Origin of the sequence: Simiduia sp. 21SJ11W-1, from assembly GCF_024138675.1 — a bacterium.
Taxonomy (GTDB): Bacteria; Pseudomonadota; Gammaproteobacteria; order Pseudomonadales; family Cellvibrionaceae; genus Simiduia.
Genome location: NZ_CP090959.1, coordinates 112,714 through 170,384 on the forward strand (window position 1 = coordinate 112,714; position 57,671 = coordinate 170,384).

The 57,671-nt window shown below is 55.7% G+C and carries 49 protein-coding genes and 1 tRNA gene (2 of these 50 only partly in view); 31 read left to right on the forward strand and 19 right to left on the reverse strand.

Features of this window, described 5'->3' with window-relative positions:
* The 6 genes from L1F30_RS00600 to L1F30_RS00625 form a co-directional block, all read left to right on the forward strand.
* Positions 1-152: the final stretch of a flotillin family protein gene (locus L1F30_RS00600; protein WP_253358254.1), read on the forward strand. It extends 1,759 nt beyond the left edge of the window; only the last 152 of its 1,911 coding nucleotides appear in the window; the start codon falls outside the window, past its left edge; it ends in the stop codon at positions 150-152.
* Positions 153-219: 67 nt separating this feature from the next.
* A complete protein-coding gene (locus L1F30_RS00605; RefSeq protein WP_253358255.1) occupies positions 220-5,448 on the forward strand; it encodes a DNA repair ATPase in 5,229 nt (1,742 codons plus the stop codon).
* A 9-nt stretch (positions 5,449-5,457) separates the two neighbouring features.
* Positions 5,458-6,000 (forward strand): zf-TFIIB domain-containing protein, encoded by a 543-nt coding sequence (locus L1F30_RS00610; RefSeq protein WP_253358256.1) that lies wholly within the window; start codon positions 5,458-5,460, stop codon positions 5,998-6,000.
* A gap of 108 nt (positions 6,001-6,108) precedes the next feature.
* On the forward strand, positions 6,109-6,348 hold the full coding sequence (locus L1F30_RS00615) for a hypothetical protein (RefSeq protein WP_253358257.1): 240 nt from the start codon (positions 6,109-6,111) through the stop codon (positions 6,346-6,348).
* Between the two features lie 767 nt (positions 6,349-7,115).
* Complete coding sequence (locus tag L1F30_RS00620) at positions 7,116-7,808, forward strand: transposase (protein ID WP_253358258.1); 693 nt, start codon at positions 7,116-7,118, stop codon at positions 7,806-7,808.
* 212 nt (positions 7,809-8,020) lie between these two features.
* Positions 8,021-8,200: a hypothetical protein gene (locus L1F30_RS00625; RefSeq protein ID WP_253358259.1), complete on the forward strand. Its 180-nt coding sequence runs from the start codon at positions 8,021-8,023 to the stop codon at positions 8,198-8,200.
* Positions 8,201-8,349: 149 nt separating this feature from the next.
* Here L1F30_RS00625 and rep read toward each other — a convergent pair whose 3' ends face one another.
* Positions 8,350-10,377, reverse strand: a complete 2,028-nt coding sequence (gene rep, locus L1F30_RS00630; protein ID WP_253358260.1) for a DNA helicase Rep — start codon at positions 10,375-10,377, stop codon at positions 8,350-8,352.
* 24 nt (positions 10,378-10,401) lie between these two features.
* On the reverse strand, positions 10,402-11,835 hold the full coding sequence (locus L1F30_RS00635) for a glycosyltransferase family 39 protein (protein WP_253358261.1): 1,434 nt from the start codon (positions 11,833-11,835) through the stop codon (positions 10,402-10,404).
* Between the two features lie 218 nt (positions 11,836-12,053).
* Here L1F30_RS00635 and L1F30_RS00640 point away from each other — a divergent pair, with 218 nt between their 5' ends.
* Positions 12,054-13,757, forward strand: coding sequence for a bifunctional diguanylate cyclase/phosphodiesterase (locus L1F30_RS00640; protein ID WP_253358262.1), 1,704 nt, complete (start codon positions 12,054-12,056; stop codon positions 13,755-13,757).
* A 50-nt stretch (positions 13,758-13,807) separates the two neighbouring features.
* On the opposite strand, the gene L1F30_RS00645 is transcribed toward L1F30_RS00640, so the two are convergent.
* Both L1F30_RS00645 and L1F30_RS00650 read right to left on the reverse strand, forming a co-directional pair.
* Positions 13,808-15,304, reverse strand: a complete 1,497-nt coding sequence (locus L1F30_RS00645) for a YifB family Mg chelatase-like AAA ATPase (RefSeq protein ID WP_253358263.1) — start codon at positions 15,302-15,304, stop codon at positions 13,808-13,810.
* A 39-nt stretch (positions 15,305-15,343) separates the two neighbouring features.
* Positions 15,344-15,571, reverse strand: a complete 228-nt coding sequence (locus L1F30_RS00650) for an accessory factor UbiK family protein (RefSeq protein ID WP_253358264.1) — start codon at positions 15,569-15,571, stop codon at positions 15,344-15,346.
* Between the two features lie 326 nt (positions 15,572-15,897).
* On the opposite strand from L1F30_RS00650, the gene L1F30_RS00655 reads away from it, so the two are divergent.
* From L1F30_RS00655 to L1F30_RS00670, 4 genes are all read left to right on the forward strand, one after another.
* A complete protein-coding gene (locus L1F30_RS00655) occupies positions 15,898-16,554 on the forward strand; it encodes a TorF family putative porin (protein ID WP_253358265.1) in 657 nt (218 codons plus the stop codon).
* Between the two features lie 56 nt (positions 16,555-16,610).
* On the forward strand, positions 16,611-16,949 hold the full coding sequence (locus L1F30_RS00660; RefSeq protein ID WP_253358266.1) for a P-II family nitrogen regulator: 339 nt from the start codon (positions 16,611-16,613) through the stop codon (positions 16,947-16,949).
* A 36-nt stretch (positions 16,950-16,985) separates the two neighbouring features.
* Entirely contained in the window at positions 16,986-18,218 is a 1,233-nt protein-coding gene (locus tag L1F30_RS00665; RefSeq protein WP_253358267.1) for an ammonium transporter, read from the forward strand.
* A 223-nt stretch (positions 18,219-18,441) separates the two neighbouring features.
* Complete coding sequence (locus tag L1F30_RS00670) at positions 18,442-18,780, forward strand: P-II family nitrogen regulator (protein WP_253358268.1); 339 nt, start codon at positions 18,442-18,444, stop codon at positions 18,778-18,780.
* Here the strand turns inward: L1F30_RS00670 and L1F30_RS00675 are convergent.
* A complete protein-coding gene (locus L1F30_RS00675; protein WP_253358269.1) occupies positions 18,777-19,514 on the reverse strand; it encodes a DUF523 domain-containing protein in 738 nt (245 codons plus the stop codon). The genes L1F30_RS00670 and L1F30_RS00675 overlap by 4 nt on opposite strands.
* Before the next feature lie 429 nt (positions 19,515-19,943).
* Between L1F30_RS00675 and L1F30_RS00680 the strand changes: the two genes are divergently transcribed.
* A complete protein-coding gene (locus L1F30_RS00680) occupies positions 19,944-20,297 on the forward strand; it encodes a hypothetical protein (protein ID WP_253358270.1) in 354 nt (117 codons plus the stop codon).
* Positions 20,298-20,368: 71 nt separating this feature from the next.
* Here L1F30_RS00680 and L1F30_RS00685 read toward each other — a convergent pair whose 3' ends face one another.
* On the reverse strand, positions 20,369-22,678 hold the full coding sequence (locus tag L1F30_RS00685; RefSeq protein ID WP_253358271.1) for a Tex family protein: 2,310 nt from the start codon (positions 22,676-22,678) through the stop codon (positions 20,369-20,371).
* 238 nt (positions 22,679-22,916) lie between these two features.
* On the opposite strand from L1F30_RS00685, the gene L1F30_RS00690 reads away from it, so the two are divergent.
* Together L1F30_RS00690 and L1F30_RS00695 are read left to right on the forward strand one after the other, a co-directional pair.
* Positions 22,917-24,107: an efflux RND transporter periplasmic adaptor subunit gene (locus L1F30_RS00690; RefSeq protein WP_253358272.1), complete on the forward strand. Its 1,191-nt coding sequence runs from the start codon at positions 22,917-22,919 to the stop codon at positions 24,105-24,107.
* Positions 24,104-27,271: an efflux RND transporter permease subunit gene (locus tag L1F30_RS00695; RefSeq protein WP_253358273.1), complete on the forward strand. Its 3,168-nt coding sequence runs from the start codon at positions 24,104-24,106 to the stop codon at positions 27,269-27,271. Before L1F30_RS00690 ends, L1F30_RS00695 begins: the two co-directional genes overlap by 4 nt.
* Here the strand turns inward: L1F30_RS00695 and chrA are convergent.
* Positions 27,221-28,435, reverse strand: coding sequence for a chromate efflux transporter (gene chrA / locus L1F30_RS00700; RefSeq protein WP_253358274.1), 1,215 nt, complete (start codon positions 28,433-28,435; stop codon positions 27,221-27,223). The genes L1F30_RS00695 and chrA overlap by 51 nt on opposite strands.
* On the opposite strand from chrA, the gene L1F30_RS00705 reads away from it, so the two are divergent.
* The gene (locus tag L1F30_RS00705) at positions 28,422-29,153 is read left to right on the forward strand and encodes an ABC transporter substrate-binding protein (protein WP_253358275.1); all 732 of its coding nucleotides are present in this window, start codon (positions 28,422-28,424) and stop codon (positions 29,151-29,153) included. The two genes, chrA and L1F30_RS00705, sit on opposite strands and share 14 nt — an antisense overlap.
* A 36-nt stretch (positions 29,154-29,189) precedes the next feature.
* The gene (locus L1F30_RS00710; RefSeq protein WP_253358276.1) at positions 29,190-30,074 is read left to right on the forward strand and encodes a DMT family transporter; all 885 of its coding nucleotides are present in this window, start codon (positions 29,190-29,192) and stop codon (positions 30,072-30,074) included.
* 4 nt (positions 30,075-30,078) lie between these two features.
* On the opposite strand, the gene L1F30_RS00715 is transcribed toward L1F30_RS00710, so the two are convergent.
* Entirely contained in the window at positions 30,079-30,300 is a 222-nt protein-coding gene (locus L1F30_RS00715; protein WP_253358277.1) for a hypothetical protein, read from the reverse strand.
* 135 nt (positions 30,301-30,435) lie between these two features.
* A complete protein-coding gene (gene cysQ / locus L1F30_RS00720; RefSeq protein WP_253358278.1) occupies positions 30,436-31,278 on the reverse strand; it encodes a 3'(2'),5'-bisphosphate nucleotidase CysQ in 843 nt (280 codons plus the stop codon).
* Positions 31,279-31,495: 217 nt separating this feature from the next.
* Here cysQ and yrfG point away from each other — a divergent pair, with 217 nt between their 5' ends.
* From yrfG to L1F30_RS00750, 6 genes are all read left to right on the forward strand, one after another.
* Complete coding sequence (gene yrfG / locus L1F30_RS00725) at positions 31,496-32,179, forward strand: GMP/IMP nucleotidase (RefSeq protein ID WP_253358279.1); 684 nt, start codon at positions 31,496-31,498, stop codon at positions 32,177-32,179.
* On the forward strand, positions 32,172-32,567 hold the full coding sequence (locus L1F30_RS00730) for an RNA-binding S4 domain-containing protein (RefSeq protein ID WP_253358280.1): 396 nt from the start codon (positions 32,172-32,174) through the stop codon (positions 32,565-32,567). Before yrfG ends, L1F30_RS00730 begins: the two co-directional genes overlap by 8 nt.
* 72 nt (positions 32,568-32,639) lie before the next feature.
* Entirely contained in the window at positions 32,640-33,542 is a 903-nt protein-coding gene (hslO, locus tag L1F30_RS00735; RefSeq protein ID WP_253358281.1) for an Hsp33 family molecular chaperone HslO, read from the forward strand.
* A 282-nt stretch (positions 33,543-33,824) separates the two neighbouring features.
* Positions 33,825-35,375 carry a phosphoenolpyruvate carboxykinase gene (locus L1F30_RS00740; RefSeq protein ID WP_253358282.1) on the forward strand — a complete coding sequence of 517 codons (1,551 nt, stop codon included), beginning with the start codon at positions 33,825-33,827 and terminating at the stop codon, positions 35,373-35,375.
* Positions 35,376-35,565: 190 nt separating this feature from the next.
* A complete protein-coding gene (locus L1F30_RS00745) occupies positions 35,566-36,693 on the forward strand; it encodes a DUF3080 family protein (protein WP_253358283.1) in 1,128 nt (375 codons plus the stop codon).
* 204 nt (positions 36,694-36,897) lie between these two features.
* Positions 36,898-38,406, forward strand: a complete 1,509-nt coding sequence (locus tag L1F30_RS00750; RefSeq protein ID WP_253358284.1) for a S10 family peptidase — start codon at positions 36,898-36,900, stop codon at positions 38,404-38,406.
* On the opposite strand, the gene L1F30_RS00755 is transcribed toward L1F30_RS00750, so the two are convergent.
* The 3 genes from L1F30_RS00755 to L1F30_RS00765 form a co-directional block, all read right to left on the reverse strand.
* The gene (locus L1F30_RS00755; RefSeq protein ID WP_253358285.1) at positions 38,407-38,892 is read right to left on the reverse strand and encodes an FAD-binding oxidoreductase; all 486 of its coding nucleotides are present in this window, start codon (positions 38,890-38,892) and stop codon (positions 38,407-38,409) included.
* Positions 38,885-39,244: a PEP-CTERM sorting domain-containing protein gene (locus tag L1F30_RS00760; RefSeq protein WP_253358286.1), complete on the reverse strand. Its 360-nt coding sequence runs from the start codon at positions 39,242-39,244 to the stop codon at positions 38,885-38,887. Before L1F30_RS00760 ends, L1F30_RS00755 begins: the two co-directional genes overlap by 8 nt.
* Before the next feature lie 90 nt (positions 39,245-39,334).
* The gene (locus L1F30_RS00765; RefSeq protein ID WP_253358287.1) at positions 39,335-41,467 is read right to left on the reverse strand and encodes an EAL domain-containing protein; all 2,133 of its coding nucleotides are present in this window, start codon (positions 41,465-41,467) and stop codon (positions 39,335-39,337) included.
* Between the two features lie 203 nt (positions 41,468-41,670).
* Here L1F30_RS00765 and L1F30_RS00770 point away from each other — a divergent pair, with 203 nt between their 5' ends.
* Genes L1F30_RS00770 through L1F30_RS00780 form a run of 3 tightly spaced genes read left to right on the forward strand, consistent with a single transcriptional unit; the run spans position 41,671 to position 45,699 of the window.
* Positions 41,671-43,098, forward strand: coding sequence for a sigma-54 dependent transcriptional regulator (locus L1F30_RS00770; RefSeq protein WP_253358288.1), 1,428 nt, complete (start codon positions 41,671-41,673; stop codon positions 43,096-43,098).
* Between the two features lie 41 nt (positions 43,099-43,139).
* Complete coding sequence (locus tag L1F30_RS00775; RefSeq protein WP_253358289.1) at positions 43,140-43,703, forward strand: heme NO-binding domain-containing protein; 564 nt, start codon at positions 43,140-43,142, stop codon at positions 43,701-43,703.
* A complete protein-coding gene (locus L1F30_RS00780) occupies positions 43,693-45,699 on the forward strand; it encodes an ATP-binding protein (protein WP_253358290.1) in 2,007 nt (668 codons plus the stop codon). Before L1F30_RS00775 ends, L1F30_RS00780 begins: the two co-directional genes overlap by 11 nt.
* A 194-nt stretch (positions 45,700-45,893) precedes the next feature.
* Here L1F30_RS00780 and L1F30_RS00785 read toward each other — a convergent pair whose 3' ends face one another.
* Both L1F30_RS00785 and L1F30_RS00790 read right to left on the reverse strand, forming a co-directional pair.
* Positions 45,894-47,312, reverse strand: coding sequence for a methyltransferase (locus tag L1F30_RS00785; RefSeq protein WP_253358291.1), 1,419 nt, complete (start codon positions 47,310-47,312; stop codon positions 45,894-45,896).
* A gap of 1,058 nt (positions 47,313-48,370) precedes the next feature.
* Positions 48,371-48,446: transfer RNA gene (locus tag L1F30_RS00790), tRNA-Phe, on the reverse strand.
* A gap of 151 nt (positions 48,447-48,597) precedes the next feature.
* Here L1F30_RS00790 and L1F30_RS00795 point away from each other — a divergent pair.
* The gene (locus tag L1F30_RS00795) at positions 48,598-48,927 is read left to right on the forward strand and encodes a type 1 pili tip component (RefSeq protein WP_253358292.1); all 330 of its coding nucleotides are present in this window, start codon (positions 48,598-48,600) and stop codon (positions 48,925-48,927) included.
* Positions 48,928-48,932: 5 nt separating this feature from the next.
* Here the strand turns inward: L1F30_RS00795 and L1F30_RS00800 are convergent, their stop codons facing one another.
* Genes L1F30_RS00800 through L1F30_RS00815 form a run of 4 tightly spaced genes read right to left on the reverse strand, consistent with a single transcriptional unit; the run spans position 48,933 to position 53,146 of the window.
* On the reverse strand, positions 48,933-49,211 hold the full coding sequence (locus L1F30_RS00800; RefSeq protein ID WP_253358293.1) for an oxidative damage protection protein: 279 nt from the start codon (positions 49,209-49,211) through the stop codon (positions 48,933-48,935).
* Complete coding sequence (locus tag L1F30_RS00805; RefSeq protein ID WP_253358294.1) at positions 49,208-49,975, reverse strand: ABC transporter substrate-binding protein; 768 nt, start codon at positions 49,973-49,975, stop codon at positions 49,208-49,210. The genes L1F30_RS00800 and L1F30_RS00805 overlap by 4 nt, the downstream gene beginning before the upstream one ends.
* The gene (mutY, locus tag L1F30_RS00810) at positions 49,969-51,033 is read right to left on the reverse strand and encodes an A/G-specific adenine glycosylase (protein WP_253358295.1); all 1,065 of its coding nucleotides are present in this window, start codon (positions 51,031-51,033) and stop codon (positions 49,969-49,971) included. The genes L1F30_RS00805 and mutY overlap by 7 nt, the downstream gene beginning before the upstream one ends.
* Positions 51,026-53,146, reverse strand: a complete 2,121-nt coding sequence (locus tag L1F30_RS00815; RefSeq protein ID WP_253358296.1) for an AsmA family protein — start codon at positions 53,144-53,146, stop codon at positions 51,026-51,028. The genes mutY and L1F30_RS00815 overlap by 8 nt, the downstream gene beginning before the upstream one ends.
* A gap of 185 nt (positions 53,147-53,331) precedes the next feature.
* Between L1F30_RS00815 and gcvT the strand changes: the two genes are divergently transcribed.
* From gcvT to L1F30_RS00830, 3 genes are read left to right on the forward strand one after another with little or no spacing between them, the layout of a single operon-like run.
* The gene (gene gcvT, locus L1F30_RS00820; protein WP_253358297.1) at positions 53,332-54,417 is read left to right on the forward strand and encodes a glycine cleavage system aminomethyltransferase GcvT; all 1,086 of its coding nucleotides are present in this window, start codon (positions 53,332-53,334) and stop codon (positions 54,415-54,417) included.
* 42 nt (positions 54,418-54,459) lie between these two features.
* Positions 54,460-54,849 carry a glycine cleavage system protein GcvH gene (gcvH, locus tag L1F30_RS00825; protein WP_253358298.1) on the forward strand — a complete coding sequence of 130 codons (390 nt, stop codon included), beginning with the start codon at positions 54,460-54,462 and terminating at the stop codon, positions 54,847-54,849.
* 52 nt (positions 54,850-54,901) lie between these two features.
* Positions 54,902-55,648, forward strand: coding sequence for a ubiquinone/menaquinone biosynthesis methyltransferase (locus L1F30_RS00830; RefSeq protein WP_253358299.1), 747 nt, complete (start codon positions 54,902-54,904; stop codon positions 55,646-55,648).
* Here the strand turns inward: L1F30_RS00830 and L1F30_RS00835 are convergent.
* Positions 55,645-56,193, reverse strand: a complete 549-nt coding sequence (locus tag L1F30_RS00835) for a pyridoxamine 5'-phosphate oxidase family protein (RefSeq protein WP_253358300.1) — start codon at positions 56,191-56,193, stop codon at positions 55,645-55,647. The genes L1F30_RS00830 and L1F30_RS00835 overlap by 4 nt on opposite strands.
* A gap of 239 nt (positions 56,194-56,432) precedes the next feature.
* Here L1F30_RS00835 and L1F30_RS00840 point away from each other — a divergent pair, with 239 nt between their 5' ends.
* Both L1F30_RS00840 and L1F30_RS00845 read left to right on the forward strand, forming a co-directional pair.
* The gene (locus L1F30_RS00840) at positions 56,433-57,008 is read left to right on the forward strand and encodes a hypothetical protein (protein WP_253358301.1); all 576 of its coding nucleotides are present in this window, start codon (positions 56,433-56,435) and stop codon (positions 57,006-57,008) included.
* On the forward strand, positions 57,001-57,671 hold the 5' end (the start) of the coding sequence (locus L1F30_RS00845; protein WP_253358302.1) for a bifunctional diguanylate cyclase/phosphodiesterase. 1,621 nt of this gene lie beyond the right edge of the window; only the first 671 of its 2,292 coding nucleotides appear in the window; its start codon is at positions 57,001-57,003; the stop codon falls past the right edge of the window. The genes L1F30_RS00840 and L1F30_RS00845 overlap by 8 nt, the downstream gene beginning before the upstream one ends.

Here is a 57,671-nt window from a genome sequence, read left to right on the forward strand (position 1 = left end):
ATAACTTTGCGAAATCCCTGTCTATCGGCAAGGCCATTGATGGCCTGGCAGAAAAGAGTGGTACCTTGCAGGCCATCCTGGGCAAATTAATGGAGCCCAAAGATGTAGTGGCAACCTCTGCTCAAGCCAAGGCAGAAGACGCCCAAGCTTGATTGCCGAGCGGGTGCAGCCTGGCGCTGCACCCGCAACGCGCACCGATTGATACATTAAGGGAATTCCATGGCTAAGGAAGAAATGGCAGCAGCCGAGAACCGTGTGGATGACGCAGTCGCGGCCGGCGGCGCCTATGAGGTGATCCGCAAGCGGTTAACCGAACAAGGGCAAAAGCTAAAGGCATTTACCGACTCGCTAAATCACGCCCGCACTGAAGAATTTGGTTCTACCGAAATGCAGGTGTTGGCCCGCACCCGCGTACGTACCGAAAACAACAGTATCGCAAGGGACATGGTTCAGGTAGGGCCATACTTGCTATTTGGCTATAACGTTTTTATCGGCCTTAAAAAAGAAGTGCGAGTTGATGACGTGTTTGAGCTCTACCGGCTTGAACAGAAGGGCGACGAAATCGCGCTTGCACCGCAACTCAAAGAAGGCACCTTTCTGGCAGACAGAGGTTTTGTCAGCGATTTTGAAGAGTTGTACCGCTACTACAAGCACACGCGTCTGGTTGAACTCGCAGTTAAAAACGGCAAGCTGCTGGCAGGCTTTCAGATTGGGGAAAAGCTGGAAGACATTCGTGTATTTCGCTGGGCATTGTCGGCAGATCAAAAAACACTGACCTACATTGATAATCGCGGAGAACGCGACATCCAGTTGCCGCCGGCCTACGACTTTGAATGGATTAGAACTACCCGTGAGCACAGCGTTCACGGTAAGCACCCGCACGTAAATATCGAAGATACGGTGTTTGTGGAAACAGTGGGCGGCGATCTTACCATCAAAGTTGAAAACAACACCGAAGACGGCTTGGGGATCTATCGCGAGCCGGTGGAAGACAAAACCCAATCACTCGATGATGCGGAAATCTACTACGCGCGTGTTGGCAAATTAATACTGCTGAAAATTCTGCCCTACCGCGAGCAGGCATGGCGCTTTTTTATCTTCAATACACTCACCGAAACTGTCGTTCGACAGGATGCCTTGGCGGGTTCCTGTGTGCAGTTGCCGGAAGATCACGGTGTGATATTCCCCGGCGGTTACTACCTGGAAAGCGGTGAAACCAAGTTGTTTGATCAGGTGGATGAAGGCTTCCGCTTCAAGCGACGGGTTAAATCGCCAAACGGCGAAGACGTACTCTACTGCTTTTACGAGCCGGAAAGTGGCCGATTGGTATTGCTTTCGTACAACCTGATTGAAAAATCCCTGCGCAACCCGCTGGTGTGTAATGGCTACGCGCTGGCAGACAACGGGCGCTTGGTAATTTTTAACGCAGAGGCCGAGCCTACGCGCGTGCACCCCATGCAGGTGTGGGAGACGCCGTTTATTTCCGAGGAATACGCAAGCCAGGCGCCGCCCAGCCAGAGCTTTCTGGGCAACATCGGCAACGCCGCAGTGGTGCGCGGCGTGTCTGACCTCTACTCCCTTTGCAAAATGATTGCACAGCAATCTGTCTCACGTACCAGTTATGAAGAACTGATTGGCGCCTCCGGCCGTGTATTCGATGATCACTACTGGTTGGACGACGCCCAGGTAGAGGGCGTTGCTGCCACCGTGCGCGAAATCCAATCAACCGCAGAGCTCGTGATTGATGAATTCGTTAAGGTGCAGTCTATTCAGGCGGCCTCGTCAAAAGCTTTGCAAGAGGCGCAAACGGAAACACGCGAACTGCTGGAGTCCATTCGCGCAGACGAATGGCACACAACAGACGAATTTGTGGCAGCGCTATTAAAAGTGCGCCAGCAACGCGGCCACTTAATTTCCCTTAAAGAGCTTCGCTACATCAACCTGGATGCACTCTCAAGCCTAGAGCAGCAATTGGTAGACAAGGAGCAATTGCTACAAGAGCAGACTCTGGGCTTTTTGGCGGGTGATTCAGCACTGGCCCCCTACGAAGCAAAGATAGATGAATACGAAGCCGCTGCCGCCGCTTTGGAGACAGGGGCGCAAGCGCAGGTGTTACTCGCCGATATCGATGAATCTTCTGCGCAACTGGATTTGTTGTCAGAAATGATGGCGAGTCTTTCAGGCGGTGATGTAAATGCCACTACGCGCATTGTGGAAAACATTTCGCTGGTTTACGCCTCGCTGAACCAATGCAAAGCGCGCGCGCGCAACAAAGCCAAGTCGCTGGGGCTGTCTGAGGCGGTGGCGCAGTTTTCGGCGCAGTTCAAGTTGCTGAGCCAGGGTGTGGCCAACGCCTTAAGTATGGCCACCACACCTGATAAATGTGACGAGCAACTATCGCGTTTGCTGGTGCAGTTAGAGGAGCTGGAAGGCCAGTTCGGCGAGCACGATCAGTTTCTGACAGATATTCTCAGCAAGCGTGAAGAAATCTACGACGCTTTTGAATCCCACAAGCAGCAGCTGCTGGACGAGCAACAAAAACAATCCCAGGCGGTGGCAGATGCGGCCTATCGGGTGATTGAAAGCCTCGGCAAGCGCAGCCAGAAATTTACCAAGGCCGACGAGCTCAATACCTTTTTCGCGTCTGACCCTTTGGTGCTGAAGGTTCGTGAATTTGCGCAGCGCCTACGCGATTTAAACAACCCCGTAAAGGCCGACGATGTTGAATCCAAGTTCAAGGCCTTGGTGGATCAGGCCAAGCGCGGCTTGCGCGATAAATCCGACATCTACGAGGCCGATGGCAGCATCATTAAATTAGGGCCAAGGCATCGCTTTTCGGTTAACAAGCGCAACCTGGATCTCACTATTATTCCACGGGAAGACTCGCTTGCGATTCATTTAACCGGCACAGATTACTTTGATGTTATTGATGATGAACAGCTCAATGCGCTGAAGCCCTTCTGGAATCTAAGCCTGGGCTCTGAAACCGCCGATGTCTACCGCGCAGAATACCTGGCCTATTGCGTTTATCAGGCGATCCAGGCGGGCGAATACGACGACGCAACTTTAATGCAGGTGCGCACCGATGAATCCGCGCTTTTGAAACTGGTGCGCGACTACGCCACGCCCCGTTACAAAGAGGGCTATGAAAAAGGCATTCACGATCACGACGCCTGCAAAATCTTACATGCCTTGCTTGCCGTATTAGACACGGCAGACACCTTGCGCTATTCGCCCAAGGCGCGGGTGCTGGCCCAATATTTTGTTGCCTCGCTTGCGCCAAAATCAGAGCAGCTGGGTCACTGGCAGGTCCGTGCGCGGGCCGGTTTGTCGATGCGCGAGCGGCTGCAAAGCCGTGCGGCAACCCAATTGCTGGTGGAAGATTTGCAGCGCGCAATGGCCCAGTTCGCACAGGATACGGGCATCTTGCCCGAGCATGTGACAGAGGCAGCCGAGTACCTGGTAGCTGAATGTGAGGCGCAGGTTCTGCAGTTTGCCACCAGCCGATACGGTTCCGAGTTACTGGCGCTTTTTACCGCAGCCATGGGCGACCAGGCCATGGCCGAGCTGCGTGCTGCGGCAAAGCCCCTTTGCCTTAAAGATCAGGTGGCAATGGTGTCGAGTTGGGTGTCGGCCGTGATTGGCAAGGAGGGCAAGCAACACCTGCTGCACTACAGCGTGGAGTGCGTTGCGTTGTTTTTACTGCAGCAAAAGCTGGCGCACAGGGAGCTATCCGTTGAGTTGAATATCAACGTTGCCGGGCTTTTGGGTGATCATCGTCGCATCAGTGAAGGCGCCATGTGGCTAATGCCCGACGAGTTTTTTTCGCGCGTGCGCAACCACCATGAGGTGGTTAAACCCGGCTATGAAAATTATTTGAAAATCCGCGCAGATATTGCCGAGCGCGAAAAGCGCTCGCTACGCCTGGATAGCTTCAAAGCGCGCCCGCTTACCTCTTTTGTGCGCAACCGGCTGATCAATGAATCTTACCTGCCCCTGATTGGCGATAATCTGGCCAAACAGATGGGCACAGTTGGCGAAAACAAGCGCACAGACTTAATGGGCTTGCTGATGATGATCTCGCCGCCCGGCTACGGCAAGACCACGTTGATGGAATATGTGGCCAGCCGCCTGGGCCTGATCTTCATGAAGATCAACTGCCCGTCGCTGGGGCATGATGTTTTGTCGCTGGATCCCGAGCAGGCCCCCAATGCCACTTCGCGCAAAGAGCTGGAGAAACTCAATTTGGCGCTGGAGATGTCTAACAACGTAATGCTGTACCTGGACGACATTCAGCACACGCATCCGGAGTTCTTGCAGAAATTCATCTCGCTTTGTGACGGCACCCGGCGCATTGAAGGTGTGTGGAAGGGCGATACCAAAACCTACGACATGCGCGGCAAAAAATTCTGCGTGGTCATGGCCGGTAACCCCTACACCGAATCCGGTGAGGTATTCAAAATTCCCGACATGCTGGCCAACCGTGCGGATATTTATAATCTGGGTGACATTCTTGGCGGTATGGATGAGCAGTTTGGCTTGAGCTATATCGAAAACGCCATGACATCCAATCCGGTGTTGGCGCCGCTGGCAACCCGCGATCTAAAAGACCTGTATAAATTTGTGCGCATGGCGCAAGGTGAAGAGGTTGCCACTACCGATTTGTCGCACGAATACAGCGGCAGCGAGGTGGCAGAGATCACAGGCGTGCTGCGCAACATGTTGCGCGTGCGCGATGTGGTACTGCGGGTAAATCAGGAGTACATCGCCTCGGCCGCCAAGGATGACAAATACCGCACCGAGCCACCATTCAAGTTGCAGGGTAGCTACCGCAACATGAATAAAATGACTGAAAAACTGTCTGCGGTAATGAATGAGCAGGAAATCAATCAGATGATAGCCGATCACTATGTGGGTGAGGCCCAGCTGCTCACCACCGGTGCAGAAGCCAACTTACTCAAGCTCTCAGAAATCCGTGGCCTGCTCACAGCCGAGCAGCAAGCCCGATGGGATGCCATCAAAAAAGATTTTATGCGTAATAAATCCCTGGGTGGCGATGATGCGGATACCGGTATGAAACTGGTGGCGCAACTGACCGACATCACCGAGGTGCTGGCGCAGCTCAATGCCTCTGTGGCAGAAGTGAAAACCCGTGCGCCCGAGAAAGACAATGGCCGTGACCCGTCTGCTCAGCTGCTGGCAAAAGGGATGGTGCGCATCGCTCATAGCATCAAGTCGATTGCACCCCAGGTTCAGGTGGTCAATGAGCCGGTGCCGGGCCTTGAGCAAATACTGACAACCCTGGCCAATACCCTGGAGCACAGTATTTTCCCTCTGGTACGCAATATGGATAAAAAGCTGGAAATTGATTTGCGCACGCACGACAGGATGCAAGACGTATCCAACCAACTGCGTGCACTGGCCGATCAATTGCCCACAAAACAATAGGAGTAGCTTATGAATTGTACAGCCTGTAGTACAGGGCAGCTGGCCCCCTGTTTTCTGGAGCCCGGCCTGCGCGCCCACGAATGCAATCATTGTGGTGGCCACTGGCTCTACGTTGAAGATGTGGTGCAATGGAAAGCCGGCGGCGGAAAGCTCGGCGAGTTGGATCAGATGCCCGAAGTGGAAGAAACAGCTTCTGCGCTCACTTGCCCGGTTACCGGCCGGTTGATGCAAAAATACCGCATCGTTTCCGGCTCCAGTCACAAGCTTGATTACTCCCCGCACACGGGCGGGCTTTGGTTAGACAAGGGTGAGTGGTCTCTGTTAAAAGAATACGCATTGGCCGGCAGCGTAGGCAATATTGTAACCGAGCATTGGCAGCGCAAGATTCGCACCGAAGATGCCAAAGCCTCGTTAGAGGCCGTGTACAGGCGGAAATTTGGCGAAGCAAACTACCGAAAGCTTGCAGAAATTCGCAACTGGCTGGCCGATCAGGAAAACTGCGCCGAAATGCGCGCGTTTCTGCTCGCACGGGATCCCTACTCTGGGCGCTGAGTTTGATCGAGCGTAGTTAAGCTCATGCCAGACTGTGCTCATGGCCTAGGTAGCAGGCCTATGGAAAATTTTTGAAATAGATTTTTAATTTTAATTAAGGAAAAAGTTATGTCTGAACCCAGAGATTATTTGGAAATCACCTATAAATCGATTAACTGCTTTGCCAATGATGGCAAGCTCGATGCGGGAGAATTAGGCAAGTTGCTGGCCATTGCCGAGCGCGATGGCGTTATCGACGAAAACGAAAAGCGCGTTTTGCGCGCCATTGTCAAGCGTGTTAACCCTTCTGAAATCGATGCGGACATGCAGAATAAGCTTGTGGAGCTATCTGAAAAGATTGCAGATTAATTTGCGTGAGGGCGTATAGGCTTTGGGCTTTCTTACCATTTGGAATTCACCTTCGCCTTTACTGCCGCATGAACGGATCATAAGCCTGATTGAAAAAAGGAGAAAGCGTTGCCTGCATGGAAGCTGGTAGTTAAGTGCTAAGGCTATCTAATAATTGTTACGATCTTCATGGTTGTAATGCCATTTAGTAAATCTTCAACGTTTTACGTAGCTCTATCGATGATTTTGAACTTTCTTATTATGTTTAGAATCATGTGGCAATACCATGTTCATAACCCCTACGAAATATCCAATAAGTATTCGGTTGTTCTGATAGTCGGAATATCAGCACTTGATGTTTTGGTTATAATGTTTTCAAAGAGATGGGACCTAATGTTTGGCATTGCGGGGCTTCAAAAGTATGAATTAATTCTTTTGGAGTTTTTCGTTAACTTTATTATGCTCGCGGTAGCATATTCTTTAACAAAAAAGTTTCATAGTTCAACTGTGAGCGCCAGAGGTTGAGCGGCCAGACAGCAACCCGACACCGAGGCCAGTAGAGTTCAAATTGAACTGGCGACGGATCGATGACTCTCATGCTATTGATTATGACCGTGTTGACTAGGCCAGGCCCATCACCAGATCGCCGGTGATAGGCCGCATTGCTGTCAATTAGTGGGGTCAATTAGTGGGGTCAGATGAAACTTAAGGCGCGCATTTCATCCTTGTATAAGCCGCCAGCGCTTAGCTAAACTTCAGATCACTGTTTCGGTTAAAAGGACTTGACCATGGCAAGACTTCGTCGGATTAGCCCTTTGGGCATTCCCCAGCATATTGTGCAGCGCGGCAACAATCGGCAGGTTTGCTTTGCCTCAGAGCAAGACCTGGCGGCATACGTCAACTGGCTGGAAGAATATGCCGGGCAATTCGGTGTGTCGGTTCACGCTTGGGTTCTAATGACCAACCATGTGCACCTGCTGGTTACCCCGAAAAAGGAAGGCGGCGTTTCAAGTATGATGCAGGCTGTAGGGCGGCGATATGTCAGGTACTTTAATCGAGAACATCGCAGAACCGGTACGTTATGGGAGGGCCGCTTTAAAGCCAGTCTGGTTCAATCAGAGGTCTATCTGTTGGCCTGCCAGCGATACATTGAATTAAATCCCGTAAGAGCGGGTATGGTCAGCGATCCGGCTGACTATGTCTGGTCGAGCTATCAGGCACATGCCTTGGGTAAATCGATAAAAGTGCATTCGCCCCATAGTGAGTATCTAAAGTTGGGTGAAGAGGCTAGTAAGCGACAGAGCTCATACAGGGCATTATTTGATGCGCATGTTGAGTGCAGACTTATTGAGGATATCCGTGCCGCAGTAAACAAGGGCATGGCGTTGGGTGATACACGATTTAAAGATGAAATCGAGCGTCTGCATGGGCGACGGGTTCGGCCTGCAACTATGGGTCGACCCGTGATTGAAGTGCCATAAGTTTCATCTGACCCCACAATGTTTGACCCCACAATGTTGCAACTAATACGGCTGAGTTCTTAATTCAAGGGCGCGCCAAAGCCTCAGATATTATTAAGACAAGATCAGCGCTACCGTTAGAAGGAAATAAAGGTGGTCTACCTGAGCTTATTGTCGACCCGAAAAACGTAAACATAACTGATTTTTCAGTATTTAAACCGTAGGTTGTATGGATGGAAAATAAATACGCAGGTATGACCGTTAATGAACGTCTCTATGTAAGTGGATTGATGGGTGAATTTGATGAGGCGGTTGAAAATAAAGATACTGAAAAGGTTCGTTCTATACTTGAAAAGGTAGAACTTACAGAAGAGTCGATAAAGCCTATTTTAGATAAATTAGAGATGAAATAGAGTGGTATTCCTCCCAGTATATAACAGGGTCAAAAAGTAGAATTTTCTCGTAACCTATGCGCAGGAGATTCTGCATGAAAACATCGAAGTACAGCGACAGCCAGATCCTGGACATCCTCAAACAAGCCTACCCCCTCTCCTGCTTACCGCTACTTCTTCCCCCCCAACATATCCAACAAACTCCCCAAAGTCGCGCTGCCCTGGGCGCGGTTGGCGTCTGGGTTGTGTTGGCCCATGCCTTCCCAAATTACGTCTTCTTCGGGCAGTTCATCCAAAAAGCGCGAGTAGGAGGTTTCGATAATTTCGCCGTATTGCTTGCGCTTGCCGGCCCAGGTCATGGTGAGGGTTTTTTGGGCGCGGGTGATGCCTACGTAAGTGAGGCGGCGCTCTTCTTCGATGTTGTCTTCTTCAATGCTTGTGCGGTGCGGTAGCAGATCTTCCTCCATACCCACCATAAACACGTGCGGGTACTCCAAACCTTTGGAGGCGTGCAGTGTCATGAGCTGCACCTGGTCCAGCTCGTCTTCTTCGGCCTGGCGGTCCAGCATGTCGCGCAGCACGAGCTTGGCGATGGCGTCTTCAATGGTGATGTCTTCGCCGTCGGCTTTTTGCAGTATGGCTTTGATGGATTCCAATAAATACCACACGTTTTCCATGCGCTTTTCGGCCACTTTGGGGCTGGAGGCGTTTTGGTGCAGCCAGCCTTCGTAGTCGATGTCTTCCACCATTTGTTTCACGGCAGCTACCGGCTCCTCACCGCGGCACAATTGGCCAATGTGCGAGAGCCAGTGGCAAAAGCGTTGAATGCGTTCAAGGCTTGCGGCCGGCACGTGTTCGCTGAGGCCTATTTCATGGCAGGCGGCGAACATGCTGATATTGCGTTGATTGGCGTAGTGGCCCAATGCCTCCAGCGTGCTGGTGCCGATTTGCCGGCGCGGGGTGTTGATGATACGCAAAAATGCATTGTCGTCATCGGGGTTTACGATCAGGCGCAGGTAAGACATCACATCTTTGATTTCCGCGCGGGCAAAAAAACTGGTGCCACCAGAGATGGCGTAGGGAATCTGGTGGGCCTGCAGTTTGATTTCCAGCAAACGGGCCTGGTGGTTGCCGCGGTACAAAATGGCGAAGTCGCGGAATTTTATTTGTCGCTTAAGCCGCTGCGATAAAATCTCCATGGCCACGCGCTCGGCCTCGGCATCTTCATTGGCGCAGCGCAGCACGCGGATTTCTTCGCCCAGGCCCATTTCAGACCAGAGCGCCTTTTCAAATTCGTGCGGGTTGTGGGCAATCAGGTGGTTGGCCACGCGCAGAATGCGGCTGGTGGAGCGGTAGTTTTGTTCGAGTTTGATGAGCTCCAGCGACGGGAAATCTTTTTTCAATAAAAATAAATTTTCGGGGCGCGCGCCGCGCCAGGCGTAAATGGATTGGTCGTCGTCGCCCACCACGGTCAGCCCACCGCGATCGCCCACCAACAGTTTTACCAGCAGGTATTGGCTGGAGTTGGTGTCTTGGTATTCGTCTACTAACAGATAGCGGATTTTGCGCTGCCAGCGTGCGAGTACGTCTGGGTGTTCTGAAAACAATCGCACGGGCGTGAGAATCAGGTCGTCAAAATCCACGGCGTTGTAGGCTTTCAGGGCCTGGTTGTAGCGCCGGTAAATTTCCGCTATTTGCGCCTCGCCCTCGCTTTGGGCTTTGGAGGCGGCGATTTCGGGCACCGTTAAATCGTTTTTCCAGTTGGAGATCTGGTTGGCCACTAAGTCTAGGTGGTCGGAATCCAGGTCGCCGTCTTTGAGCATCAGCTCTTTTAACAAGGCGCGCGCGTCTTCGGCATCGAAAATAGAAAAGCCAGGTTTAAAGCCCAGCTGTTTGTGTTCGCGCCGGATGATGTTCAGGCCCAGATTGTGAAAGGTAGAAACCGTAAGCCCGCGTGCGGCGGCGCCCTTCACAAGCCCCCCTACGCGCTCTTTCATTTCACGGCTGGCCTTGTTAGTAAAGGTAACCGCGGCAATGTGGCGCGCGGGCATGCCGCACTCTTCAATGAGGTAGGCAATTTTGCGCGTGATTACGCTGGTTTTACCGGAACCGGCGCCGGCCAGCACCAGGCAGGGGCCGTCTATGTGCAGCACGGCCTCGCGTTGGCGCGGGTTTAATTTACTGACGTGTTTGGACACTCATTAACTCTCTTGGCGCCGCGGTTAGTTCACGGGCCAATAACAACGGTAAAAGTGAAAGGTTTGCGCCTTGCGGCCGCGGAAGGTGGCCGTGTGGAAATCCACCGGCGTGCACTCGACGTTGTCTAAGTATACAGGCTTTGGCACCTCCGATTTGTGCGGCCTGACCATGAGCCCGCGATCGCCGGGGCCAAAGTGGCCAAACCACTGGCTGTATTGCGATTGCTTAGCTTTCACATCGCGCACCGGGGCCGGGCGGGCGTACCAGGCGATGGGTTCGGCATAGTGCCAGTTGTACACCAGTAGCGAGGGTTCAGTGTGGTAGCCGGGCTCTTGCTCGTTGGCCCATTGTTGGCGCAGTTGTTCGGCGGCCAGTGCGGCACTCTGCCAGCCAATCACCTTGCGCAGCGGGTGTTTGTAATCCTCAAAGGGGATAAACGGCAGCGCCAGTACGGCGGCTATTACCAACCCCAACAGGCTGCCCCACACATAGCTGGCCACCCGTAACCATCGCCTGTGCCAGTGATGCAGCAAAACGTAGGCAGCAGCGGGCACCAGGGCAAGCCAGGCCAGGTAGGTCCAGTGCGGTGAGGTGCGCCCAGAGCCCGCCTGCAGGGCAAACAACACCAGTGCCGGCAATGCCCAGCTCAGGCACAGGGCGTGGGCCCGCCAGGCAAGGTCGCGACGCAGGGCAAAGAGCAGCAGTATGAACGGCGAATATACGCCCAGCTGGGTGGCCAGGGCCTGGCCCAAGGCCGCGCCAGACCAGCCATCGTGGTCGCCTTCTTGGTAGTCTGCCTGAAAGTGAAAGCTGAGCCAGTCGTGCTGGTAGTTCCAGATAACCACAGGGCTCACCAGTGCCACCGCCAGTGCGCCTGCCACCCAGGGCTTGGGCGAAAGCAGCCAGCGCGCCCCACGGCCACCCAGCCACAGGGCAATGGGAAGCGAGATCACCAGGCAAATGGCGGTGTATTTACTGAGCCCGGCCAGGCCCAGGCACGCGCCAAGGCCAAGCCAGGCCGCCCAGGTGTCTTCTTCCAGCAGGTGTAGCAGCGCCCAAAAGGCCAGGCAGGCAAACAGTGCCAAGGGCAGATCGGGCGCGGCGGCAAACACAATATGGCTGATGGGCATCAGCTGCACAAGCCAGGCCACGGCCACGCCAATGCGGGCCTCGCCCGGGTAGAGCCGCTGGGCAATGGCCACCAGGGTGTATTGGGTGGCGAGCGTCAGGGCGATGGGCATCAGGCGCAGGGCGAAATCGCTGCTGTTTACGAGTTGTATCAGCCCTTGCAGCCAGCCCATCAGCGGCGGGTGATCTACGTAGCTCAGCTGCAGGTAATAGCCATAGAGGGCGTAGTGGGATTCAAACAGGGTAAGCGGTAACAGTGCGCCCAGTAATAAGTGCAGCGCGGCTGCGCCCAAAAGTACGCGGTGAACATGGGTGGAGAAGCCAGCCACAGAATTGCCCCCAAAAGGCTAGATGCTACCAGCCCTGTACCGCCCAGCTCAATTGATAACCGCAGCACAGTTAAATGCCATTCATGCCATTAATTGGCTATATGGGCTGATTGATTGTTCCCCCGCCACAGGGCCTAAGGTAGAGTTTCACCCTAGGACAAAATAACCACAATTAAAAAATATGCAGGATGCGCGGCGTAACGCCGGTGACTAACGTTATGGACACCCACATCAGGTTGTTGTTTGTCGATTCCGAACAGGTTGAATACCTGTTGATTGGCAGCTTGTTGTCTGAAATTTTCCACACCGCCTACGAAATCACATGGCTTGCCCAGCTAGACCTTGCCCTGCCCGAAATACTTTCAGATAACTACGATGTGATTCTGATGAACTACCAATGGGGCGAGCACACCGCCAAAGACCTCATTAAAGCGGCCCGCCACCAGGGCGCCAAAGCGCCAATTTTGGTAATGACCGATGAAATGGAAGCCGATGTAGACCGCGAGGCCCTGAGCGTGGGCGCGGCCGACTACCTCATCAAGGGCAAGATTGACGCCCAGCTGCTGGAGCGCACCATGCGCTACGCCATAGAGCGCAAGGCCAACGAAACCCGGTTGTCTGAATTGGCCCACTACGACCCGCTCACAGGTGTTAGCAACCGCGCCCTGTTTAAAGATCGCCTGCACCACGCGGTAGATTTGGCGCGCCGGGGCGGCCACACCTTCACCCTTATGTACCTGGATCTGGACGGCTTCAAGCCCGTGAACGATTGCTATGGTCACGACGTGGGTGATCTGCTCATCAAACAGGCCGCCCAGCGATTGCAGGAGTGCGTGCGCACCAGCGATACCGTGGCGCGCGTGGGCGGTGATGAATTTGTACTGCTGCTAGACGACATGCGCTCCAGCACCGATATGGCGCATTTGGCGGGCAAGGTAATTGAAGCGCTGGCCAGCCCCTTTGAAATTAACGGCATGGAAATTACCGTAGGCTGCAGCCTGGGCATTGCGCCCTACCGCAGTGGCGCCCTGGCCGACGACATACAGCGCCAGGCCGACATGGCCATGTACCGCGCCAAGCAGGCCAACGGCAATCAATACTGCTTTTATGCCGAGAGTATGGACGAAGACGCCCGCCGGCAAATTGCCATAGAGCACGAGCTGCGGCGCGGGCTTGGCCGCGGCGAAATGGCCGTTTACTACCAACCCAGGCTCGATACCATCACCGGCGAAATATGCGCCTTAGAGGCCCTGGTGCGCTGGCGCCACCCTGCCCGGGGCCTACTTGCGCCCAGCGAATTTCTGGATGTGGCCGAAAGCAGCGGTTTAATTGTTGATATGGGCTACCAGGTACTGGCGCAGGTGTGCCAAGACGCCCACGCGCTGGCCAAGGCGGGCCTGGCCGAAACCCCGCTGTGCTTAAACCTCTCGCTGCGCCAACTGCGCGATGAGCGGCTGGTAGATGCGCTGATCCAGCAGCTCGATGCCGCGGGCATTCGCGGCTCGCGGCTTGAGTTTGAAGTGTCGGAGGCCTGCTTGATGAAAGAGCCGCGGGCGGTGGGTGAAGCCATGGGCTTGCTGTCAGTTACCGGGGCAAGCTTTGCGCTGGACGACTTCGGCTCGGCCATGTCGTCTTTGCCCGTTATTCAGCAGCTGCCCTTTGAGCGGCTGAAAATAGACCCGCAACTGGTGGCGGGCGTTGCAACAGATCGAGCCAAGCACGCACTGGTGATGGCCGTGGTGCAGCTGGCGCACAGTTTAAAGCTCAGTACCGTGGCCGAAGGCGTGGAAACCGGCGACCAGCTACGCCGCCTGCGCGAATTGGGCTGCGATGAAGTGCAAGGCTTCTGGCTGTGCGCACCCAAGCCCCTGGCCGAAATTCTTACCCACCTGCAGCAGGCACAAGCGCAACTGGATGCCTGAGGCGCGGCGGCCTGTTTCACCTTCAAACCCCACGGCTTAAATAGCCTTGTTTAAATAATCAGCGGCCTGTCTAGCCGGCGGTAGCCCAGTGCTTCGCTCAAGTGGGCATCGCTTAAAGAGGCTTGGCCCTCCAGATCTGCCAAGGTGCGCGCTACCCGCAGCACCCGGTGCCAGGCCCGGATAGACAGCCCCAGTTTATCCATCGCCTGGGCCAGAAAATTGTGCTGCTGCTCGGTGAGTGTGCAGTGTGCCTCCAACTCTTTCACACTTAACGCCTGATTGGGCTTGCCTTGGCGCGCGTTGGCAATGTGGCGGGCCTGGGCCACCCGCCGCGCCACGGCGGCACTGGCCTCCTCCTGGCTTTCACCGCGCAGCTGTTCCGGGCTGATGGCGCGCACTGGCACGTGCATGTCGATTCTGTCTAGCAGTGGGCCACTCAGGCGGCTGCGGTAGCGGCGAATTTGATCGGGCGAGCAGCGGCACCGGCTGCGGCTTTCGCCAAAGTAGCCGCACGGGCAGGGGTTCATGGCGGCGATCAGCTGAAACTGGCAAGGGAAGTTGGCCTGCGCCTGGGCGCGGGCAATGCGCACCTCGCCGTGCTCTATGGGTTCGCGCAGCACTTCCAGTACCGGCCGCGCGAATTCCGGCAGCTCGTCTAGAAACAGCACGCCCCGGTGCGCCAATGAAATTTCGCCGGGCTTGGGTTGCGAGCCGCCGCCCACCAGCGCCGGTGCCGAGGCCGTGTGATGGGGGTGGCGAAACGGCCGCTGGCCCCAGTTAAACGGCGCCCCGGCCACCGAGTGCACCAGTGCTACATCCAGCGCTTCCTCGGCACTCAGTGGTGGCAGCAAGCCTGTGAGCCTGCTGGCCAGCAGGGTTTTGCCAGTGCCCGGCGGGCCGAAAAACAGCACATTGTGCTGTCCGGCGGCGGCCACTTCGAGCGCGCGGCGCGCCTGGGGCTGGCCGCGTACATCGCGTAAGTCGTGTAGATCTGTAGCCGGCTGTGCGGGCGCGGCCACGGCACGGGCCAAGGGTGCACGGCCCTGCAGGTGGGCGCACACCTGCAGCAGGTTATCGGCCACCAACGCCTTGGCGGGGGCGTAAATGGCGGCCTCTGCGCCGTTGGCGCGCGCCACTATCAATTGCCGGCCGGCGCGATGGCAGGCAATGGCGGCGGGCAGGCAGGCGGTGACGCCACGCAGCTCGCCCGATAGTGCAAGCTCCCCCATGCATTCCAGGCCCGCCAGCGACTGCGGCGGTATTTGGCCCGAGGCCGCCAGAATGCCAAGGGCAATGGGTAGATCGAAGCGGCCACCGTCTTTCGGCAAATCTGCCGGTGCCAGATTAATAGTGATGCGCCGGCTCGGGAACTCGAAGTGGCTGTTGATGAGCGCGCTGCGCACGCGGTCTTTGCTTTCTTTTACGGCGGTTTCCGGCAGCCCCACAATGGCCAGGCCCGGTAGGCCGTTTGACAGGTGCACTTCAACGGCCACAGGTGGTGCATCAATACCGGTGCGGCCCCGTGAATGAACGATGGCGAGAGACATAGACACTCCTTTGTCTGTGTTTTCTTCCGTGTGGGCGAATCAGGGGTTTGTGTTCGCCTTTTGCAGTTGTTCGAGTTCGCGTTGCAGTTGTTCCAGTTTAGCGCGCGTGCGCGCAAGCACCGCTGTTTGTGCATCAAACTCTTCGCGGCTCACCAGATTAAAGCGCGTCATCAGCGCATTCAACAATGCGCGGGTTTCGCTTGCCCCATCGGGTGCCTGCCTGCCCAGCAGCTGTTTGAACTCGCTTAGTAAATCGTTGGGTGACATTGTGTGTTTCCTCTAAACGCCCGGAGAGTGTACCCGTTTCTGACCTATTTTGGGGCCGTGAATCGCAGCTGGCGGGGGATATTGCCGCCAGTGCCTGCCTGTGGTGCGCTGCAACAAATGTGTGCACCAATTTAAAGCAATTCTATTTGGCACCTCCTTGCTCTTTTGGCGCGTGGGTGCCTGATTCCCCATTAAGTATTTGTTTTGGTTATAAAAAGTGAAAGTTGGCAAGGGTTTTGTATAAGGCCTCTTACCGGAAAACGGCTAGCCCGATAATTCACATCAATAAGTGCGGGTTAAAAAAAAATATTCCTGAGGAGGAAAACATGAAATTGGTTGCTAAGTCTCTCATCGCATCAGCCGTACTGGCTGCTTCAAGCTTTGCCGCACCTACTTTTGCCGCTGACGTTAGCGCAAACCTGGGGTTCAACTCTGAATACTACTACCGCGGTATTTTGCAGAAGGCCTCTTCTGCCAACGGCGGATTCGACGTTGAAGCGGGCGGTTTCTACGCAGGTGTTTGGGGTGCCGATGTTGGCGAAGGTTTGGAAATCGACCTGTACGGTGGTTACACATTCGAAGCCACTGAAGATTTGTCTTTCACCGTGGGCTTTACCGATTACGAGTACACAGGTGAGTTCGACACCTTCTACCGCGAAATCAACCTGGGCCTGGATTATAAATTCCTGAGCGTAGGCTACTCAGACGGCGTGCAAGGTGTAGACGGTGACGACGACAACAAATACGGCTTCCTGGAAGTCACCCTGTCCCACAACGGTTTCTACGGCACTTATGGCACCTACAGCAAAGATGCTGAAGGTAACTACTTCGAGTTCGGTTACGGCGCCACTGTAAGCGATATCGATCTGGGTGCCGCAATTATTCTGAGCAGCGAAGAGCTGAGCGATCAAGTTGACGAAGACGGCGATGCCACCAGCAGCCAGGCTTTTGTTTTCTCAATCAGCAAAACCTTCGACCTTTAATTTAAAACTGCGCGCCCGTCGTCCGGCGGGCGCTTTCCCCTTGAGGAGTGAAAGCGATGAAACTGATTACCGCCGTAATCAAGCCATTCAAGTTGGACGCCGTGCGCGAAGCGCTGTCTGAAAACGGTGTCCAGGGTATTACCGTCACCGAAGTAAAAGGTTTTGGCCGCCAGAAGGGCCACACAGAGCTCTACCGTGGCGCTGAATACGTGGTGGATTTCTTGCCAAAAACCAAAGTGGAAGTTGCCGTGGGTGATGCCCAGGTAGACACCATTGTTGAAGCCATTACCAAAGCGGCCAACAGCGGCAAAATTGGTGACGGCAAAATTTTCGTGTCGCCTCTTGAGCAGGTGATTCGCATTCGTACCGGCGAGACCGGCGAAGAAGCACTGTAAAAAAACATATTAATTATCAGCTCTGCGGAGACTCTCATGGAAAACGATATTTTTCAGCTCCAGTACGCCCTGGACACCTTCTACTTTTTGGTGTGCGGCGCGCTGGTAATGTGGATGGCAGCAGGTTTCGCCATGCTGGAAGCGGGCCTTGTCCGCTCTAAAAACACCACCGAAATTCTTACCAAAAACGTGGCCCTGTTTGCCATTTCCTGCACCATGTACATGGTGTGTGGCTATGCGTTGATGTACGGCGGCGACTACCTGCTTTCCGGCATTGCCGGCAATGGCGTTGAAGGCGCTGAAGAGCCTGCTACCTACGCACCTTCGGCAGATTTCTTCTTCCAGGTAGTGTTTGTGGCTACTGCCATGTCTATTGTTTCAGGTGCCGTTGCCGAGCGCATGAAGCTGTGGGCCTTCCTGGCCTTTGCCGTAGTGATGACCGGCTTCATCTACCCAATGGAAGGTAGCTGGACCTGGGGCGGCGAAGCCGTATTTGGCCTGTACACCTTGGGCGACCTTGGCTTTCTGGATTTTGCAGGCTCTGGCATTGTGCACATGGCCGGTGCGGCTGCGGCATTGTCTGGCGTATTGCTGCTGGGTGCCCGTAAAGGCAAATACACCGCCGACGGCAAAGCTGTTGCTATCCCCGGTGCCAACCTGCCGCTGGCAACGCTCGGTACCTTCATTCTGTGGATGGGCTGGTTTGGTTTTAACGGTGGCTCTGTATTGGCCACCGCCTCTGTCGACAGCGCCAACAGCGTGGCCGTTGTGTTCATGAACACCAATGCCGCCGCCGCCGGTGGTTTGATTGGCGCCCTGATTCTGGCCCAGATCCTGTTTGGCAAAGCCGACCTGACCATGGCACTTAATGGTGCACTGGCGGGCCTGGTGGCCATTACCGCAGGCCCGGACACGCCGTCTGCGCTGGAAGCCACCCTCATTGGCGCCATCGGTGGCCTGTTGGTAGTCGGTTCCATCGTGACCCTCGACAAACTGAAAATTGACGACCCGGTAGGTGCCATTTCTGTGCACGGTGTGGTTGGCTTGTTCGGTTTGCTGGTAGTGCCTTACACCAATGGCGATGCCAAGCTCACTGGCCAAATCATTGGCGCCTTAACCATCTTCGGTTGGGTATTCATCACCAGCGGCGTGGTGTGGTTTGTGCTCAAGATGCTCATTGGCATCCGCGTTTCAGAAGAAGACGAGTACAACGGTGTGGATCTTTCCGAGTGTGGTATGGAAGCCTACCCGGAGTTCACCACCAAGTAATTGAATTGGCGCAGCCTCGTGCTGCGCAACGTTTAAAAAAGATCCGGCTATAATCGGTGTGCAAACACGATGAGGCCGGATCTTTTTTTTGCACGATTTTTGTGCAGCCAATGGCGCGCGCTCATGCAACGGCCTAAAAAGATCTGCCCGGCAGATGATTTTGTTGCCCTGAGGGTGTAATGTTCGGCCTCACCACCGATTGTGAGCCAATAAGGACACCGAGATGAAGTTGATTACCGCAGTCATTAAACCTTTCAAACTCGATGACGTACGCACCGCGTTGTCTGAAGTGGGCGTGCAGGGCATGACCGTCACCGAGGTCAAGGGCTTTGGTCGTCAGAAGGGCCACACAGAGCTCTACCGCGGTGCCGAATACGTGGTGGATTTTTTACCGAAAGTAAAACTTGAGCTGGCCGTTGATGACGGCATGGTTGAGCAGGCCGTAGAAGCCATCACCAAAGCGGCACACACCGGCAAAATTGGCGACGGTAAAATCTTCATTACCCCGCTGGAAGAAATTATTCGCATCCGCACCGGCGAAACCGGCGCCGAAGCCGTTTAAGGCCGCTGCACCTCAGTTACAGATTGCAGGGGCAGAGCTGCCAAATAACCAAGCGGCGCGCCTGCCCTGCCCACACCCTTTGCCACTTCCGCCAAACCCAGGTGTTCGCCCTGATGGTGGCGATTGTGCGCCTGTAAATAATCACGCCAGGCGTGATCTAGCAAGCTGTCTTTCAGTGCCTGGCCCAATTGCACCAGGCGCAGGAAATGCAGGCAGTCTGCCGGCGTTTGTAGCTGGCTTTCATCCACAATAATCAGTTGCCCAAAGCGCTGTTTGAGCGCTTGTACCCACACGCCATCACCCATTGCCAATACCTCGCCCTCGGGCCCGTAGAGTGGGCTCGTGCCGGCGCCACAGCTGGGCGAGCGGGCTTTCAAAATGGCGCCAACCGGAGGCTCTGCCTCAAAGGCCTGTGCCTGTGCATGGGTGTGGCCTATTAACCCCTCGGCCAGCGCCTGGGCCTCAATGCGTGCAGCCGCATCCAGTGCCTCGGGCGCGGCCAGCGCCAGGGTTTGGCCGTAAGGCCCCTGGCGGCGCTCAATGGGTGGCCTGGGTACACCAAGGCCTGCGGCCATTTCCGGGCACCAGAGTACCGGCCGGGCGGCTTGCCACAAATGCACGGCCAGTTGTGGTTGGTGCTTGTGGCCGCCGTCGTAGCGCACCTTGTCGCCTGCCAGGCACTGGCTTACCAGCAGGCGTGGTGCGGTCACAACAATGGGGGCGAGGTTGGTCACAGCAAATAACCCGAGGTTTTCAAATATTCACCCATGCTTACGAATTGGACTAAAAAAAACAATGGAAAATTTCCATGCCCGGCCGATTTGAACTATATGTAGTGAGACGAATGCGCGGGTATGCAGTTATGGGGGGAGCCAGGCTTCCCCGTCGCGAGCGCCGGTTGCAGCGCCAGAGGGTGAGGTGAATTTTCGTTACTTGCGCTTTATTAACACTTTAAGTTACCTCTGGTAACAGTGGGCAGTGAACCGGAATTAACTATAGAAAAAATTCTAATCACACCTCTTGCGCAACGTGAAAAAACGGATTAAAAATCGCATTCAAGGCGCAATCCAAAGCCTGCGTTTACGGCCCGCGCACTACCGCAGCGGGTGGTATGCAAAAGTTTGGTTTTTGTTTTGATATTTACTCTGTGTAGGTAGCACACAATGGCATCAAAAAGCCCCATTAAAAAGCAGACAAAAAAATCCAAAGTGGTCGATGAGCCACTCGAGCAGGAAGACGTCATGGATGCCGCCGCGGATTCTGACGACGATGACGAAGATGATACCCGCTCATCAGCGGCGGCCAGCTTCGACAGCGATGACGACGATGACAGCGCCGCGAGCGACGATCACCTGGTAGATTACTCGGTGCGTTCGCGCGAGGCCACCCGGGCTGCGTTGAACGCGCAAATAGAAGAGTTTCTGGCTAGAGGTGGCAAGATTAACCACGTGGATAACAACGTAACGGCAGATCCACCCAAAAAACCCACCAGCAACTACGGCTCTCGCCCGATTTAATCGCTAATATTTAACCAGAAAAAAGCCCACGCTAGCGTGGGCTTTTTATTTTCACGATAGATTGCCATCCATTAAAGGCGCTTGTTTTTACCTTTGCTGGCCTGGGCAAACAGCGCAGCCATTGTGCCCTGCTCGGTTTTGGCAGGTGCTGCGTTGCGGTTGTGGGTTTTGGCACTGCGCGCGGGTTTTGCGCCGCTCACTTTTTCGCCAGGCTGATCATCCATGCGCATGGAAAGGGCGATGCGCTTGCGTGGAATGTCTACCTCCATCACCTTCACTTTTACAATGTCGCCGGCTTTCACAACTTCGCGCGGGTCTTTAACAAAGGTGTTAGACAGCGCAGAAATATGTACCAGGCCGTCTTGGTGTACGCCCACATCCACAAAGGCACCGAAGTTGGTAACGTTGGTGACTGTGCCTTCCAAAATCATACCCGGCTCAAGATCTTTGATTTCTTCTACGCCGTCGGTAAATTGCGCGGTTTTGAATTCCGGGCGCGGATCGCGGCCGGGTTTATCCAGCTCTTTTAAGATGTCGGTAATGGTGGGCAGGCCGAAAGTTTCATCCACATAATCCTTGGCGTTTACCGAGCGCAAAAATTGCGTATCGCCAATGATGCCTTTCAAGTTGCGTTCATTGCTGCCGGCAATGCGTTCTACCACCGCGTAGGATTCCGGGTGCACGCCCGAGGCATCGAGCGGGTTTTCCCCGTCGCGAATGCGTAAAAAGCCCGCCGCCTGCTCAAAGGTTTTCTCACCCAGGCGCGGCACTTTCTTCAGTTGGTCGCGGCTTTTGAAGGCGCCGTTGTTGTCGCGAAACTCCACAATGTTGTTGGCCAGGGTGCTGTTTAAACCCGATACCCGGGCCAGCAAGGCGCTGGACGCAGTGTTCACTTCTACGCCCACGGCGTTTACACAGTCTTCTACTACGGCATCAAGTGAGCGGGCCAGCTGCACCTGGGATACATCGTGTTGGTACTGGCCCACACCAATGGATTTCGGGTCAATTTTCACGAGTTCCGCCAGCGGATCTTGCAGGCGGCGGGCAATGGAAATGGCGCCGCGAATGGTTACATCCAAATCGGGGAATTCTTTGGCGGCAAACTCCGAGGCCGAATAGACAGAGGCGCCGGCCTCGTTGACCATTACTTTCTGGGCCTTGATGTCTTTGTGGGCTTTGAGTACATCACCCACAAACTTATCGGTTTCCCGCGAGGCGGTGCCGTTGCCGATGGCAATTAAACCCACGTCGTATTTTTTGCACAGGGCAACCAGCATGGCCTCTGCTTCGCGCACGCGATTTTGCGGTGGGGTGGGGAACATAGCGCCGTGATCAAGCACCTTGCCGGTGGCATCTACCACGGCCACTTTTACACCGGTGCGCAGGCCCGGGTCTAGCCCGATGGTGGCTTTTTGGCCGGCCGGTGCAGCCAGCAATAAATCTTTCAGGTTGCTGGCAAAAACTGTAATCGCGCCCTCTTCTGCGCGCTCACGCACTTCGTTGAATAGATCGGTTTCCAGGTGCGTCAGAAGCTTTACCCGCCAGGTCCAGCGCACGCATTCGGCCAGCCACTTGTCGGCAGCGCGGCCTAAATCCTTGATGCTCCAATGCTGGGCCACCATGGGTTCGCAGGGGTGTGAAAGGCGGTTGGCTTCTTCATCGCCCACGGTCATTGAGAGCGTGATAATGCCTTCGTTGCGGGCGCGAAAGAGCGCAAGCGCGCGGTGCGAGGGAATGTCTTTCAGCGATTCCGAGTGCTCAAAGTAATCGCGGAACTTTGCGCCTTCGTCTTCTTTGCCTTCAATAACCTTGGCGGTGATGCAGGCTTCCTGTTTCAGGAAGTCGCGCAGCTTGCCCAGCAGTTGCGCATCTTCTGAAAAGCGCTCCATAAGAATTTGTTTGGCGCCGTCGAGAGCGGCTTTGGTATCTTCAATTTTGTGCTCGGCATTGAAGTACTTGGCGGCTTCGGCTTCTGGCAGAAGCGCGGGGTTTTCAAGCAGCGCATCGGCCAGCGGCTCAAGGCCTGCCTCACGCGCAATCATGGCCTTGGTGCGGCGCTTGGGTTTGTAGGGCAGATACAAATCTTCCAGCGTGGTTTTGGTATCGGCACCGGTAATTTGGGCGGCTAACTCGTCGGTGAGCTTGCCCTGCTCTTCAATGCTTTTCAAAATGGTTGCACGACGATCTTCCAGCTCGCGCAGGTAGCGCAGGCGGTCTTCCAGGTTGCGCATCTGGGTATCGTCCAGCCCGCCGGTCACTTCTTTGCGGTAGCGGGAAATAAAGGGCACAGTGGCACCTTCATCCAAGAGCGCCACAGCGGCGGCTACCTGGGCCTCGTTTACGGACAATTCTTCTGCAATACGCAGGGCGATGCTTTTCATGCAAACCTCTATTCTGCTCTTATACCCAATCAGCTCAGTGTGCAGACGCTGCGCGCCGGCTGGCGCATTATGCGCAAATGGGGCGTCAAAAACAGCCTTGTATTTGCCGGTAATCTGTGACGAAGGGAACAAACCCGGCCGCTGGCCGGTCTGGGTTGGGTGAAGTTGCGTAAAGTCATGTGAATCAGGGGTCGGGGCTGCTTACAATCGGCCCATACACCCTTCTCAGGAGAGTTGAATGCACCTGCCAGATCGCTTCAAGTGGCTGTTGATTTTAGGCTGTGGCGCCTTGGTTGCCGCTGCCATCGTGTTGTTGCAGCCCAAACCCACGCCCCGGCCTGCGCCAGAGCCCCCTTTGGTGCGGGTGCCGGTGGTGGAGGCAGCCGCACAAACCCAGGCCCTTGCGGTTTACTCCCAGGGCACGCTAACGCCCCTGCGTGAAATCGACTTGGTTGCCGAGGTAGCCGGGCGGGTGCAATCGGTGGCCGACAATTTTGTGGCCGGCGCGTTTTTTGAGGCGGGCGAGGCGCTGGTGCAAATAGATCCGGCCAACTATCAACTTGCCACCATTCGCGCCAAGGCGCGGGTGGCCGAGGCCGAGCAACTGCTGGCCACAGAAAAAGGTCGCGCGCGCCAGGCCAGGCGCGAGTGGCGCGATTTGGGCAACGCCGAAGCCAATGCGCTGTTCTTGCGCGAACCGCAGCTGAAGGCGGCAGAGGCGGGCGTGGCCGCAGCCCAGGCGGATTTGCGCCAAGCCGAGTTAGACCTGGCCAAAACGGCCATTGGCGCGCCCTTTGCCGGGCGCATTCGGGATATACACGTAAACCGCGGCCAATATGTAGCGCCGGGTAGCAAACTTGCGCGGGTGTTTGATAGCGAAGTGGTAGAAGTGCGATTGCCGCTCACCGATGGGCAAATTGCCCTGCTGGATTTGCCGCTGGGTTACCGGGCGGCGCCTGGTGAGGGCACGCCTGTTGTTGTACGGGGCACAGTGGCGGGTGAGTTGCGTGAATGGCGTGGGCGCGTGAGCCGCACCGAGGCAAGTCTGGATACCCAAACGCGTATGTATCACGCGGTGGCTGAAATCCGAAAGCAGGATAACCCCGATAAACCGCTGGTAGTGGGGCTGTTTGTACGCGCTGAAATTGCCGGCCGCGCCATTGAAAATGTGGTGCAAATTCCGCGCACCGCACTCTATAAAGATCGCCAGGTTGTATTGGTAGATGCCACTAATCAAGTGCGTGTGGTGCGCGCTGATGTACTTAAATCCAACGCGCAATTTGCCTGGGTACGCCTGCCACTTGAAGCCGGTGATCGCGTGGCCACGGGCCGCCAGGGGTATTTAAAACCCGGCGCTCGCGTGGAACCTGTTGTTGAAGATGTACCCGAATTGCCGGTTCCAGCGGCGGCAGCTGAGGGCGAGGCATGAATCGGTTGATTCAGTGGTTTGTTGAAAACCCCATTGCCGCCAACTTATTAATGGCATTGATTTTAATTGGCGGCGGCTTGAGTGTGGCCAATACCAATAAGGAAGTATTCCCCGGTGCGCTGGCCAACAGTATTGAAATCTCTGTGCCCTACCCCGGCGCCGGCCCCCGCGAAGTGGAAGAGCAAATTTGCATTCGCATAGAAGAGGCCCTGGCAAGCCTTGATGGCATTAAGGAAATCAGCAGCCGCGCGAGGCAAAACGGCGGCACGGTTATTGTAGAGGTGGCCGGTGGTTACGATACCCAGCGGCTATTGAACAATGTGAAAACCAAAGTCGATAGTATTGATACCTTTCCGGTGAATGCCGAGCGCCCGCAAGTGCGCGAGCGTCTGTTCCAAAGCGAGCTGATGAGCCTTGCGCTTTACGGTGAGGTAGACGAGCGCGCCTTAAAAGAAACCGCCCAGTGGATACGCGATGAAATGGCCTTGCTGCCAAGCGTGTCTATTGTTGAGGTGGATACCACCCGCGCCGATGAGCTCTCTGTTGAAATCAGTGAAGATACACTGCGCCAATACAACCTTACCTTTGATCAGGTGGTGAGTGCCATCCGGCGCGCTTCCGTTAATTTGCCGGCTGGACTGATTCGCAGTGAGCAGGGCGATATTCAAATTCAAACCCGCGGCCAGGCCTACACCGCCGCCGAGTTCGGCGCCATTGTTATCAGCACGCTGGAGTCAGGTGCGCAACTTTACCTGCGCGATGTAGCTACCATTACCGACGGTTTTACCGAAACAGATTTCATCGCCCGCTTTCAAGGCAAGCCTGCGGTTTTTATTGAGCTTTATGTTACAGAAAACCCCGATGTGCTGGCCTCTGCCGATTCCGTGCAGCAATACATGCACGATGTACAAAACCGATTGCCCGCGGGCATGGCACTAGAGATAAGCCGCGATTGGTCGAAGGTATTTAAAGGCCGCCTGGATTTATTAACCAGTAATGCCGCCAGCGGCTTGGTGCTGGTTTTTGTGGTGTTAATGTTGTTTTTGCGCCCGGCGCTTGCGCTTTGGGTGTGTGCCGGTATATCGGTGGCCTTTGCCGGTGCCATGTGGTTTATGCCCAGCCTGGGTGTGAGCTTTAACATGCTCAGCCTGTTCGCCTTTCTGCTGATTTTAGGCATAGTGGTAGACGATGCCATTATCGTGGGTGAGAGTATTTACACCGCCCAGCAAAAGGGGATGCAGGGCAATGCCTCCGCTGCCAGCGGTGCCAAACAGGTGGCGGGCCCGGTATTTTTTGCCGTGGTGTCTACCATGATTTTTTTCGTGCCCATGCTTTTTATTCCCAATGAGCTGGGGGATATCGTCTACCCGATTCCGGTAATCGTGATTGCCTGTTTGGCCTTCTCGCTGGTGGAATCCATGCTGATTTTGCCAGCGCACCTGGCGCACCTTAAACCTGAACGCCCGGCGAAATCTTACCCCATGCAAAAGCTTGCGCAGGTGCGCGGTTTTTTTGCCGATAAATTAGCGCACTGCGCTGCAAACTATTACCACCCCTTTATTGTGCGCTGCCTGAAAAATGTGTCTGTGCCTATTGCAACCTTTGTGGCGCTGTTTGTTGTGGTGATGGCCATGTACAACGCGGGCGTAGTGAAGCAATCGTTCATGCCGCAGGTGCCCAGCGATTTTGTGCGCGCAGCCATCACCCTTGAAGACGGCCTGCCCTTTGAGTACAGCCGCGCCGTGCAAACGCGCGTTGAGCAGGCCGCAGAGCAATTAAAAGCAGACCCCAAGCTCATTGCCGCGAACGAAGGCAGCAGTGAATTTATCAAAAGCGTGGAATCCTGGGCAACGCCTACCAGCATTCGGGTGCGTTTGGCGTTGGTAAATGCAGAAACACGCGAAGTGAGTTCGCGCGCGGTGGCCGAGCGCTGGCGTGAATTAATTGGTGCGGTAGATAAATCCATTGATGTGGATGTGGGCTTTACTATTAATGCCCGCGACAAAGCCATTCGCCTGCGTGTATCCATTAGCGAGAATGATCTGGATCGCCAGCAGCAAGCGCTCGATGCTGTTAAAGAGGCGCTTGCGCGCTACCCGGGTGTAAAAGATGTGAAAGACAGCCTGCAAACCGCGCGCTCGGAGCTTGAGTTATCGCTCAAGCCCGATGCCGAATTATTGGGCGTAGGCCTGCAAGATGTGGCAGGCCAAGTGCGCCAGGGTTTCTATGGAGCCGAGGCCCAGCGGATTCCGCGTGGTAAAGAAGACGTGCGCGTGATGGTGCGCTACCCGGCCGCCGAGCGCGAAAGTGTTGACCACCTGCAAAGTATCCGCATCCGCACCGGCAGTGGTGTTGCGGTGCCACTGGAAACCGTGGCCGAGATAGATTTTGTAAAAGGCTTTAGCGAAATTAACCGCGTAGACCGCCAGCGTGCCAATTCGGTTACCGCAGAACTGGAAAGCGATAACTCAGCTGAGGCCTTCGCCATTGTGGAGGATTTGATGGCCCGCAACGGCGATCAATGGCGCCGCGAGTTCACGGGTTTCCGGCTTGAGGTAGACGGCGACATGAAAGCCCAGAACGAATTCATGCAAGAGCTGATTCGGGATTTCTTTATTTCGCTGCTGGTTATCTACGCGCTGATGGCCGTTGCCTTTAAATCCTATGGCCAACCGCTGCTGGTGATGTCGGCCATACCCTTTGGCTTTATGGGTGCAGTGCTTGGCCATTGGTTGATGCAGCGCGAGGTAAGCATGTTGTCGATGCTGGGCTTTTTGGCCTGCTCTGGCGTGGTGGTGAATGACAACCTGGTATTGATTGATCGCATCAACCATATGCGTAAGCAAGGCATGGCCGTATTGCAGGCCGTGGCAGAGGCGGGTGCGGCCCGGTTTCGCGCCATTGTGCTCACCTCGCTTACCACCTTCATCGGCCTTGTGCCCATCATGGCTGAAACCAGCGTGCAGGCGCGCTTTTTGATTCCCATGGTGATCTCGCTGGCCTTTGGCGTGCTGCTGGCCTCTACGGTTACTTTGATTCTGGTGCCGTGCCTGTATCTGGGCGGCCACCGCTTAAAACACGGCAGCCGCGCCTTGGCGCAACGGCTTGGCTGGTTAGAGGGCGATGAACCCGCGCCCGAGGCCCACAGCGACGGCAAGGCCTAACAGCGCGAGCACGGGCAATTTGCGCGCGCGCAACAGCCACAGGCCCATCAGCGCCAAGGCCAGGTCGGCAAGGGTAAACAGGCTGTGGCTAATCACAGGGTGCCACAGCGCCGCCGCCAGCAGCGCCACCACCGCAGTATTAAGCCCCGCCACTGCGCCTGCCAGGCGGGGTTTCTGTGTGAGTGCCTGCCAGTGATCCAACAGCGCCAGCAACAGGCAAAAGCCCGGCACAAAGATCGCAAGCAGCGCCACCAGAGCACCCAAAAGCGGTTGGGCGAATACCTGGGTGCCCAAAAATGCGGCAAAGCTAAATAGCGGGCCGGGTAATGCCTGCGCCAACCCGTAGCCCGCCAAGAACTGGCTGCTATCAACCATTGGGAACTGGTGCTGCAACATGGGCAGCACCACATGGCCGCCGCCAAATACCCAAAGGCCCGCGTGGGCAAAGCCCGCGCTATGGGCAAGGCTACCTTCACCACCGCTGAGTGCGGCGGCCGCCAGGGCAATGGTGGCCGCACTGGCAAGCCAGCCCCAACGAATGCCGCGCCCGGCGGCCACCCCGGAGGGAGTGCGGCGCCCGGTGAGCGCGCCTACCAGCGCGGCCAGCAACAGCAGCGGCAGCTGAGCCGGCAGGATCAAAAAGCCCAAAAACCACAGTCCGGCAAGCCACCGGCTGCCTGCACCTTGGCAATAGCGGCCGCCAAGCGTCAGCACGGCATCGGCCACCACCACCACAGCTACCAGCTGCAGCATGGCAATCACGTAGGCCCAGAGCCCGGGCGCGAGCAGCCAGTGGGCGCCCAGGCCTGCGGCGAGCATGAGCACCGCCGAGGGCAGGGTAAAGCCTGCAAAGGCCGCCAAGGCACCGGCCAGGCCGCCCCGATGGTAGCCAATGGCAAACCCAAGCTGGCTGGAACTGGGGCCGGGTAAAAACTGGCACAGCGCAAGGGTATTGGCGAAGCGGGTATCGGATTCCCAGTGGAGTTCGGCAACAAAGCGGCGCTGGAAATAGCCGATGTGAGCCGCCGGCCCGCCAAAGCTCGTACAACCGAGGCGCAAAAATTCTATAAAGATCTCAAGGCTGCGATTCATGGTGGCCTGTGCGAGTGTGCTAAATTGGGTGAATGAAAATAATACGGACTTGGGCGCGATGATCAAACTCACCACGGCGTTATTGCTGATTGTGGTGGCAGGCGCTTGCCTTGGCCAGCAGGCTTCCCTGCAGGCCTCGTTTGTGGCACCGCGCATTCCTGTGAATCTGGAGGCAGATCAAAGCGGCCTGCTGGCGGATATGCATCAATTGCTGATGGCCCATGCCGACATTGAATCCACCATGAAGGTGCTCTCCCATGCCCGCGCCCAGCGCATGATGGAGGCCAAAGCCGTTGATGCCTTTTTCCCCTCGTGGCTGCCCAATCATTTTGACGTAGATATGCTCTACTCCTCGCCGCTTATGCGCGTTGAGTTTTTTATTTTCACTGCCAGCGGGCAACCGGCGCTGGCCCAGCTGGCGGATTTACAAGGCAAGCGATTGGGCATTCTTGAGGCCTACCGGCTCAGTTTGCCCCTTGATGATGTGCCGGGCTTGTTTGTGCACCGGGCAATTAATGCCCAGGCACTCTACAACATGCTCGCCAGCGGGCGGGTAGATGCCATCATCATGAGCAAAAACGAAGTGGAATTGGTGTGTAGCCTGCGCAATTTGCCCATGCTGAGCTTTGACCCCAAGGCCATGTTGGATCACAAATACCTGGGCTATAGCTTTCTCAACAATGCCAAAGGCGTCGTGTTACAGCGCCGCGTGAATGCCGCAATTCTAAAGCTGCAAAAAAGCGGTGAGCTGGTGCGCCGCTTTCCGAATTTCGAACCCTACTTGCGCTAATATCCGCGCACTTGCCCCTACCCCTTCGAGGTGAACTTGCTACCCAATAACGCCTTGCACCGGGCGCTGCTCTACAGCCTGCTGACCTCATTGGTGGCAAGCCTGGTGGCGGCTGGCTCCAAGCTTGCCATGAGCCATGTCTCTGTTCATCTGGTGGTGGCCAGCCAGTATCTGGTGGGTTTGTGCCTGTACCTGCCCTTGGTGTGGCGCACCCGGGGCCGGGCCTTTGTTACCCGGCGGCCGCTTTTGCATCTGGTGCGTGGTTTGGCGGGCTTGCTGGCGTTTTATGCCTACTATGCCTCCCTTGCCCATGTGGCGCTGGTGGATGCCACCTTGTTGCGCAACAGCGCGCCGCTTTTGGTGCCACTCATCGCCCTGTGGGCGCTGGGTGTGCGGGTGCCAGCGCGGCGCTATGGGCCTTTGTTGTTAGGGTTTCTGGGGGTGCTGGTAATTCTGCGGCCCTGGCCTGCCAGCGTGAGCCTGTGGCATTTGGCGGCGCTGTTTGCCGCACTGATGATGGCCACCAGCATGATTACTACCCGCCTGCTCACCAAAACCGAATCGAGTGAATCGGTGTTGCTGTATTACTTTTGCATTGCCCTGGCGGGCAGCCTGCCGCTGGCGCTTTGGCACATTGGGCCTGCGCCCCTGTGGGTGTGGGGTTTGTTGTTGGTATTGGGGCTGGGTCTGACGCTGGCTTTGTGGCTGTACACCCAGGCATATCGCGCCATTAAGCCCAGCGTGTTATCGCCGGTATCCTATTTGAGTGTGGTATTTGCAGGCCTGTGGGGCTGGTGGTTCTGGGCCGAGGTGCCAGGCCTTTGGACCTTGGCAGGCGTGGTGTTGGTAGTGGCGAGCGCCTGCTGGATTCTTTGGCTGGGTGACGACCCGGCGCCCGCAAGCCCAAGGCCGCCGGCGTGAGCGGTTAGCCTTGGGTGGCGTGGGGCAATTTTTTCAGTAGGGTTTGGCGGGCGGCAATCAGCTCTTTATAGGTTTGCAAGAGTGAGAAATCCACCGGGCCCGAGCGGATTTGCAGCGCCTGTAATTGCCGTTCGAAGCCTGTGATTTCGCGAATCAGTTTCGCGCGCATTTCGTCTGTGCGGTGGTAACCCACCCCAATATGGCATTCGCGTTGGGCTCTGGCCATGGTTGCTCCCGGTGATTGGCGACTTTAATCAAGCATAGCCAAGCCCGCCGGGGGTGCGCGGGTTTATCAAGATCAATAAGTTATTTAGGGCAAAGCGCGGCTGCGATGTGCTGGCCTATAACAGGGCCTGCCCACTTATAGCAGTGCTTGCCAGGGGTACTTGGTGTCGCCAATCACATAGAAGAAGGGGTTCAGGATGTCGGCCTTCTGGTTGTAGCGCAGCACCTTGAAGTCTTCATCTACCACCACGCCACCGGCGGCCTCCACAATGGCCTGTGCGGCGGCGGTATCCCACTCGCTGGTGGGCGCCAGGCGCGGGTAGAGATCGGCCAGCCCCTCTGCAACCAGGCACAGCTTCAATGAAGAGCCCATGTTGCGGGTGAGCACGGGTTTGCCGGTATCGGCCTCCAGGCGCTGCATCAGTTTTTGAACGGCCTCTGCGCCGTGATTGCGGCTGGCCACCAGCGCAATGGATTCGCCGGCCTCAAGGGCAGATTTCACCGTGCGGGCCTTAATGGCGTTGGGGCCTTGGCCTGTGTCTTTGTGGGCGCCAATGCCGTGGCCGCCGAAGTAGAGCACGCCTTTAACCGGCACGTACACCAGCCCCAGCACCGGCACCCCTTCATCAATCAATGCGATGTTAACGGTGAACTCACCGTTGCGGTTGACGAACTCTTTGGTGCCGTCGAGCGGGTCTATTAGCCAATAGCGGTGCCAGCCGCCGCGCAGCTCGTAGTCGGGCAGGCGCGATTCCTCAGACAGCACCGGCACTTCCGGTAGCAGGGGCTGCAGGCCTTCAACCAGAATGTGGTGGGCGGCCAGATCTGCCTGGGTGAGTGGCGACTTGTCTTGCTTGTGGCTCACCTCTGGGGTTTCCGGCGCGTTGTACACCGCAAGAATGGCCTCGCCTGCGTGTTTGATCAGGGGAATAAGCGCCGCCAGCAGGGTTGATTTTTGTTGGGCATCCAAGGCTTGCACGTGAAACTCCATTCGGTTGAAAGGCCGCCAGTGTAGAGCAAAGCGGGCTTGGGCGTTAGTTGGGCGGGCGTACGCCTTGTTCCGGCGCAAAGGCACTGCATCCGCGCGCTGCACCGCGTGATCGGCAATTGCTCAACTCCCGGGCCGATAATTTTAGCGGATGCGGCGCCCTTTGATTACAATGTGCGTCCCAATTTTCACGCACTTGGATGAACTGATGCCCGCACCCGCGCTCAACTGGCAGGCCATTGATGTAGTACTGCTGGATATGGACGGCACCCTGCTGGATTTGCATTTCGACAGCTACTTTTGGCTAGACCACCTGCCCGCGCGCATGGCGCAGCTGAAAGGCAAGCCCGAGCAAGAAATTCGCGCCTACATCCTTGAACACATTCGCGCCATTGAGGGCACCCTTAACTGGTATTGCCTGGATTACTGGGCCGAGATGCTGGAGGTGGACATCATGGCACTGAAGGCGGAGATCAAACACAAGATCCAGCTGCGCCCCCACGTGGGTGAATTTCTGGAGTTGTTGCGAGGCCTTGGCAAAAAAGTGGTGCTCATTACCAATTCGCACCCTTCGGGGCTGGATTTAAAGCTTGAGGTTACCCGCCTGGACCAGTGGCTGGATCTCATTATTTCATCCCACGAATTCAAAGAGCCCAAAGAGGCGCAGGCCTTTTGGCATGCCCTACAGGTGCGCGACCCCTTCGATCCGGCGCGCGCGCTGTTTATCGACGACACAGTGCGCGTGCTGGATTCCGCGCGCGCCTATGGCATTGGCCACCTGCTGGGCATTCACCAGCCAGACAGCCAGGTGCCGCGCAGGCTGGAAGGCTACCCGGCCATAGACCACTTCGACGAACTCTTGCCGGCGCTCAAGGCGCTTGCCAATGGATAAACTGCGGCTTGATAAATGGCTGTGGGCGGCGCGTTTTTTTAAAACCCGAAGCCTCGCCAAAGGCGCCATAGAGGGCGGCAAGGTGCGCGTAAACGGCGAGCGCCCGAAGGTGAGTAAAGACATCACCGTAGGCATGGAACTCACCATCAGGCGCGGCTTTGACGAGCAAATAGTGGAAGTGCTGGTGTTGTCTGACCAGCGCCGTGGTGCACCGGAGGCCGCGCTGTTATACCGCGAAACCGCGGCGAGCCTGGCGGCGCGCGCCGAGCAGCAATCTGCCCGCAAGGCCATGGCCGGCGAAATTCACACAGACGGCCGGCCCAATAAAAAGCAGCGCCGGCAAATTCACCGCTTTGTGCGCCGCACAGTGGATGAGAGCGACGATTAACCCCAAGCGCACCGGCCGTCTGGCCTTGGGCCTTGGTGTAAACTTACGACTTTAGCTAAACGGTTTGAGTAAATGTCTGACGATCAAACAGCGGCCACGGCCGACATCATGCAGCGCTTTCTTTTTGAAGGCAGCGACATCCGCGGCGAACAGGTCACCCTGGCGGCGGCCTACCGCGAAGTGCTGGAAAACAACCCCGCGCCTGCGCCAGTGCAACAGCTGCTGGGCGAGATGCTGGCGGCGGTGGCCTTGCTGTCTTCAACCTTGAAGTTCGATGGCATCATCACCCTGCAGGCCCAGGGCGATGGCCCGGTACCGCTGATTATGGCTGAGTGCAGCCGCCACAAGGCCCTGCGCGCCATTGCCCGCCAACCTGTGGGTGGTGAGTTTGTGCTGGGTGCTGATACCTCCCTTGCCGGCTTGCTGGGCAAGGGGGTGCTGGCCATCACCATTGATCCGGAAAAGGGCGAGCGCTACCAGGGCATAGTGCCGTTGGATAAACCCACCCTGGCCGAATGCCTGGATGCCTATTTCGCCCAATCGGAACAGTTGGCTACCCGCCTGTGGCTGGCCGCCGATGGCAAGCGCGCCGGAGGGCTGTTGGTGCAGGCACTTCCCAAGCAATTGGTGGCCGATGAACAGGCCAATGCAGAGCAATGGGATACCGTTGTGGCACTGGCTCACACTGCAAAGCCAGATGAATTGCTGTACCTTGACCATTCACAGATGTTATACCGGTTATTCAATGAATTGGCCGTACGGCTGTTTGATCCTCAGCCATTACAGTTCGCCTGCACCTGTTCAGAGCAGCGTAGCCTTAATGCGCTGGCCCAATTAAATCGCGATGAGCTCTATGAAATCCTTACAGAACAAGGACATATAACCATCGACTGCCAGTTTTGTAACCAGCAATACCGCTTCGACGAACCGCAAATTCGCGCCCACCTCGAGGATCTACCGCCCACGGTACATTGATCCGGCCAAACATAAGTTTGGTTATTCCTAAACCATTCACTATCGCTCGTGTGAATGAAGTCTGGCATAATGCGCCACCTTAAAAGTCACATTACAAGGTGGCGGCCACGACCGCTGCCGTAAAACCCGGGCAAAAAGACTTGGGGGTGGCTAACCAGGGGCTATTCTTTGGTTAGCTCAGCCGGCGGCCCTGCCGACCGCTAGACTGACAGTCGCGTTGCAACAAATGCGAGCCAGACTGTCATTAATAGTTAATGCATTAATGCTGACAGGACGAGAGAAATGACCCAAGCCACTGCGACCGTCTACGCGGATCTCAGCTCTGCGCAATTGATTGAGCAAGCGCTCCAACGCGGTGAAGGCCGCCTGACCAACACCGGTGCCCTGCTGGCAGTGACCGGCGAGCGCACTGGCCGCTCACCTGCCGATCGCTTCATCGTAAAAGAGCCCACCACCGAAGCCGCTATCGATTGGGGCAATGTAAACCGCCCCTTCGATGCCGATAAGTTCGACGCCCTCTGGGCGCGGGTGGAAGATTACCTGGGTAGCAAAGACCGCTTTGTTTCCAAGTTGCACGTGGGTGAGGATGAAAATCACTACCTGCCCGTGACCGTGACCACCGAAACCGCCTGGCACAACCTGTTTGCGCGCAATATGTTCATTCGCACGCCCAGCTACAACCCCAAGGGCAAAGACGAGTGGCAAATTCTGCACGCGGCCAACTTCGAGTGTGAGCCCGCGCGCGACGGCACCAATTCAGAAGGCATTGTGTGCATTAACTTTGCCCAGAAAAAGGTGCTGCTTGCCGGTATGAAGTACGCCGGTGAAATGAAAAAATCCATGTTTTCTGTGCAGAACTTCCTGCTGCCGGCAGTGGATGTTATGCCTATGCACTGCTCTGCCAACGTGGGCAAAGACGGCGACACCTGCTTGTTTTTCGGATTGTCTGGCACCGGTAAAACTACCCTGTCTGCGGACCCCGAGCGCTACCTGATTGGCGACGACGAGCACGGCTGGGCCAAGGGCGCGGTGTTCAACATGGAAGGTGGTTGCTACGCCAAAACCATCGATCTCTCGCAGAAAAACGAGCCCGTAATTTGGGATGCCATCCGCTTTGGTGCCATTGTTGAAAACGTGGTGGTTAACGACAAACGCGTAGCCGACTACTGCGACACCAGCCTCACCGAGAACGGCCGCTGCTCTTACCCCCTTGAGCACGTGGAGCTGCGCGTTGAAGAGAACCGCGCCGGCGAGCCAAAAAATGTCATCTTCTTAACCTGCGATGTTACCGGCGTATTGCCGCCGGTTTCTATCCTGTCTAAAGAGGCTGCGGCGTATCACTTTTTATCTGGCTACACTGCACGCGTGGGCTCTACCGAGCTTGGCGCAGAGGCCGGTATTAACCCCACTTTCTCAACCTGTTTTGGTGCGCCTTTCATGCCGCGCCCGGCGCGTGAATACGCCGAGTTGTTAATGAAGCGCATTGAAGAATTTGGAGCCAAGGTTTACCTGGTTAACACCGGTTGGACCGGTGGTGCCGGCGGTGCTAACGGCACGGGCAAGCGCTTCCCGATTCCTGTTACCCGCGCCGTGGTTGCGGCCATTCAGAACGGTTCACTCGAAGGTGTGGCCACCGAGCATCTGGAGCAGCTGAATCTGGAAATTCCCGTTGCAGTGGCAGGTGTAGACGCCAAGTACCTGAACCCGCGCAAGGCGTGGAACAACGAAGCGGCCTACGACGAGCAAGCCCAAAAACTTGCCGGCCTGTTCGCAAAAAACATTACCAAGTTTAAGGTATCTGCCGACGTAGAAGCGGCCGGACCTAAAGCATAAGGCAGCTTTCCAGCTCGCCCAAGCGGTGCAAACAAAACGGGGGTGCAAGTAGCACCCCTTTTTTGTGGGCGTAAATAAAAGATCTGTGTGAATGCTGCTATACCTTTTGTTCAAAGCTAGGCGAAGGCCTGAGCCTTTGAAGGAAGATGCAATCCGGAGTGAGCCATATCAACATCATAAATCGTTTCACATGAATGTACGTTTGCTGCGTGTGGCAGTGATGCTTTGTGCGTTAGCCGGTACGGTACTGATACCCGCCTGTGTGAAAAACGAGCGGATAGAGGCGAAGTTTGAAAACTACCACTATCGGCTATCGAATGTGTTTGATTTTGAGCGCCGCCCAATAGTCATCACGCCGCCCAGCCGCTACCCAACAGAGCGGGCGTTGCTGTATCAAGAGCCGGAACTTCAAATTGATCTCTTGGATTTTTTGCGTCTGTCGCCTTGCGAGCTGCAGCGGCTGCTGGGTGAGCGCAACAGTAGCCTGGGGCGATTGCAGCCACCCAGCCTTCGCTGGGTATACCACCTGGAATTTATTGCGCAGGCCAGAGCCTGTATCGAAAGCCTGCCGGCCGGTCAATTGCGCGCAGCACTGGTGCAGGCCAGCGCAACCAAACAGGCATTTCTCTTGCGCGCCCGCGCCAATGTCACTTGGGGCAGTGCCGAGTTTCAGCAGTTGTTTTCGGGTGCGCAGAGGCCAGGCGAAGTACTGGTGGCAAGCGCCAATCAGGCGCAGGCCCTGCGCGAACTGCAGGCATTACTCGCCGAGCAGTTGCAAGCCGCAGGCAGCCCCGAGCCTCGGAATTTTAGCCACGCATCAACGGCGCTGGAGCAGCGACTGGCAGTCATTGGCGCCTACAATGGCGCGGGCCGTTTGGCGGCCGATATGGCCACGGGCGGCCAATGGCTGGAGCAACTCAATCAACAATTGGTGCGTGCAGCCGCCAGGCGCCCGCTGTGCCCCAAGGGGCGCCTGACCGAGCGCGGAAAAACCATGGAGCGGGTGTTCCAGCTGTTTTATGTGGGCGAAATCCAACCTTGGCTCAGCCAGATTAGCCAGCGTCGCTGGCGCTTGGGGGCGGCGCTGCAGGCGCTGATGGCACTGGAGCCTGCTGCTTCACCAAGCGCACCCGCGGGCGCCTATACTGCGGGTGCACTGCCTGATGCGCTAGTGCGGTACTGGCAACAAGTGTGGGATCTAAGCGCGCCGGCTAGCACGGCGGCACGGTTCGACCGGGCCACCCGCGCACATGTGCAGTTTTGGCAAACACAACTCAGGCAATGCGGGCGAATGCCGGGGGCGGATTCTTCCGGCTAGCAAACTGTAGGTTGCTTGCCTTAAGTGCGGGGTGGCTGCACACGCTTGGGGATTTAGCGCGAATCTTTGCCGTTTTACCGCAATTGTGCAGGCTGGCCCCGGTTTATTCGTCTGTTAGTGAGTGGCTCTTTTACAGGGCTTTGCAAAAGGCTGCGGCTTTACGCCTGCCGACATTTTAATAAAACGATATTAAAGGAATCTTTCATGCGCAAAATTCCCCTACAACTGGGGCGCCTGGTCCTGGTGCTGCTACTGTTGCCGCTTGCTTGCCTGAGTGCCTCGGCCGAAGAGGACAATAAAGCAGACGACCTGTTTCCTGAGGAAATCCAGAAGGTCACCGAGCACAAGGTAACTATTGCCGGCAAAACCGTAAGCTACACGGCAACCGCCGGTATTTCTTTCGTGTATAACGATGCGCATGAAAAAATCGGCTCTGTGTTTTACACAGCCTACGTTAAAAAAGGCGAAAAGCCCGGCCAGCGGCCCATTACCTTTGCCTACAACGGTGGCCCGGGTTCGGCCTCTGTGTGGCTGCACATGGGTACCCTTGGCCCCAAGCGTGTAGTGTTTGATGATGAGGGCTTCCCCACACCGCCGCCCTATAAAGTGGTGGATAACGCCTATTCCATTCTGGATAAAACCGATCTCGTATTTATAGACCCGGTAGGTACCGGCTACTCCCGCGTGGGCGGTGAAGGCAGCGCGGAAGATTTTCACGGCGTTTGGGAAGATGTTAAAAGTGTGTCGGAATTTATTCGCCTTTACACCACGCGCAATGGCCGCTGGGGCTCGCCTAAATATCTAATTGGCGAAAGCTACGGCACCTTGCGCTCGGCGGGCATTGCGCACCACATGAGCGAAAACATGGGCATGTATTTCAATGGCGTGATGCTCATTTCGAGCGTGCTGAATTTCGCCATCGAGAACGACCCGAACGACCCAACCCAGATCATGTCGCCGCTGAGTTTGTTGCCTGCCTACACAGCCACTGCCTGGTACCACAAAAAACTTTCGCCCGAATTGCAGGCCGATCTTGAGGCCACGCTCACGCGTGCACGGGCGTTTGCCCTAGGTGAATACGCACAGGTATTGCTGCAAGGCGATTGGGCAACTGAGGCCCAAACCGAGCGTGCCATTAAAGAGCTGGCAGCGCTTACCGGGCTCTCTGAAGCTTACGTGCGCGAGCAAAAATTGCGTATCAGCATGAGTGAATTTGTGCACAACCTGCTGCGCGATGAAGGCAAAACCGTGGGCCGCCTGGATAGCCGCTTTGTAACCGACGAGCTGGATGCCATGGCGCAGCCGGGCTACCGCGACCCATCCTACATGGCCATTCACGGCCCATACACGGGTGCGGTGATGGATTACCTGCACCACGACCTGAAGTTTGAAAGTGATCTGAAATATCACATTCTAGGCGGCGGTGTGAAATCCTGGAACTACGAAGAGTTCGCCGATGACCTCTTCGATATGAGCCGCAAACTACGCCACGCCATGTTGCGCAACCCCGACATGCGGGTATTTGTGGCTAACGGTTACTACGATTTAGCCACGCCGTTTTTTGCCACGGAATTTAACTTCGCGCACATGAATTTACCTGAAGCCTTAAAGAAAAACGTCACCATGACCTACTATGAATCTGGCCATATGATGTACATCAGAAAGCACGATTTGAAAAAACTGAAAGCCGATCTGGATAAGTTTATTCGCTAGTCAGGGCACCGGGTGCGCCTGTGCGCCCCCGGTATTCCCGGTTTTGACGGGAGCCTGCAAATAGGTTGGCAGTGGCAATGGTTGCGGCCACAAGGCGCGTACCTTTGCTTGTTCTTCCGGGGTGAGCGGTGCATAGCCGCGCCACATAGGCCAGCCATAGCCCCAGCGAAAACTGCTGGGAATGAACGGCGAACCGCCCACTCTTACTCCCATCATCATTAACGCACTCACTGAGGGTTGGCCCTTGTTGGCCACGCATTGCGCGAGGTCGGCATCGGCCTGGGCGCGATGGCTCGCCTCACCGCCGGCCCAGTAAGCGGCATCGTGGGCTGTGCAGCAAGTGCGCCATAGGTGGGGCTGCTCCAGGGTGCCATCGGGGAAGCGGCTGCAACCATCGGTGGTAAAGGGCGTAAGTTCTGCAGCCAAGCCTGTGTGTATAAGCGCACCTGAGAGTGCTACTGCCAGGATGATCTGCCGGTTAGACATCGGATTGTTCTTGGCGCTGCTGCTTGTTTGCACGGAGCCTGCGGCCGACCAGCAACAACAATAGCCCGGCGCCAAACAGCAGCAAGGTGCCAGGCTCCGGTAGCCGAAAGCTGCCCGTGCTGGCAGGGCTTGAGGGGGTTGGCGCCACATACCAGCTGGGGCCAATGTTCATTGCAGGCACGGGCTCTTGGGCCTTGGCCTGCTCCAGCAAATTCAGCCAGCTGAAATTGGGGGCTGCTTCTTCGGCGGGGCTGGGATCCATCAGCGCGGCCTCGGCCGGCTCGGGGGCGACAATCACGTCTCCGAGTGCTGGCTGGGCGATCAGCAAAAACAGAATGGCAAGCCGGCGCATTAAAGGGTCCAGGATTTTAGAAGATGTAAGCCGAAAGTATGTGGTCAACCGCAAGGTTAGCACTACAAGCCCCATGCGCCTAGCCCGTCATTAGCCGGCGCACTCCATTTGCGCGGGGGCAAGCCGGGTGGCGTGCTGCAGCACCTCGTCTGCGCGCATGGGTTTGCCCGTAAAATACCCCTGAATCAAATGACAGCCCTTGGCTTGCATGTGTTGCAACTGCGCCAGAGTTTCCACGCCTTCGGCTACCAAATTCAGCTTCAAGGCGTGGCCCAGCGCAATAATTGCATCTGTAATACTGTGGTTGCCTTCCCCGTTGCCGATATTCATCACAAAAGAGCGGTCAATTTTAAGGGTATCAATGGGAAACTTATCCAGCATGCTTAATGAAGAATAGCCGGTGCCAAAATCGTCTAGCGCAATTTTTATGCCCCGGGCGCGCAGTTTCTGAATGAGTGGCACAACATGGGCGTTTTCTGCCACAACAGTTTCCGTGATTTCAAGTTCAATTGCAGACGGCGCAATACCTGCGGCCTGGATGATTTTCAAAATCCGGGTTTCAGCTTCTATCTGATTTAGCTGATGCCCGGAAATATTTACGGCAATAGTGATTCCCTCTAGCGGTGTTGATTGCCACTGCTTGATCTGCTGGCATGCCTCGGCCAGCACATATTCTCCCAGTTCAATAATTAATCCACAATCTTCGGCAATAGGGATAAATTCGCCGGGGGAAATAAAACCAAGGGTTGGGTGTGTCCAGCGCGCAAGCGCTTCAACACTTCTGATAAGCCCCTGTTGGTTGCACACCTTAGGCTGGTAGGCCACCTGTAATTCTCCCGTCGCCAGTGCCTGGCGTAGGTCGCGTTCGATAACTTTGGCGCGGTGTATTTGGTTTTGCAGGGCTTCTGTATAAACCACTGCGCCTGCGCCTGCGCCTGCGCCGGATGAGCGGTGTGCGTGCAGTGTTGCCAGGCCCGATTTACGCAGTAGTTCTACAGCGGAATTCTTGCTGCATTCCTGTGAGGCAATACCCAAAGTTACAGGCAGTGAAACTTCAAAAGATTCAATCGCAAAACTGTGGCGAAAGCGCGCGATAATATCGGCAACCAGATCATCAATCGTGGATTCACTGTGGCTTCCGGCACATAAAACGTGAAACTCAGAATCGCCTGTGCGCGCCAGAAATGGCAGTGAGGCTTGTGATAAAACATCTATACCCAAAGTAGTGTTTAGTGAAACGCCCAGTTGCTGCGCGCATTTCTTCAGTGACTTAATAAAAAACTGATCACCGAAACTGTTTTTAATCTCGATCAGTGTGGTAAAGCGTATCTGAACCGCGGTTACCTTGCTGAACGGATTTTGATTAATAAATTGCTGTGCAACTTGCAGCAGCCAGGTTTTATTTGGCAGGCCAGTTTCCTCGTCTATGAGCGACAGCTTTTGAATATACCGTTGTTGATTTACGGAGTCTGTAATGTCGCGCAAAATGCAAATTGCGGAATTGGATGGCGTGGCAAAAAAGCGCGCTTCAAAGTGCCTTTCATCGGCGCCTGCACATTTCACTGCAAGCGTTTTTGGGTTGCCTTGCAAGCACTGGCTAAGTGCAAGAACGGGGTCTTCGTTGGTAATGCCGTTGAACAGCTCGCGTAAACTAACGCCTATTATTGCGCGGCTTTTTAATAATGGTGCCGTTTCATTTGGGAGATTCCGCTCAATCAGTGTACCTTCGCTATTAAATCGCAGAATGATGTCTGGCAGTGCCTTGAGTAGAGCTATCTGGTTTTCGCGTTCGCGATCCAGTGCACGTGCATTGCGCTGGGCCTCAACAATGTGCTGTAACCGTTTGTCGAGTGCCGCTACAGAGAGCGGCTTGGTGATGTAGTCCAGAGCGCCGACTTCTGTGGCCCGATTGATGGAGTGGGTATCATCCAGTGCCGTTAGCATGAGAACCGGTGTAGTAACCACAGGTGTCAGCTGCTTGATTTTCTGGCAAGTGGTAAAGCCATCCATGTCTGGCATGTTCACGTCCATTAAAATGATGTCGAACTGGCGGGTTGCGGCCAGCGTAATTGCTTGCGCGCCACACTCTGCCTCGGTAATCGAAAAGTGTTCAGGGTTGAGGCCGAGCTTGATGTGCAGGCGAATCAAGCGGTCGTCATCAACCAACAGCAGCTTCAGGGGCGCTTTCTGGTTCGGGTGGTTTGCGGTTGGCTGATTGTTCATAGCGGGCTCCAGGTGGGCAAAGGCGTGACTGTGAGTGTTATTGCGAAATGTGTGCCAGTGTTGTTCGAGCGCCTGTATGCGCCTTTATTCCCGTTGCTTTTAAATACCGCGTTGCAGATTGCAAAACGATTTGCAAATTGCGAATCACCCTGCAAAAGTCCGGCTAAGCTTTCAGGCATTGATGGGAAATAGCGTTAATACCAATGCCAGATGCCAGAACTAACGCCATTGCGACAGAGGGTACGCCTCGCGCCGCCGAAGATGCGATCCTGATAGTGGAAGATAGCCTGCCGCTGGCATCGCTCTACTCAAGCTACCTAGTAAATCGCGGGCTTGAGGTCACGGTTGTACATACCGGCAGCGAAGCACTTGAGCGGCTTGTGAACCAGTCATTCGGGCTACTCTTGCTGGATCTCTCTTTGCCGGATATGCATGGCTTTGCGGTGTTGCGTCAGATAAGTGCGCTTGAGCTGCCGGTGGCAACCATCGTGGTTACTTCCGATGAAACCGCAGAGTCAGCCCTTGAGGCTGTTGCACTCGGAGCGCTGGACTACCTGACCAAGCCCATTGCAGTTAACCGGCTGGTGTTAACGGTGGAAAACGTGCTTGAGCAGCGGCGCCTGGCGCAGATGCTGGATAACTACCGCGAGCGCGTAGACAGAGACCATTTTGACGACATGATCGGTGCATCACCTGTGATGCAAGGTGTTTACAGCACCATAGAAAGTGCCGCCGCCAGCCGCGCCAGCATTTTCATAACCGGTGAAAGTGGCACGGGCAAAGAGTTGTGCGCGCGCGCCATACATAACCACAGCGATAGAGCGAAAAATGCACTCATTACCCTTAACTGCGCGGCCATTCCCAAAGATCTGATGGAGAGTGAAATTTTCGGCCATGTGAAAGGAGCTTTTACCGGCGCCCACACAGAGCGCCAGGGCGCTGCACAGCTGGCCGATGGTGGCACCTTGTTCCTGGATGAGCTGTGTGAGATGGACATTGAGCTGCAAAGTAAGTTGCTGCGCTTTATTCAGACGGGCACTTTCCAGAAAGTGGGTTCCAGCAAAAGCCAATCGGTGGATATCCGCTTTGTGTGTGCCACCAATCGAAACCCGCTAGAAGAGGTGCGCGCCGGGCGCTTTCGTGAAGATCTTTACTACCGTCTGCATGTGATACCTATTCGCCTGCCCGCGTTGCGCGAGCGCGGTGGTGATGTATTGAAAATTGCCGAAACCTTTTTGGCGACTATTGCCAGGCGGGAAAAAAAGCAGTTTAGAGAGTTTTCCAGAGAAGCTGCAGACATGTTGGTTGCCTACCCATGGCCTGGAAATATCCGCGAGCTTGAAAATGTCATCATGAACACCGTGATATTAAATGACGGCGAGCGGGTAACACCCGATATGTTGCCGGCGAGCTTCAATAGCCCGCTTATATCGCAATCAATCCCCGGCGCCGATTCGCAAAATGGATCTGTAGATGTTCCATCGCATACCACCATACGGCCTTTTTGGCTGGAAGAAAGGCGCATTATCGAGCGCGCCATTGAACTTTGCGATGGCAACATACCCAAGGCCGCAGCGCACCTTGAGCTGAGTGCCTCTACGCTGTACCGGAAAAAGCAAAACTGGAACTAAGTTACTTTTATGGCGCACCAACGCAGTCAGGAGAAAGCCCTATGTATGGATTAATTAACCGCTCCTTAAAAAGCATGGTGCTCGATCATCATGGCGAGGCGGTATGGGAAAAAATTCTGCATGAATCCGGCGTACCGGAAGATTCCTTCGTGAGCATGCGCCGCTATGATGATCAAGTTACCTATGCTCTGGCTGGTGCTGCTGCCAAGGTGCTGGCAGTGGACCTGGCGGCCTGTCTTGAGCAGTTCGGCCTTTACTGGGCCACGGTTACCGCGCGTGAATCCTACGGTGTGCTGTTAGATAGCACCGGTGGCAACCTGATTGAATTTCTTGAAAATATTAACAGCTTGCATGATCGCATTACCTCTACCTTTATCGGTTATGAGCCGCCCTACTTTGATGTGAATGTTGATCAGAACACCGTGGCCTTGCGGTATCAAAGCAGCAGGGCAGGCCTTACACCCTTTGTGGTGGGGGTTGTAAAGGGCATGGCGTGCCAGTTTCATTGTGAGCTTAGCTTTCAGCCTGTGGAAATGTGCGCTGTAGACAGTGGTGAAACAAGCATTATTCGCTTTCAAATAACGGATGTAGCTCATGATGGGTAAGCAGCTGTTTAAGCCAGATGCGCTTATAGATCAGCTGGCGTCTGTACACTTTGTGCTGACTCGCACTTTGGAGATAGAACGCCCAAGCCAGGTACTACGCAAACACATGCCAGAATTGCGGGCCGTGGATGCAGAGCAGGTTACCTTGGCATCTGTGTTTAAGGTGATTCGCCCAAACACAGGCATTGATTACGATACGCTTAGTGCTGCATCGGGCGTTATGGTGCTTATGGTGGCTCACTCCCAAGGGTTTGCCATTCGTGGCCAGTTTGTGGTGGATGAACAGCACAGGCTACATTTTGTTGGGGCGCCTTGGCTTGCGTGGATGAATCAGAATCATCCAGACAAAATGCTACCCATCAGTGATTTTAAAGCCTGGGATCCGCAGCTTGATCAGCTGGTGCTCTTGTCTACCGAGCGGCAGAATATTCAAGATTTGGAACAGCTGGCCAAGCAGCTAAAGCAAGCCAAAGAAGAGGCAGATGCTGCCCGCCATGCCCAAGCTGATTTCTTTGCAATCATGAGCCATGAAATGCGTACCCCGCTGACCGGGGTGGTATCGGCATTGGAGTTAATTGATGCCACAGAGTTTACAGGCAGAGCCAGGCGCATGTTGGAAATTGCCAACATGGCTGCAAAAAATCTTCGCGCTGTTGTTAATCAAGTGCTCGACTACTCAAAGTTGCAAGCCGGGGGGTTCAATAATCAGCGTGCAAGCTTTGATGTAAAAAAACTTTCGCAGTCTGTAGTGCGCGTGCTTGAGGCAAAGGCCGCCCATAAGGGGCTGAAAATTGATCTTCTAATAAGTCAAGAGCTGCCAGCCTACCTTGTTGCTGATGCAGCAAAAATCCGTCAGGTGACCCTTAATCTGTTAAGTAATGCGTTGAAATTTACCGAGCAGGGTAAGGTTGAGCTGCGGGTGAGTTTGGCCAAAGGTGATACGGGCGAGCCCAGGTTAAGCGTACAGGTGCAAGACACAGGAAAAGGTATAGCGCCCCACCTGCATGATCAGATATTCAAACCTTTTTTAACCTACGATGCCACCAAAGGCGATGCGGAAAGTGGCACGGGCCTGGGGCTCACTATTGCTGCCCGCATGGTGGAAATCATGGGCGGAAGTATCGGATTTGAAACAACACCCGGGCGGGGCAGTTGCTTCCGGTTTGAGCTGCCCGTTGAAGTCGCAGACACAGCGGCAGATACCCTTGACCTTGAAGAAGAGGCAGGCATCAAGTGTTTCGAGGGCCGGGTGTTGTTGGTGGAAGACAATGAAGTTAATCAATATCTTGGCCAGTTAATGCTTGAAGATCGTGGCCTGGAGGTTGTACTTGCCAACAATGGCCAAGAGGCCGTCGATAAAATCAGCCGGCAAATTTTTGACCTGGTGTTTATGGATGTGTCTATGCCGGTAATGGATGGTTTAACCGCCACAAAAATTGTGCGCGAGCGAAAGCTCGCTGCGGATATTCCCATCATCGCCATGACCGCTCATGTGGGCGATGATATGCAAAAAGAGTTTATGGCTAGCGGCATGAATGGCGTGTTGCACAAACCCGTAGATGCAACACTTTTGGAAGAATGTTTAAGCCAATGGCTCAGGGGTGTGGAAGTTGCGCCCCCACCGGCACCGTGCAATGGCGATGCCGCAGCCGCACCTATTCTCGACGCCAGCAGGGTAGACAGGCTCATCAGTGACATTGGCGTACAAGGCTATGAGCGTTATTGCCAGTTGTTGTCTGAAGATTTGACCAAGGGAGTGCAGGAAATAGTCGCGGCGCAGGCCGCATCTGACTATGCGCTGGTTGGAAAAATCGCACACCGCCTTAAAGGGTCATCGGCAACCGTTGGCCTGATGGAGCTTGTGCGCGTAACCCGGCACCTGGAGCTAAACGCGCCCAAGGCTAAAGAGCGGGCGCCCATTGACGCCATGATCAAAGACCTTGGGGCACTGTGCGAAGATTCTCTGCACGCACTCGGCAAACTCGACATTAATTAACCCAAACAGCCTCAGTCATAACGGGCCGCCTATAACGGCTTGGTTGCAGAAATAAGCGCAAAGGGAAAGTCTAGCGCTATTTTTGTGGAGGTTATTTCGGTAAAGCCAAGGGCCGCGAGCCGCTGTTGATACACCTCGGGGTTTCTGTACACCCGTTGAAAAAGTGCAATGGGCAGGTGCCCGAAACCCAATTGTTAGCCCGTTAGCGGGCCGCTTATGCGTTCAAAAATTACAATCCTCCCGCCGGGCAGCAGTGAATTGGCCGCCACCTTTAACCAGGTATCCAGCTGATCTTCCGGCCAGTCGTGCAGAAAAGATTTAAAGCTCACACAATCTTGATTAATGGGAATGGGGTCTGTGCGGGCATCGCCCGGTATGTGGCGTACCTGCGTCATACCCGCTTGGCCCTGCTGGTATTGAAGGGCTGCTGCGCATACGCCCGGTAAATCTGCCACCGAGCCAATGAGCGTGGGCTTAGCCAGACATAGCTGGCGCAAAAATTCACCGCTATTGCCGCCGATATCCAGCATGCGGGTAATGTTGCTCATATCAAAATAGGCGAGAAATACCTGCGCTTCATAGCGCGTATAGGTGCTTACCAGTTGCATCCACTCGCGCGATTTGCGCACACTTTCAAAGTCTGTTTGGGTGGCTGTGTGGTAATCAAACAGCGAAAACAATTGCGAGCCGGCCATAAATTCTTCGCCATCACCCAGCCATTGGGCAAAGCGTTGTGTTACATCCGGCGCTAACAGTTGTGCGAAACGCACCTTGGTTTGAATGAGATCTGTGTAGGCCATCAGCGGTGCAAAGGCGGGTGCAAGCACCAGTGCATTACCTTGCGCCCGCACCACATCATTGGCCATGAGCAGCGAAAGCAACAGCTCTGCGCCCTCGGCGCTTAAATTTGCATGGGTTTGGCACAAGCCCTGCCATTGTGTGCGCGGCAAGGGGTGATGCAGTGGGTTTAACAGCTTGTGCCTGCAGGCACAAGCCAGCGCGCAGGCGGCAGCGCTTTGGGCGAGGTAGGCATCTATTTTTAAGTAGTGTTGCGCTGCCATCTGCCGCATGTGGCTGGCGGAAATATGTTGCGTGACCTCTGCCGCCAGTCGATCAATGGGCAGGCTTGCATCCAGGTGCACATCGCTGGTTTCTGAAAGCCGCAGGCGTTGCAGGGCGAGCAGTGGCTGCAGCCGGGTGATGTAATGATGCAAAAAATCCGACAGCTCGGCAGCGCCAATATCGAGCGCTTTCAGGTTGCGCGCCAGTGCCAGGTCCGCAGGCGCGTCTAGCCAGAACACCTGATCAAAATATGCACAGGTTTTGGCGTGCGCGCGCCCGAAGTGGCTCTCGACAATAATCAGGGGTTGCCCTTGTTCGAGCGCATGCTGTTTCGTGCTTTCCAGCCGTTGGATGAAATCGCCCAAATCCAGCACATTAAAATCCGCACCCTCGGCCACCCATTGGGCCAGGCCCGCGGGCGTCATGTTGGTGAACTGCTGGTAGTCGTCCATATCCAGCTGGATGGCGTTTAGCTGCTCGGCAAGCTTTGTGGCCAAGGTGGATTTGCCGCTGCCCGGGCAGCCACAAATCGCGATTACGTGCACTGTCATCGGTATCTCCTGTGGCTTGCCAGTTTGGCAGAAATCGCGCGGCTGGGGAATTTGCGGAGGCTTTTGGTAGAGGCTTGATTGGTAGAAGTAAATCGGCGTTCGCGATTGGCCTGACAATGAAAAAGCCCCGGCGCAAGACGAGGCTTTAAAAATAGTGGTGCCGGGGGTTGTCACAACCTATTGCGTGCTAAAGAGCCTGCGTAATTTGGCTGGGCTGCGATACAAAGCTTTGTGAGGCGGACAAATCTGCAGGAAAGCCGATTTGGATAGCTTGCTACCCCAAAGGGGTGAGCGCCACGGATGGCGCGAATCTACAATCAAAACAGCCTAGGGGCTGTTTTGCCCCTGCGTGGGTGTACTAACGCCCTCCGTGGCGTTAGCCCTGCGGGAAACTGCGTTCTATTAATCGGCTGTCCTGCCGATTAATCGCTTCGCTCGTATCTAAATGCTGTTCGCAATGCCGCACCACGCATTTAGTCGAACCAAGCGGTGGTTTATCCCAAGCACGTCCTGTGCTTGGCCCTGCGGGCGCATGCGCGGATCAAAACGCTCCCGGCGTTTTGTCAGCCCACCTCTGTGCACATATAAAAAAACCCCGTCCGATGGACGAGGTTTTTGTATATGGTGCCCAGAGGCGGAAAGCACGGCAGGAAAGCCGTGATTCACAGCGTCTAGCTGCCCCGTAGGGGTGAGCGCCATGGAAGGCGCGAATGAATCGGACGTTCGGTTCCGCGCGTGCGATAGGCTTAAAAATGAAAAAGCCCCGGCGCAAGACCGAGGCTTTAAAAGTAGTGGTGCCCAGAGGCGGACTCAGAGGCGGAAGTATCAAAACAGCCTAGGGGCTGTTTTGCCCCTGCGGGCTTCGCTTCGCTCGTATCTAAATGCTGTTCGGAATGCCGCACCACGCATTTAGTCGAACCAAGCGGTGGTTTATCCCAAGCACGTCCTGTGCTTGGCCCTGCGGGCGCATGCGCGGATCAAAACGCTCCCGGCGTTTTGTCAGCCCACCTCTGTGCATATATAAAAAAACCCCGTCCGATGGACGAGGTTTTTGTATATGGTGCCCAGAGGCGGAATCGAACCACCGACACGCGGATTTTCAATCCGCTGCTCTACCGACTGAGCTATCTGGGCGTCGCTGCTTTTGCAGGAGGCGCGTATTAAACCCGCAAGAGGTGGTGGAGTCAAGGCCGTGGGCGGCTTTTTTTTGCTGGGTTATTCAGGGGCTTGTGGCGTAAATCGTCTAGATTTATAGAGGTGATGTTCACGCGTTAGGAGTCTTGTGATGAAAGTGCGCGAGTTGTTGACTGAGTGGGAAAATACTACCGATCGCTGGAAGGGCGAGGTGGAGTACACGTTGAAGTTGCCGGTAAAGGATGCCGCGCGGCTGGAGGCCTTGGCGGCCTTGTACCCGGCCGTGGATAAGCAAACACTGATCAACCAGTTATTGCATGCAGCCCTTGAAGAAATCGAATCTACCATGCCCTATGTACAAGGCCAGAAAGTGGTGGCCCACGATGAGCTGGGAGACCCGATGTTCGAAGATGTGGGGCTTACGCCTGAGTATTTGCGCTTGCGGGCAAGCTTTGCTGAAAAGTTCACCCCAATAAGCTAACCGGGTTATTCGCTGTCACTGGGGGGTACATAGCCCTCGGCGGCGTCGTATGCATCGCCGGAAAGAAACTTCTCCATTTGTTCGCTCAAATAGGTGCGGGCGGTCATATCCATTAAATTCAGGTGTTTTTCATTAATGAGCATGGTTTGGTGCGCCAGCCACTCCTGCCACGCCTGCTTCGACACATCGGCAAACAGTGCCTGGCCCTTGGCACCGGGGAACGGCGGCATATCCAGGCCCGGCAATTCTTTCTTGTATTTGCGACACATGACGGTGCGGCTCATTGTTGCTCCTTTGAGTGATTGGAAAGTGGCAATTTTACCAGCGCACTGGGGCCCAAGAGGCGCGCCAGTTCGCCATTATCGCGCAGGCGCAATATTTCAGCGCTGATAGCCTGCGCGAGTTGCCGGCCTTGCTGGTTATCTGCAAAGGCGTAGCAGAGCGCGCGGTCTAACACCGGGGCCTTGGGCTCGAAGCTGGGCCAGGCCAGGGGCTCGGCGTTGATGATGGCGCCCAATTCCTGGGCATTGGCCACTATGGCATCCAGGCGGCCGTTAACCAACATGCGCAGCGCCTGGCGTTGGCTGGGCAACCACACAAGTTGCACGCCCTCGCCCGCCGGGCCCTGAAGCGCATAGCTGTAGCCTCGCACCAAGCCCACGCGCAGGCCTTTAAGCTGATCCAGATCGGTGAGCGGTGCGCTGCCCGGTGGCGTAAAAATATGCCGCTGGATGCGTGCAAAAGGTACCGAGCGCACGTAGGGGCGCTTGAGGGCTGCATTGCAAAAATCTGGCACCAGGGCATCGGCGGTGCCGGCATTAAAATTGTGGTCAGCCCGCATGGGCGGTGCATAGTGGGTTTCTGTGGCGATGGGCAATGCACTCAAGAGCTTGCTGTGCAGTTCGTTGAGTGCGCCCGTGCCGTCTGCCTCCATGAACACAGGCTCCAGCATGGCGCTAAAGCGCACACGCTCCGTGGGCGTGGCGCCGTGGGCTGCCTGTGCCAGCAAGCAAGTGGCCAGCAATAGGTGGGTAACCGCTTTCAACATAGGGGTTCGAGTTCGGCGAGTTCAGCCAACAGCCTGGAAACCGGTGCCGCCAGCCCAAGATTGCCGGGTGCGTGGGGTTTGATCCAGCGCACCGGCTGATCGGCAATGGCAGGTGCTATGGCCCCCAGCTCGATTAATACCGGGTGAATGTGCAGGTGGTAGTGGCTAAAGGTGTGGCGCCAGGGCTCGAGCTTGGCAACCTGCGCCACCTCGCCATAGTGGCGCTTGGCGTGGGCGCCTGCCGATTGATCAGGCGCCAGCTCCGGGAAGCTCCAAAGGCCGCCCCAAATACCGGTGGGTGGGCGCTGCTCTAGCAGTAGCCGGCCGTTTGCATCGCGCAGCATCAGCAACTGTACCGATTTTTCCGGCAGGGTTTTGCGGGGTTTTTTGCCCGGCAGTTGCGCTACCCGGCCGGTGGCGTGCGCCACACAGCCACCCAGCAGCGGGCAGGATTCGCAGCTGGGTTTGGCACGGGTACACAGGGTGGCACCCAAATCCATCATGGCCTGGGTGTAGTCGCCATTGCGCGTAGCCGGCGTTGCGGCCTCGGCCAGTGCCCAGAGCGCGTTGGCAACGGCGGTTTGCCCGGGCCAGCCTTCTACCCCGTGATAACGGGCCAGCACCCGCTTTACGTTGCCATCTAAAATGGCGGCTTGCTCGCCGAAGGCAATGGAGGCGATAGCGCCGGCGGTTGACCGGCCCACGCCGCACAGTTGCTCGAGTGATTGCACCGTGCGCGGGAACTCGCCATTAAATTCATTCACTACCTGCTTGGCCGCCTTGTGCAGGTTGCGCGCGCGGGCGTAATAGCCCAGGCCCGTCCACAGATGCAGCACGTCATCTATGGGGGCTTCTGCCAGAGCCTGCACCGTGGGGAAGCGCGCCATAAACCGCTCGAAATACGGGATAACTGTGGCCACCTGGGTTTGCTGGAGCATAATTTCAGATACCCACACCCGGTAGGCATTAATGCCCTGCGCCCAAGGCAGGTGTTTGCGACCGTGCTGGTCGAACCATGCCAGCACGGTGTTGGCAAAGACTGCGGGTTGGTTAGTCATCTTTCTTCTTTTTGCCACCAAACAGGCCCTTTAACAGCTCTTTTGCCTCTGGGTTCTTCTCCAGGTGCTTGTCTAGCTGTTTATCCAGCTCCTTGTTTACTTTGCTTTTTACCTCGTCGCGGTAGAGGTCTTCGAGCATGGCCAGGTCTGGCGCGCAGGAGGTGGCACCCAGTTTTTCGAAGGTGTCTTTGCAGCGCACGGGAATGTCGCGGTTTAACAGCTTCTTATTGGTAATAGGGCAGTTCAGCAATTTATTGGCGGCCTCATCAATGCGCAGGTTGAACTTCAAATCCAGCAGGCTCTTGTTGAGGTCTACTTTGCCGAGGCCCGCCAGCGCCATGCTCTCTACGCCGCCCTTAAGCGATTGCACCTTCAGGGTTTTATTGGCGTATTGAATGTTCGAGGTCAGCGTTTGCAACTTGGTGGCATCGGCCCAGTTGATTTGGGGCATGTCTTGCTTTTGGGCCAGCATTGCCAGCTGGCACAGGCTTTTCTCCAGGTTCATGTTGTGCAGCAGCATCTGATCGCTGGTGAGGTCTATGTTGGCGGTAAGGCTGTCTACCAATGCTGTGCTGGTGGCGCCTTTGGCCGAGCCCTTGGCCACCAGGCCGCCATTGCCGGAAACCAGCGCCGGTGCCTCGAAGTCTTCCAGTAGTTGTTGCAGCGGCATGCGGCTGCCGGTGGCAGTGAAATTCAAGGTGGCTTGGTCTTGGCGGGCGTCGAACACGGCGCTGGCATTGAGCGGCCCCTCGTGCAAAAGGGCATCGAAACGCTTGAGTTCTATCAGCCCTGCCTTGGCGTCTACCCGGGTTTGCACCTGCTTGAAGTTGAGCCCTTTTACCGAAAGGGTGTCGAAGCCCGCCAGTAAATTCAGGTTCAGGCTGCGCAGGGCCTCAAGGGGCAGGGCATCCGGGGCTTGGCTAGTGGCTGCCCGCGCGAAGCCTGCTTTGGTGCCGGCAGCGCTACCCTTGGCAGGTGGTGTTGCCGGTGGCAGGTAGTGATCGAGGTTAATGGCATCGCCTTTAATATCAACGGCGATGGCCAAGGTGCTGAAATCGGTAATGCCGGCGCTACCGGTGATGTTGGTTTCATCAACCTTGAGGGTAAGCGGGGCCAGGCTGATGTTGTTGGCGGTGCCTGTAAAGGGGCCGCTCATGGCTACCTTGTGCAGCGCCTGTGGGTGGGCCATGGGCGGCAAGGGGGTGCCCATGGCTTGCATGAGCTGCTGGATATTGGCCGGTGCCAGCGCGAGTTCGCCCGAGTAGCTAAGCTCGCCGCCGTTGGCGCGGCCCAGCAGCACCTTAGCATTGGCGTTCAGCACCACTTGGGCTTGGGTGGCCCCTTGCACCAGTGTTGTGGGGGCTTTGAGCTGTTCAATAATAATCTGGTCGAGCGCGGCCGGTACTTGCAGTTCAAATTCAGCGCCGGTGTTGCCCATGAGCGTGCTGGCCTCGGGCCTGGCCAGGGTGAAATCGGTATTCAGGCTCACCGGGAAGCTTGTGCCATCAAGTACGAGATCTGTCACCTCTGTGCTCAAATTGCTCAGCTGCAGTTTAAGGCCGCTGGCATTGGCAAAGTGCAGCTCGGATTCTTTAAGGGTTAATCGGCGCAATTGCAGGTTTTGCTCAAGGTTGAAGGCCGGGGCTGCATCCTGAACTGCTGTGAGTGGGGCGCTATCAAAGGCGGTGGCGTGGGCGAAGCGCAACTGTGGCTGTGTAAGCGCCGCGGTTTGGCCCAGGTTTTGCCAGTTGCCCTGGCCTTTGGCGTCTACTTTCAGGTTGATCTTGGCGCCGCTCAGGGTAATGCCATCAATCATGATTTGTTGCTTGAACAGCGGCAGCAACTGCACAGACACGGCAAAGTAGTCGATAGCGGCAATGGGTTGCTCGGGGGTTGCCGGGTCTGCAACGGATACGGCTTTGGCCTTAATGGCGATACGCGGCCACAGCTGCCAGCCCAGGTCGCCATCCATGCGCAGGGCAACATTGTGCCGGGCGGCGGCGTCTATGATGTCGGGTTTATATTTGTTCGGATCGAATGTCAGTACCAGCGCCACAACGGCCGCTACCAGCAACAACAGTAAAATCACCACAATCTTAAGAAACCGTACCACGTATACCTCCTGGTTATGGGCTATATCGGGCGCAGTGTAACGCACTGATTCAGCATAGATAGTGCTGCAGGCGCGATAGTGAAAGAAACGCCGGCAGCCTCGGTTTTTTTTGCCTAAATTGTTTTCACCTACTCTCTTAGTCGCTAGAATGCGCGCTTTTCCACTATAGGAAACAGGTGATCATTATGGGAAACAAGACCCCACTGTTTGAGGCTCACAAGGCCATGGGTGGCCGCGTGGTGGATTTTGGCGGCTGGGATATGCCTGTCAACTACGGCTCGCAGGTAGAAGAGCACCACAAGGTGCGCACCGAGGCCGGCATGTTCGACGTTTCCCACATGACCATCGTGGATGTTACCGGGGCCGACGCCAAGGTGTTTCTGCAAAAGCTGCTGGCCAACGATGTGGCCAAAATCGAATCGGCCCACGGCAAGGCCATGTACACCGGTATGCTCAACGAGCAGGGCGGTGTCATCGACGATTTGATCGTCTATTACATGGGCGACTGGTACCGCACGGTGGTGAACTGCGCCACCCGCGAAAAAGATCTGGCCTGGATGGCGCAAGTGGCGGCAGATTTTGACGTTGCCATTACCGAGCAGCCGGGCCTTGCCATGGTTGCGGTGCAAGGCCCCGCAGCCATCGCCAAAACACAGCAAGTATTGGCCGGTGCGGCCGAGCTGATTGGCGGCTTGAAAGTTTTCCAGGGCGCGACCTATGGCGAGTGGTTCATCGCCCGCACCGGCTACACAGGTGAAGACGGCCTGGAAATCATGGTGCCGGCAGATGAAGTGGTTGGCTTTTGGCAGGCGCTGGCTGATGCCGGAGTGCAACCCTGCGGCCTGGGCGCACGCGATACCCTGCGCCTGGAGGCGGGCATGAACCTCTATGGCTCTGATATGGATGAAACCATCTCGCCGCTGGAGGCCAACATGGGCTGGACCATCGCCTGGGAGCCAGCCGAGCGGGACTTCATTGGCCGCGCTGCGCTGGCCGCACAAAAAGCCGCCGGTGTTAAGCGCAAGCTGGTGGGCCTGGTGCTGGAAGAAAAGGGCGTGCTGCGCGGCCACCAGAAGGTGATAGTGCAAGGCTCCACCGAAACCGGCGAAGTCACCAGTGGGACATTCTCGCCAACCTTGGGGTATTCTATCGCCCTGGCGCGCGTACCGGTTGAAGTGGGCGATACTTGTCTGGTAGAAATACGCAACAAACGGGTGCCTGTAAAAGTGGTGAAGCCAAGCTTTGTCCGCAACGGTAAAAAGATATTCTAATTGATTGTAATTTGAGCGGCGCGCCGCCACGAGGAGCTTCCCATGAGCGAAATTCGCAAAGAACTGAAATACATGTCCAGCCACGAATGGGCGCGCATCGAAGATGATGGCACCGTGACTGTGGGCATTTCCGATCACGCCCAAGAAGCACTGGGTGATGTGGTTTACGTAGAAACCCCGGAAGTCGGCGCCACTGTAAACGCCGGTGAAGAAGCCGGTGTGGTTGAATCTGTAAAAGCCGCCTCTGATATCTTTTCGCCCATTACCGGTGAGGTTATCGCCGTTAACGAAGCCTTGGAAGATGCCCCTGAAACCGTTAACAGCTCGCCCTACGATGACGGCTGGTTCTTCAAGGTGAAGCCCACCGATTTGAGCGAGCTCGACGACGCCCTGGATGCCGACGGCTACGCCGCCGCCTGCGAAGACGAGTAAATAATAAGCCCCGCGAAAGCGGGGTTTTTTTTGCCTTTAAAACGAACCTTGTATGCGTACTGAATCATCCAATAATGCCGCGGGCCTTGATGTGGCAAGAGATAACATCTTCGCAAGAATTGCAGATCGGTACGATTGGTTGTGCGACATCTTCAGTTTTGGTATTCACCGCTATTGGAAATCGGTAGCGGTCAAGGAAATCCTGCGCCACAAACCTCAGGTCATTCTGGATGCTGCCGCTGGCACAGGCGACATATCTGTTCGGCTGGTGCAGCAAAAAGAATTGCACCCCTCAACTATCGTTGTTTCTGATATTTGCGATGCCATGCTGCGCGTGGCACAAAAGCGGCTGGCACGTCATACCCATGCGCATAATCTTGAGTTCGCGCCTGCCAATGCTGAAAGGTTATCTGAATTTAACGAGCAAACATTTGATTGCTACGTTATGTCTTTTGCGCTCAAAATTTGTAATAGGCAGCGCGTATTGGAGGCCGCATATGGGGTGTTGAAGCCAGGCGGCGTACTGATTATGGTAGAGGCCTCACGCATAAAACCTGCTTGGTTGCAGGCCCTGTATTTAGCGTATATGTCGTTGTGTATGCCCATCATCGGCTGGCTTGCAACCGGCGGTGATGCCTCTGCATACAAGTACCTTTTAACCGGAGTTAAGGATATTCCCGATGCCGAAGTGGTGGCAGAGGAAATATCCGCCTGCGGTTTTACCCAAGTTAACTATAGGCGCTTAAGCCTGGGCATTGTGGCAATTCATTCAGCCATAAAGCCACCCGCGCTAACCTAATCTGCCGCAAGAATATTTGTCGCAAGCCCGTCAATGGTGGTTTGGTTTTTCTCCTCCCAATAACTGGCAATACCTGCCTCGCCCTTGCGCTCGGCCCAATTTTTTAGCAAATCGCGATCGCCCTGGTAATCGAACAGGGGCACGGCCATGCCGCAGGAGTTTTGCACCAGTTCCACCTGCAGGTCGAAAATCTGGCGGGCCCCGGCTATGGGGTTAAAGTGCGGGTAGAGGCTTGGCCATTCGGCCGCTCGTGGGTGGATCACCTTTGCCTTGCCGTACAGGCGCAGAATATTGGGCTTGCCTTCAAAGGCTGCAAACATCAGGGTCATGCGGGGGTTGAATTGCACGTGGGCGGCAGATTCATTGCCGCTGCCGGTGACATTAAGCCAGATTACCCTGTTGGGCCCGAGCACACGCAAGGAATCCATGCCCTTGGGCGAGATGTTTACGCGGCTGTCGTCTGTTGCCGTGCCCACGAAAAACAGCTTTTGGGCTTCAATAAACTGGCGATTTTTTTCCGAGATATGGTCGAACTGCTGTCCCATAGCGGGCCTCCCTGCGTTGATAGTTATGCGCGCGCCCAGAACCGGCGGCGGCATTGGCATTGGTGGCTGAGCATGCTAGCGCATTTCTGGGGCTTTGAACCCGAAGATGCGCCACAGCCTGCAATCGCGCGTGGTCTATACTGACCCGAAACAACCATCTGGCGCCTGTAATGCCCTCTTCGTTTAAAAACTCTTTCTGGCTGGCCCTCTGCCTTTTTACCTGTGATGTACAGGCGGACATGCGCCTCGCTGTGGTAGATGCCACGGGTCGGCCAGCGCCAAATGTGGTGGTTGTGGCGCCAGATGTAGCCTTCGAGCGGCCGGAGCATGCGGTGTTCATTGATCAGCGCAACATGCAGTTTGTGCCCCATGTCATTGTGGTGCCATTGGGCCAGCCGGTGTATTTCCCAAATAGCGACAAAACCCGTCATCAGGTGTATTCGTTCTCGGCCCCCAATAACTTTGAACTCAAGCTCTACCGCCAGCACGATGCGCCGCCGGTGTCTTTTAGCAGTGTTGGCGTGGTGGAGCTGGGTTGTAATATCCACGATGCCATGAAGGGCTACATCTATGTGACCCAAGCCACAAGCTACGGGGTAACCGATGAACAGGGCTTGCTAACCCTGCCGGGCCCGGTGAGTTTGCCTGTCAATCTCCACATTTGGCACCCGGTTATGGGCGCTCGCAAGCCGCAAAGCCTTTTGCTAACCGCCAATGCGCCCATTCAGTTAAGCGAGGCGCTACCGGAAAAGGCCAAGCAACCCAGCTCGTCTTTGCGAGAGCGCCTGCAACAGTTCAAACAACGCGATGATTAGCTTCCGCGCGCGCCTGCTGTGTATTTTTATCCCGCTGTTGTTGCTTACATTGGGTGCCATCACCTGGTCTGTTTTTAGTGCAACCAAAAATGCAGGCCAGGCCTTTGCAAATAATGAACTGGATGTGGCCGAGCGGGTGTTCGATCAACTAATTCGCGAAGATCGAACCCAGCTTAAAAACAGCGTGACCATACTGGCGGAAGACTACGGCTTTCGGCAGGCAGTGGCCACCGGTGAGCGGGATACGCAAATTTCGGCACTGGCCAATCATGGTGAGCGTATTGGTGCTGAAATTGTATTGCTCACCAATGCCGCAGGAGAGGTGCTTTTAAGTAGCCACGATCTGCAAGAGGCCCAATCAACCATTGTGCGCGATGTGCAGCAAGGTGCCAGTTTTGACATGCTGCTTGAGGTTGAGCACAAGCCTTACCAGTTTGCCGTAGTACCGGTATATGCCCCTAACCTGTTGGGTTGGGTTGGCCTTGGCTTCCCGCTTGATGAGGCGCTGCTTAAAAAATTCAAATCCATTTCTCGGGTAGATGTCACCATTATGGTAGGCCGCGAAGTGCTGCCAAACCTGACCACGCTGGCACCGGGCCACGACCTGCTTGAAAATAAAGCGGCAGACAATTTTGGCCGCGCCGAGAACTGGCTAAGCCGCAC

What these genes read in the sequence shown, in the direction of transcription:
- L1F30_RS00620 (WP_253358258.1), top strand. Translation starts at nt 7,116, where the DNA reads ATGGCAAGACTTCGTCGGATTAGCCCTTTGGGCATTCCCCAGCATATT.
- L1F30_RS00795 (WP_253358292.1), top strand. Translation starts at nt 48,598, where the DNA reads ATGAAAGTGCGCGAGTTGTTGACTGAGTGGGAAAATACTACCGATCGC.
- L1F30_RS00740 (WP_253358282.1), top strand. Translation starts at nt 33,825, where the DNA reads ATGACCCAAGCCACTGCGACCGTCTACGCGGATCTCAGCTCTGCGCAA.
- L1F30_RS00615 (WP_253358257.1), top strand. Translation starts at nt 6,109, where the DNA reads ATGTCTGAACCCAGAGATTATTTGGAAATCACCTATAAATCGATTAAC.
- L1F30_RS00685 (WP_253358271.1), bottom strand. Translation starts at nt 22,678, where the DNA reads ATGAAAAGCATCGCCCTGCGTATTGCAGAAGAATTGTCCGTAAACGAG.
- L1F30_RS00695 (WP_253358273.1), top strand. Translation starts at nt 24,104, where the DNA reads ATGAATCGGTTGATTCAGTGGTTTGTTGAAAACCCCATTGCCGCCAAC.
- L1F30_RS00670 (WP_253358268.1), top strand. Translation starts at nt 18,442, where the DNA reads ATGAAGTTGATTACCGCAGTCATTAAACCTTTCAAACTCGATGACGTA.
- L1F30_RS00780 (WP_253358290.1), top strand. Translation starts at nt 43,693, where the DNA reads ATGATGGGTAAGCAGCTGTTTAAGCCAGATGCGCTTATAGATCAGCTG.
- L1F30_RS00645 (WP_253358263.1), bottom strand. Translation starts at nt 15,304, where the DNA reads ATGTCTCTCGCCATCGTTCATTCACGGGGCCGCACCGGTATTGATGCA.
- L1F30_RS00800 (WP_253358293.1), bottom strand. Translation starts at nt 49,211, where the DNA reads ATGAGCCGCACCGTCATGTGTCGCAAATACAAGAAAGAATTGCCGGGC.
- L1F30_RS00660 (WP_253358266.1), top strand. Translation starts at nt 16,611, where the DNA reads ATGAAACTGATTACCGCCGTAATCAAGCCATTCAAGTTGGACGCCGTG.
- L1F30_RS00665 (WP_253358267.1), top strand. Translation starts at nt 16,986, where the DNA reads ATGGAAAACGATATTTTTCAGCTCCAGTACGCCCTGGACACCTTCTAC.
- L1F30_RS00775 (WP_253358289.1), top strand. Translation starts at nt 43,140, where the DNA reads ATGTATGGATTAATTAACCGCTCCTTAAAAAGCATGGTGCTCGATCAT.
- L1F30_RS00690 (WP_253358272.1), top strand. Translation starts at nt 22,917, where the DNA reads ATGCACCTGCCAGATCGCTTCAAGTGGCTGTTGATTTTAGGCTGTGGC.
- L1F30_RS00640 (WP_253358262.1), top strand. Translation starts at nt 12,054, where the DNA reads ATGGACACCCACATCAGGTTGTTGTTTGTCGATTCCGAACAGGTTGAA.
- L1F30_RS00610 (WP_253358256.1), top strand. Translation starts at nt 5,458, where the DNA reads ATGAATTGTACAGCCTGTAGTACAGGGCAGCTGGCCCCCTGTTTTCTG.
- gcvT (WP_253358297.1), top strand. Translation starts at nt 53,332, where the DNA reads ATGGGAAACAAGACCCCACTGTTTGAGGCTCACAAGGCCATGGGTGGC.
- L1F30_RS00680 (WP_253358270.1), top strand. Translation starts at nt 19,944, where the DNA reads ATGGCATCAAAAAGCCCCATTAAAAAGCAGACAAAAAAATCCAAAGTG.
- yrfG (WP_253358279.1), top strand. Translation starts at nt 31,496, where the DNA reads ATGCCCGCACCCGCGCTCAACTGGCAGGCCATTGATGTAGTACTGCTG.
- mutY (WP_253358295.1), bottom strand. Translation starts at nt 51,033, where the DNA reads ATGACTAACCAACCCGCAGTCTTTGCCAACACCGTGCTGGCATGGTTC.
- L1F30_RS00715 (WP_253358277.1), bottom strand. Translation starts at nt 30,300, where the DNA reads ATGGCCAGAGCCCAACGCGAATGCCATATTGGGGTGGGTTACCACCGC.
- L1F30_RS00745 (WP_253358283.1), top strand. Translation starts at nt 35,566, where the DNA reads ATGAATGTACGTTTGCTGCGTGTGGCAGTGATGCTTTGTGCGTTAGCC.
- L1F30_RS00770 (WP_253358288.1), top strand. Translation starts at nt 41,671, where the DNA reads ATGCCAGATGCCAGAACTAACGCCATTGCGACAGAGGGTACGCCTCGC.
- L1F30_RS00755 (WP_253358285.1), bottom strand. Translation starts at nt 38,892, where the DNA reads ATGTCTAACCGGCAGATCATCCTGGCAGTAGCACTCTCAGGTGCGCTT.
- L1F30_RS00830 (WP_253358299.1), top strand. Translation starts at nt 54,902, where the DNA reads ATGCGTACTGAATCATCCAATAATGCCGCGGGCCTTGATGTGGCAAGA.
- L1F30_RS00750 (WP_253358284.1), top strand. Translation starts at nt 36,898, where the DNA reads ATGCGCAAAATTCCCCTACAACTGGGGCGCCTGGTCCTGGTGCTGCTA.
- L1F30_RS00705 (WP_253358275.1), top strand. Translation starts at nt 28,422, where the DNA reads ATGATCAAACTCACCACGGCGTTATTGCTGATTGTGGTGGCAGGCGCT.
- L1F30_RS00650 (WP_253358264.1), bottom strand. Translation starts at nt 15,571, where the DNA reads ATGTCACCCAACGATTTACTAAGCGAGTTCAAACAGCTGCTGGGCAGG.
- gcvH (WP_253358298.1), top strand. Translation starts at nt 54,460, where the DNA reads ATGAGCGAAATTCGCAAAGAACTGAAATACATGTCCAGCCACGAATGG.
- L1F30_RS00765 (WP_253358287.1), bottom strand. Translation starts at nt 41,467, where the DNA reads ATGAACAATCAGCCAACCGCAAACCACCCGAACCAGAAAGCGCCCCTG.
- L1F30_RS00625 (WP_253358259.1), top strand. Translation starts at nt 8,021, where the DNA reads ATGGAAAATAAATACGCAGGTATGACCGTTAATGAACGTCTCTATGTA.
- L1F30_RS00655 (WP_253358265.1), top strand. Translation starts at nt 15,898, where the DNA reads ATGAAATTGGTTGCTAAGTCTCTCATCGCATCAGCCGTACTGGCTGCT.
- L1F30_RS00785 (WP_253358291.1), bottom strand. Translation starts at nt 47,312, where the DNA reads ATGACAGTGCACGTAATCGCGATTTGTGGCTGCCCGGGCAGCGGCAAA.
- L1F30_RS00805 (WP_253358294.1), bottom strand. Translation starts at nt 49,975, where the DNA reads ATGTTGAAAGCGGTTACCCACCTATTGCTGGCCACTTGCTTGCTGGCA.
- L1F30_RS00840 (WP_253358301.1), top strand. Translation starts at nt 56,433, where the DNA reads ATGCGCCTCGCTGTGGTAGATGCCACGGGTCGGCCAGCGCCAAATGTG.
- L1F30_RS00605 (WP_253358255.1), top strand. Translation starts at nt 220, where the DNA reads ATGGCTAAGGAAGAAATGGCAGCAGCCGAGAACCGTGTGGATGACGCA.
- L1F30_RS00730 (WP_253358280.1), top strand. Translation starts at nt 32,172, where the DNA reads ATGGATAAACTGCGGCTTGATAAATGGCTGTGGGCGGCGCGTTTTTTT.
- L1F30_RS00835 (WP_253358300.1), bottom strand. Translation starts at nt 56,193, where the DNA reads ATGGGACAGCAGTTCGACCATATCTCGGAAAAAAATCGCCAGTTTATT.
- hslO (WP_253358281.1), top strand. Translation starts at nt 32,640, where the DNA reads ATGTCTGACGATCAAACAGCGGCCACGGCCGACATCATGCAGCGCTTT.
- L1F30_RS00760 (WP_253358286.1), bottom strand. Translation starts at nt 39,244, where the DNA reads ATGCGCCGGCTTGCCATTCTGTTTTTGCTGATCGCCCAGCCAGCACTC.